The sequence below is a fragment of the Snodgrassella sp. genome (assembly GCF_024103505.1).
Lineage (GTDB): Bacteria > Pseudomonadota > Gammaproteobacteria > Burkholderiales > Neisseriaceae > Snodgrassella > Snodgrassella communis.
In genome coordinates, this window is the sequence record NZ_JAGGIJ010000004.1 from 57672 (window position 1) to 115342 (window position 57671).

Genomic DNA, 57671 nt, shown 5'->3' on the forward strand with positions numbered 1-57671 from the left:
TGCTGGTTGGGCGGTTTATTTGCTGTATTGTGCTAATGGTGCATTTTATTGCGGGATTACTAACCGGCCGGCACAACGCTGGCAGGCACACTGTTCGGGGAATGGTGCCCGGTATACGCGTATGTATCCGCCACTTCAGATGCGTCTGGTTTGTGTGGGTATAACTAAAGCCGCAGCAGCACGATGTGAATATCGGCTAAAGCGGCTCAAGGCAGCAGACAAGGCTGTTTTATGGCAATTGCTGGGAGATTTTTTACCCAATAGTTAATTTCTTGCAACCATTAAACAGCCTGATGGTATCCGCTTACATCAATGCATCAAATCCTGATTCAGATGAGGCAGGAATAGGCTGTTCAGGTATTGTTTGTTTATTGGCTGGTGTGGAAGCCGGATGCAGGGGGGTGATGTTCTGCTTTGGTGCTTCAGCTGCGTCTTCATCAACCTCAATATTATTGCTTTCAGGTACAATTTCCTGTTTTGATTTGTTATCTGGTGCGTTGGTATATTTCAATTCAACGATTTCACCTTTACCGCTAGTCCATTGTAGTGAACTCAGATTACCGCTGACTTTGGTTTTACCGGCACTACAGGTCAGGCAGATTAACGTATTGCTTGGTTTACTCAGAACATTATTTAAACGCTTGTGATTTACTTGTAGCTGGTGTTGCTCTGCCCATGAGTTGATACTTTGGCTCAATAGCTTTTTGTTCAGATTGCGCTTGCTATAGGGGTCTCGGTAAACGGCAATCCAGATGTCGTTTTGTGCATCGGTGTTTACGGAAGCCTGCTGGTAAATTACGGCGGCATCGGCACCGCTTTGTACGGCAGCGGCAAAGTCCAGTGCATTTGGACTGCGTAAACGTACACAGCCGTGACTGCGTACGCCGGGTACGCTACTGGGTACGTTGGTGCCATGGATACCCAAACCCAGACGAGGAGCGCCTAGGCGCACAAATACGGGGCCAAGTGGGTTATTGGGGCCGGGCGGTACCGATTTTTGTACGGTTTTACCGCTTGCGGCCATTTCTTTCTGAATGCTGAGTGGTACGCTCCAAGTTGGATTATTGACTTTGGCTCCAATTTTGTATTCACCCAGCGGAGTTTGTGTACTGGCTTTGCCAACTGTTATCGGATAGGTTTTGATTAATTTTCCGTCCTGAAACAAAAATAACCGCAATTGGGGGATATTCAGGATGACCTGCTGCCCTTGACTAGGTACGGCATAGTCAGGCATAGGAATGGCTGCATAGGCACTTGTAGATATGATGGTGGTGGTTAATGCGCAAAGTATTGGTTTCAACATTATTCTAAAAATCCGGCATGAGAATATGAATATAATCATAACGTAATTCGTCAACAATGTGAGAAAATAAATACAGTTAAGTTTATTTACGACCATTTCTCTGGTTTGAGGGTACAGTTTGGAACAACGGTTTATAGCACAGATTATTGACTGGAATCAGGAAGGGCGCGGTGTTGCCCGGGTAGATGGCAAGGCTGTTTTTATTGATGATGCTTTACCGGGTGAGGTGGTAGAGTGGCAGCCAGTACGGGTGAAAAAATCCTACACAGAGGGCAGAATCAGCCGGGTATTGATATCCGGTAATGCACGGCTACAACCACCTTGTGAATATTATGAGCGTTGTGGTGGCTGTAATAGCCAGCATATCGAATTTACTACGCAGGTGGCGTTGAAGCAGCGTGCGTGGCTGAATCAGATGCGCCGTTTGGGTAAGGTGCAGCCAGATGAGTTGATGCCACCAATTTATGGTTTGCCTTGGCGTTATCGTGAACGGGTGCGTTTAAGTGCTGTGTATGAGGATGGCCAGTTAAAGTTGGGATTTCAGACCGGACAGTCTCATGCGATTGTAGATGTTGATGGTTGTCTGGTGTTGCCGGTGGTGCTGTCTGAGGCTTTGAAGCCAATTAAAACATTATTGCAAAGCTGGCCTGTAGGCAGTGTGGAAGGTTTGATGCTGCATCAGGGAAATGAGGTTATTGCGCTTACTTTGCAGGTTTGTGGCGACATAAGTCAGAAAATGCGGACGCAGGTTGATTGTTTGCTGACACAGCTGCAACAACAAAGCGGTTGTTTGTGGCAATGGTGGTTGCAAACTGGTGGTACAACAGTTTTGCAGTCGGCATCGGAGGATTCGGTACTGGCTTATCGTTTATCTGAATATGAGCTTGAGATTCGTTATCAGCCTGAAGATTTTACGCAGGTTAATCAGGCTACTAATGAGTTGATGGTACGGCGAGCCATGCAGTGGTTGCAGCCACAGGCCGGCGAGCGGATTATTGACTGGTTTTGTGGGCTGGGTAATTTTAGTTTGCCGATTGCACGGATGCAGGCAGAAGTAGTAGGTGTGGAAGGCATGGCGGCGATGTGCCGGCGTGCCGGCAGTAATGCGCAACATAATGGTTTGGCGCAGTTGACCCATTTTCAGCAGGCTGATCTTTTTGCTATGAATGGACAACGTCTGCGCCGGTTCGGTTATGCGCATAAATGGCTGCTTGACCCGCCACGAGCTGGTGCTCAGGCTTTAATACTGGCTTTAAATGAGCTGGAGGATCGGCAGCTTCCACGCAGAATTGTTTATATTTCCTGTGATCCAGCAACACTGGCACGCGATGCTGGTTTGTTAGTGAAGCGTGGTTATCTTTATCGTGCCGGCGGTATTATGAATCTGTTTGCGCAAACTGCGCATGTCGAATCTATAGCGGTATTTGACTGGCGATAGATAATGACCATCTGTTTGCCACCTCAGGCGAGCTGAATCAGCTAATCATAATATATATAAATATCTGAAATTGTTTCTTTTAAAGAAATAATGCTTTTACTCTGTGGGATTTTACTACTTAGGTATTCACGTTAATATTATAAATGTGAGGCAAATACTATAAAGGAGTTTACTCATGAACAGATTAGCAGGTATTTTAATGGCAGCTTTGCTGGGCATTGCTGTGTCAGCTGAGGCTGCCAATTATAAAATAGATCCATTACATACTAATGTGCGTTTTACGCTTGATCATTTTGCAACTTCTAGTAACATGGGCGGTTTTTATAATCTAAATGGCGAGCTGCAATATGATGCAGGTGCGAAAACCGGTGCTGTAGATATTACTATTCCGCTCAGTACTCTGGATACGGGGCGTAGTGAGTTCAATAAACATCTGCAAGGTAAGGCTTTTTTTAATGCTACTCAATATCCGGTTTTGCGTTTTGTATCTCACAATTGGGATTTTGATAAGCAGGGTAAGGTTAAGATCTTGCATGGTCAGTTAACTATGGTTGGGCAAACACATCCGGTTACGTTACGGGCGACTAAATTTAATTGTTATCAAAGCCCGATGAGTCATACTCAGGTTTGTGGTGGTGATTTTGAGACTGTGATTGATCGTTCTCTATGGGGTATTAATGAATATCTGACAGTTATGCCAGCCAGTAGATATGTGAAGTTAAATATTCAGATTGAAGCGGCCAGACAGTAAAATTAGTTGTTTCTGTATACGGATTATCTGTTTTGTTGGCAGATAATCTGTTTTTCTTTTTAGTTTGTATCACTTCTAATGGAATTTCAGTATGATACCGGTAGCTGATATACAGATGAGGCAAGCTTTGCCAAGTACCATGTTGTCAATTTAGTGGTTTTGATGCTAATTTGAGTGTTTTGCATTGATATATTTCGCAGATTGAGATTAGCACGATGAATGTGAGTATTCAGTGTTGTGTTGTTAACAGGGAGTACGGGGGAGTTTATGTGGTGTATCAAGAATTTTAATGAACTTTCGTCTCATGATTTTTACTGCATTGCACGTTTGCGTATTGATACTTTTATGGTAGAGCAGCAGCGGATTTATCATGAGCTGGACGACTGGGACTTACAGGCCAAGCATGTTTATTACCAGCTTGATGGGCAGATATTGGCCTATGCACGTATGTTTCTGGCTGGGGCTCATTTTACGTTCAGCCGGTTTGTGACGCATCCGAGTGTTCGTGGCACTGGCTTGGGGGATCAGCTGATTAAGTTAATTATGCATTATGCGCACAATCATTATGCAGAGTATCCAGTTAAAATAGAGGCGCAGCGGCAGGTGCTTAAATTTTATCAGCAACATGGTTTTCAAATACAGGGAGCGCCCTATATTTCTGACGGGACGCCTTATGTGCAGATGGTGCATCAGTCACAAAATTAAGCTATGCAGGATAGGTTAATGCAGGCTGCTTGTTTCATTAGTAGTTTGTTGATGGATTGATTGATACATAAGTATAAATAAAAAAGCCGGTACATTTGTACCGGCTTTTTTGTACAGTAAATGTTATTCGTTCAGATTAATGCCGTTTTTTTGCAATATCTGATTGATTTGTTCCTGTACTTTTTGTTGCTTGGCCTGCTCACGCAATTGATCTTTAATCTGATCAAATGCGGGAGCATTCGATGCTAAACGCGTACCCGCCAGTTTCAGCAGAATGTGATGCCCGTCAATGGTGATAACATTGGGTGAAATCTGTCCGTTTTTCAATTGTGAAGCTAACTGGGCAAAATCAGGAGGTAACTGCTTCGGGCTCATCCAATTGCTGGCTGGTGCTTCAGGATTAACCTGTTTAAGCAATGTTTCATAAGCCAGACCTTTTTTCAGTTTGGTTAAACCTTCTTCAGCAGCTTCTTTGCTTGGAAAAACAATTGGCAGCAAATTGATTTCCTGACTAATTTGCTCATATTGTCGACGCAAATCACTGTCGTTAATTTCAATGCTATTAGCCAGATGTTCTACATACTGCGCAGCATAAAATTGTGCCTGTACGTTTTGCCATGCAGCCTGCGTATCAGGTTTTTTATCCAGTCCAGCCTTAATGGCTTCGGCTTTTAATATTTCAGCCGACTGCAAGCGCAAGGTAATTTCTTTCTGAATCTCGGCTTTATTTGGCTCAGGCGCACCCGGCTGGGCTTGCATTTGATGTTCAAGCTGCTTGAGCATGACGTTAATGCGCTGGGTGTCAATTTTGGGAGCATCGGCAAAAGCGAGCCCGGCGGCCATGATGCTTAGACCAGCTAGCCGGGTAATGCTTTTTTTCATATTAGTATTCCTTATTTCTGTCCTGATTAATCATTGTCAGAATAAAGTTGTTATTTAATGCTGGCACTCTTGTAAAGCTGCTCAATAGCATTGGCCATTAAGGCGCTTTGTAGTCGACGTGACAGAATCGGTTCCATTTCTTTCTGGGTTGGTAGCTTAACATTACGCTTGTCGTTTACGTAAAATACTGCGTAAATATTGCCGTTGCCTTGTACCGGTGTGGTGGTGTACTGACCTTTTTTCAGGTCTTTAATGGCATTGAAAACCGGAGTAGCACTCGCTTGTAAGTCTTTGATGGCAACATAGCCTTTTGGAATGCCACCGTTGTCACGGCCAGCCGGATCAATGGTGTATTCTTTGGCTACTGTAGTAAAGCTTTTTTTCGCCTGTAATTGGGCAATGGCTTTATTGGCTGTATCTGCGTCGCGGGTGAGAATTTCACCTAATTGTACTTCCTGAGTACCGCTGTAGTAATTTACCAGATCATTATAGGCATTGCGTACATCTTCAGGTTTTACCGGATTGTTTTTAACTACGCTGGCCAGATAAGCCTGTGTCAGCAGATTGTCTTTAAAGAAAGCCCATTCTTCCTTGAATCCGGGTTTTTTATCATCACCAAGACGTTTGGCTTCTGCTTCTGCCTGACTCAATGCGCTCAGGTATTCAGGGTCTTTGTCCAGATTCTGTTTTTTAGCTGCCTGAATTAACAGGGTGCGGGTTACTAGGCGGTCGGTAATGTTTTTGCGTAACTCGGGTGAGTCCTGAATCTGATTCTGGCTTTCCTGAACCAGTATGGCTACCCGATTATCAATTTCTTTACTGTCAATTTTGGTTCCATTAACAGTAACTACAGTTTGAGCGGCGGCAATGCCGGTTAATCCGAGCATAATGGCAGCAGCAATTAATTGTTTTTTCATGGTTAACTCTCTTTAAGTGGATAAAATGAATTATTGCCTATTAAATATTCGCTGTTAGTAAACGCCTTAATGCTTAAGGCGTGAATGTTATTTGCCCTGAATAAATCTTCGAGTAACTGATAAACTTTCTGATGTCGAGCCAGACGCGATAAACCAGTAAAGGCATCACTGACAACCAGCAGGCGATAATGCCCGCCACCACGATGACCTTTATGTCCAATATGCAAATTGCTGTCATCAGTGAGTTCCAGTTGCTGTGGTGTCAGCGGTTGTAAGCGTGTACGAATGGCAGTCTGAATATCAGTCATTGGGCAAGACTTTTTTAAAAGGACGAATCAGAATTTCTTCATAAACACCAGCATCAACATAGGGATCCTGTTCAGCCCATGCCTGTGCTTCGTCCAGTGAGTTGAAGTCAGCAACCACCAGACTGCCGGAGAAATGACTGTCATCATCCGGCAGCGGATTGGGGCCAGCCAGAACCAAACGGTTTTGTGCCTGTAATTCTTGTAAACGAGCCAAATGTTTTGGCCGAGCCTTGATACGTGCTTCATGACTGTTATTATCGGCATCGGTAGCCATTAACATAAACAGCATTACAACTCATCCTTTTTAATATTGGTTTTAATATACGGGCTAATGTAAATAGATTGTCCTATACTAAAAAGAACAATTATTGTAATACTGCCAAAGAGCTTGTAGTTCACCCAAATTTGTTCAGAAAAGTTTAAGAATACCCACAAATTAAGTGCACCCAGACACAGCAGACAGATAACCCAAGCATAGGTAAGTTTACGCCAAATAGTTTCCGGTAGCGTAATTTCTTTGCCGATAGTGCTTTTCAGTACATTTTTATTACATATTTGCGATCCTAGCAGACCAATAGCCATTAGCCAGAATAGGATCGTAGGTTTCCATTTAATAAAGCGCGGATCCTTAAAAATAATAGTTGCACCACCCATTACCACAACCAGTAACAGGCTTACCCACTGCATGGTTTGCAGGCGACGATATTTAAACAGGCACCATGCGGCCTGTATAATGCCGGCAATAATGGCTACTTCGGTCGCAAGGATAATATTTTTGGTTAAGGCGTAGGTAGCAAAGAAAAGAATAACTACCAAGAATTCGAATACTGCTTTCATTATTAGGATTTAAGATGTTTATTTCTGGTCTAGGTTAATAAGGAGGTAGGATATTCGCCATAATACCCTGAGTTTTTACACTTGGCATCTATTAAAGCAAGATATTAAACAAAATTTTACTGTTGTTGTATACTGGTTTCAGGTCTTTTTTTTAAAAATACGTCTGAAAATGTCCACAAATAAGCACTCTTTCAACGAAAATATGTAAAGGTAACTTGGCATTAAAGTGTCGCAAAAGCTATTATAGCGTGAGATAATATAAAAACAGGTTTGGTGAACGTTAAATACCAGATGCATTGCAGTATTTGTAGAAATTATCATATTTGAATGGGCACGCGCCTGATGGCAATGGTGCTTTACCGGTGAGGGTACGGGATTGAAGAAAGCAAATAATTTAAAAATCATCGCACTGTCTTTATGTATGTTAGCCAGTGCACCTGCATGGGCAGGGCTGGGTAGCTTGCAAGTTAATTCGGCATTGGGAGAACCATTTTCAGGAAGTGTGGTTGTAACTGGTGATGAAGCCAGAGCTGCATTACGGGGTCGACCAGCAGTTTCAGGGGCTCCATTACAGGTACGTGTAACGGCACAGGGAAAGAATGCTGTGATTCATTTGCGTTCTAGTAAACCTGTTCGTGATCCCATGCTGTCTTTCAGTCTTACTGCCGGCAGTCAGGGGCGGCAATATACAGCCCTACTTGATCCGCCGGCATACCGTTATGAGTCAGCAGATTCAGGTAAAGGAAAAGACTCAGGAAAGGCAACAGGTAAGCAACGCAAACTGGATAAGTCTGCGAAAAGCAAATCTGCTGCTCGGGCTACTACCGCACTGCAAAACGGCCTGGCATCTGAAAATGCAGTAGTGAAATATCATGTAGACAACAATGAGACATTAATGGATGTGGCACGCAAGGTACGGCCACAGGGATTGAGTGTGGAACAAACCATGCATGCTCTGATTGTTGCCAATCCGCATGCTTTCCGCAATGATAATCCGGATTTTATGTACCGTGATATCAGTTTGAATATTCCATCTACGTCACAGCTGCATAAATTATCTAAAATAAAAATTAAAACAGTTCAAAAAACTGCTGATACAGCACAGAATACTGCGGCACAAAAACCGGGTAAGGCAAATGCTGATGCGGGTAAGCCGGTAAATACTATGGCTTCTGTGGCTGGTGATGCAGCTCAAGCCAAGGTTGGAGAAGTTAAAGCAGATACTATCTCGGCGTCTGCGCCAGCTCAGGCATCTGCGCCAGTTCAGGCATCTGCGCCAGTTCAGGCATCTGCGCCAGTTCAGGCATCTGCGCCAGTTCAGGCATCTGCGCCTGCCGCATCAGCTGCATCAGTGGTTAAGGCCGCTCCAGTACAACCTAAAGTCAATCATGCGGAGCCATCAGTACAGCCTGTAGAAGAGTCTATGCTACCTGCATGGTGGCCATATGCATTGGCTGGTGTGGCAGGTATTCTGTTAATTGCTGCTTTACTTTGGCAGCGGCGTAAAAAACGTCATGACGCAGAAGAATATGAATATGAAGACGATTATTCTTCTGATGATGAAGATGATGATGTGGTATTTAATGCAGAGCCGCCTAAACCTAAAGTAGAGCAATCTGTATCTGTTCCGGCTACACCGGCTAAAACTGTTGCGCCAACTGTAGCAGCAGCTACAGCAGCTGCTACAGCAGCTGCTACTAGTACAGCAGCAGGCGATGACGACTGGTCATGGTTAAATGGAGTGGCATCAGACGCTCCAGCAGAAGCTGATGCACCGGCCGGCGGTAAGGTGAATCAAGCAGCCGCAGTATCACAGCTTTCTGATGCAGAAGCAGTTGCGGACAAGCAGAAAGAAGACGATACTGATTGGCTGAATTTTAATTTTGAGGATGATACTCCTGCTGCGCCGGCAGATACGGTAGTGCCTACAACTACAGAGCTGGATAATAATAATGACGATTTATCTTGGCTGAATCAGATTGATGAAACCGAGCAACCGGAAGTTTTAACCGCACACGAATCAACTGATATTGCACCTCAGGAAGAAGTAAATAATACAGATTTTGAGTGGGTGGTGGCTGATGAGCCTCAAATAAAAGCCCATCATGAGGGTGCTACAGCGGGACAGCAGTCTAATTCAGCTGCTTCAGAAATTGAGATGCTAAATGAGCTGGCTAATTTAGAGTGGGATGAAGACTTTAAGTTGGATGATGAAGCCAAACAGGATATTACACCTGCGGCTGAAGAAGTGCTTTCAACTTTAGAGCCGGCTCCGGTTTCGTCTGAGCAGCATGTACTTGCGACAGAAGATGATGCACTTTCAACAGATATTGACTGGGAAGCGTTGGATATAAGTGATGACGATTCAACGGTTCAATCTGCTTCTCCAGTTACTGATTCTACACCGGCAGCGAAAGTGGATACGCAGGATGTTTCGTCTATGGACTTTTCATTGGATGATGATAAGTCTGAATCTTCTGCTACAGATAATGTTGCTACAGCCACCACTACTACTCCGGTCTCTTCATTTGCCACCGGAAATGGTGCGCAAGATTGGTTGGAACAAACTGCTGAATCTGAACCTGTTGATCAACCTCTGACGCCCGAGCAGCAGGCTGTGCCACTACAGGCTAAACTGGAACTGGCAAAAATGTATCTGGAAATGGATGATGCAGTTACTGCGCGCCAGACTCTGCGTGAGCTGGTTGATGAAGCAAATGGTTCAATACTGGCTGAAGCTCAGAATCTATTGCAGCAGTTGGGTGGCTAATTTGTATTGATTGCGTTTTAGTTACTAGGAGTAGTATTTTCTGCGCCTGATTAAGACTGAATCCTGTGTCTGGATTCAGTCTTTTTATTTGCCCTAAGTGTGTATGTCTTATTGAAATTTAATTATCTGGTAAAACAGTTTGGTTTAATGTTTCTGTGACCATGACTAATTTTGATTTTGTGAACTCTATCAGGGTATGAATCAGTCTGATGAGCTTCGCTAATAGATTTTAATAGTTGGCTGCAACTGCATTAATCATTATAAATTGAATAAAGGAGTTGATAAAAACAGGATGACAGGAATTTGGTTGCAGCTATTTTGTGGTGACAGGCAAAACTATTTGGTAATTTTAGCTTATTAGGATATTGTATATAACATAAATATAATTCTGGACATTTAATTAATGTCAAGTTAACATATTGATTCTAATAAATCATTTTGCTATTTGATTTGGTATTTAATCAGACTTGGAACTTTCTTGTGTTATAATTATTCATATAGATTATAACTGTATGACATATTTACATTTAGCATTGAATATGGGGAATGTATATGCAAATGGGAATTGGTGAAAAAATGATGTGGCTGGCAATAGCTATGCTGCTGTCAGCCTGTAGTACCGTGAGTAATAAAGCGCCGGATGAACTGGTTAGGCAGGGAATACAGCGTAATTTGTTGCGCGATAATCAGTTTAATTTTAATGGTCAGATTCGATTGTTGGTTGATCGGGATAAGGTGGAAACTTCTTCGAATCAGGTAGCAAACGAAACTTTAGATGATAAGACAGAAGAAGTGGCTGCTTCTGCATTTTCATCTGAGCCTGTTCGAAAAAAACACGAAGTTGAAATGAGTACTAAAGCAAATGCACAATCACATTATGCGGATGGTACTCTTTCAGAAGATTGTGACGAATGCGAAGAATTATCGAATAAGACTTTAAGCCTTATTGTAGATCAAGTGTCTATTCCATTTAGCGGTGCGGTAGATGTACCGCATGGAAAATTTGAATTAATTCCTGAAGTACGTTATGAGGCATCAAATATATTATTTTCGATTAAGATGCCTATGCAGGTAGATTTTCAAAAAAAAGTGCTGATTATGGATATAAGAGCAATTAGACCTTTTGTTAATGTTATCGGCAGTATATTAATAGGCAAACCGGTCGGAATTTTTGAAGAATCATATGTTGAAAAAACATTACCTGAATGGACAAATAGGTTGCCATTGAAGGAATTAATACATGCTATTCCAAAGGCAATTGACGATGGTTATGCCAGTTATGATAAAAAAGCTTTTGTTTATTTATCATTAGATGAGGCTGGTAAGAAATTAGGAGCTCGTTATCGAATTCGACTTAACTCTACTAGAGAGCAAGATCAGATAGCGGCTGTTGCTGCTTTTGATAGCCTAAATAAGCAGTTAAAACAATCAGAAAAACGTGATGCAGGTTTGAATGGTCAAGCTGATAAATCAGAGAACGAAGATTATGCTGTTTTGCAAGAATTATTGGATGAAATTCGTGAGGAAGTGCAAAGTGGTAAACTGGATAAAGTTAAATATGATTCTGCTATAACGGATTTTTACTTCGATGATCATGGTCGTTTACTTGCAATGCATGGAATAAATGGATTCACCATGGATGATCTGAAAATCCGTCGACTACTTGGGAATAAGAAAATGAATAATTCATTCTGGATTTATTTTGATTATAGGTCTCACCCTAAATTTACTCTAGAATCCAGCAGAAAAAATGTTCTATTTCAAAAATAAATAATATCAATTTATTAAAATTTGGTTTTTGTTTATTTCTCAATTGAATAGATTCTTATTCTGGAAATGCCAGTGCTGCTGTGTGCTGGCATTTTTTGATTGATATGGCTTTTAGCTTTACGGATGATTTTGTGGTACCACTTGCTTGTAGGCATGGGTTAGCAATATGAATATAAATTGAGATTATGCATTACAGGTGCGATTTTTAAGTGGAACTGGGCTGGATTAGTTGCCGTAATACTGCAACGAACTTATGGATTCTTCATCAATGGGTATTATTTTGTTTGTTGTGCCCTTACCGATGATGCTCAGTGAACTGCTTGGTAGGTCAAGTTTATTTAAATAGTGCGGGTTTACCATATCGCTGATATGTAAGCCAGTTGCATGTATTACTTCAGATAGTGTTTTGTTACGTCATTTAGAATGATATTAATATCTGGAATCGCCATTAGGCTATTTATTTGAATTTCGGAGTTGATGTCAGGTGGCGGAATGAGCCTTTTTGAGGTATTTGGAGTTGTTGTTCGGTATATCTGTGCTGCGATGGTATTTTTGCAGTCCGTGGAATGGTTTTTTACAAGCGGGAAATGCGCAGGCTTGCGAGAAGTTTTTTTGTATTCAATACAGTGCTAGTTAGGGTGAAGGGGCGACATTAAATCGGTATGGTGTCAGTTTAAGTTACAGACTGGTTGGTTATGGGTGTGAAAGCTGTTGATGGCTATGCGATAATAATGCATTTTGTTGGTGTGAATTAGTGTGGGTTAGGAAGAATAATGGCTGCTAATGTTGTAGAACACTTGGCGAACAAAGCTGATGGAAATCGACCTGTGCAGCGTTGGGCATTAACACTGGCGTATGATGGTGGTGCATTTCATGGCTGGCAAAAGCAGCCGGACGGTTTGTATACTATTCAGTCGGTACTGGAAGCAGCCTTAAGCGCTATTGCGGCAGAGCCGATTAATGTTGTGGTAGCTGGCCGCACGGATGCCGGCGTTCATGCCACAGGGCAAATTGTGCATTTTGATACCCATGCACCGCGCAGTGCTGAAGCTTGGCTACGTGGGACAAATACGGCAATGGATAAGAATATCCGTATTGTGAAAGCGCAGCCGGTAGCTGCTGAATTTCATGCCCGCTTTGATGCGTATGGACGTCGCTACCGCTACATGCTGGAGTCCAGTCGGGTACGTATGCCGCAGTTACGTGGCCGGATAGGCTGGACTCATTATCCTTTGAACATGGCACTGATGCGTGAAGCTGCGGCGATGCTGATTGGCGAACACGATTTTTCCAGTTTCCGTTCCAGTGACTGTCAGGCTAAATCACCGGTGAAAACCTTATATGGGCTAAGCCTTGCTGGTAGCCCTGAGTTGATGGCGATTGATTTTCATGGCAGTGCCTTTGTGCACAATATGGTACGTAATATTGTGGGGGCACTGGTGTATGTGGGCGCCGGTAAGCTGAGTGTGGCTGGGTTTGCACAATTGGTGGCGGCGAAAAGCCGGCGTCTGGCACCACCAACATTTATGCCGGATGGGCTGTACCTTACTGGCGTTGATTATCCACCACAATGGGGGGTGGCTACGGCAACGTTACCGGTATGGTTGTGGCCGCATCTGAATTAATACGGTTTGTGGTTGGTTGATTTAGAAAAAGGCTGGATATGAAAATTCGGAGCAAGATTTGCGGGATGACGCGAGTGGAAGATGCGCTGCTGGCCGCACAGCTGGGTGTGGATGCCATCGGGTTGATTTTTTTTGCCGGCAGCAAACGATATGTCAATCTGGAGCAGGCTCAGGCAATTGCGCGTGCTGTACCGCCGTTTGTCACGGTAGTCGGTTTGTTTGTTAATGCCAGTGCAGCCGAGGTGAAGGAAGTATTAGCGCAGGTGCCATTGAATGTATTGCAATTTCATGGCGATGAGGATGCTGAATTCTGTCGTCAGTTTCAACGTCCGTATATTAAGGCAATAAGGGTGCGCAATACGGTTGATATTGAAGCAGCCGCTGCGACATATACGGATGCATGTGCGTTGTTGTTTGACGCTGCTGTTGCTGGTCAGTATGGTGGTACGGGGCAGACATTTGACTGGCGGTTGTTGCCGCGGCAGCTAAATCAGCCATGGATTCTTTCTGGCGGGCTGAACCCGGAAAATATTGCTTCTGCGATTAGACAAAGTCATGCACAGGCTGTGGATGTGGCCAGTGGTGTGGAAATCACAGCCGGAATTAAGGATGGGGAAAAGATGCAGGCATTGATGGCTGCAATTAATGGTTTTGGGCTGTCTGTGGACTAATATTTATACTGTTGCTCCAGAAAATATTTATTATCTTATTGGGATTATTTATGCTGTTTCTTAACGCTCTTGTTCAGAATAAATTTAATTAATCGATTTAAAATGCACACCGATTTTATATTTTCTTGTTGGTAAATATTTTAATTATGCTGCTTGTTTTATCCTCTGCTCAGCTTGTTGCTGTACTGATATGAGTGTTATGCTATAAGAGTTATGTATTAATAACAGTTGTGTACATTTTAATTGTTAGTTAGTTAAATTTCACGGTTTTGTTATGGGTAGAATGTCAAAAAATAAGGGGAAGAATGAAGCTTTCAGAGCATAAAGTTTTTTTACAGATGAAAGCAGATGTGCAGTCAGAAAAGCCGATAATTGAGTGGCAATCTTGTCCGGTAAGATTTTCTAAATTATTTAAATGGACAGGCCAGTATTTTAGTATTTGGAATGTAATTATATTTAGTTTGTATTTTATCGCTGAGCTACTTTTTATTTATAGTCTTTCGATTGTAGTATTGTTTATTTCAATCATTATTTATGCGATATGGATGCATAATAATAAGAAAACCTGTGCTATAAAGGAATCACATTTAATCCGCTTAGATCGTGAAAATAGAACGATTACCGTAAGCAATGAGCAATATGAGATCAGGCAACACCAGCTTACCGATAATTATTTTATCCGTGTTGAGTGTGCTTTACCTTATGGGCGTAAAGTTTCATCATATAAACCACCACTTTGGCGCAGAGGCAGGCTAGTAATCAAGGATGAAAATCTGAAAACTGCTGAGATCCTGTTTGAATATTTCTTCTGTGACGTTGACGCTTTGAAGCAATTGATTGAGGTGGCAGATATTCTTGCTAAAGAATTGAATATTATCCGTGCACGGGATTATGTGATCAATAAAATATATTGAGTATTAGTGGTATTTGGCTACGCAGGCTTCGGACAAGGGAGATGATAATAATACGCAGAATACAACAAGTACTCAGAACTATCAGGGAAGAGCCGGAGCATGGACAAATAATACTGCAATGGCAAGGATACGCTGATTTACAAGGAAAAGATAATCTGTTTGAGGAGAATTAGGGTACGGCTGTTTGTTGGCTGCAATGCTTGTTATAGATTACCGTATTTAAGCAACTATTCTAAATTCAGTTTTTGTATTGTTTACCATTTTATTGATAAATTTCAATGTTTATCTAGCTTATTCGATGCGTAAAACGTAGCTGTTCAAAGTAATATTTTAACCTGAGAATCAGTTAATTTGCTGCTATCTGCAACTAGAATGCGAAAAAAGGTAGTGCGGTAGGTGTATTTGGGGATTTAGCGTCATGTTCCGGTAGCGCAAATGCAAGCTTTGGCTGGCGATTTGGGCATCAGGTGTGGCAAAATTATCAGCTAGGCTACTTATGCTGTTGCAACAATAGTTTTATATAAATAGTATAAGTAATTTATGTCTTTATTTTATGGAAATATCCAAATTCTAGTGTTCTTTTGAATTGTGGTAAATGTTATCCCAGTTAAAATAAGAAGATTTCAATAATCTTAATAGTATATTCTATTGGGATATTGATTAAAGGCGAATAATAGTTAGATTGCTTTGATACAGAAATTCAATTGTTTAAATTAATTAGTTTCAATACCAGTTAAAGGGAGTTTATTGGTGGATTGGAGTAATGTAAAGATAGGGCAGAACCGACAAAGGTTAAATTCGCGACAGATTCTTAAACAAATTCGGGAGGAGCTGGAAAATGATAAATCAATTCTACAATGGCCAGTATATCCTAAACTGAAAGGAAAAAAGGATGATCGGCATCTCAGGTATCAGTCATATATATGTTATTTGTTTATGATATTATTTGCTGGTTTTGGGCTTTTTTTAAATATGTTTCTGAAAAAGATTTCAGAAAGTGGGTTGACTGCTACAGATTGGATTTCTTGTTGGCTTGTTATTATTAGCTTGGGGTTTTATATATATCTGATGTTGTTAAGCATAAGGAATGAGCCAATTAAGCCAGCACAATATGTTGTTCTGGATCGGCATCGGAAATTGCTGACGATAGTCACTATCAATGGACATAAAGAACAATATCTGCTGCGAAGCAACTGGAATCTATATGCTTCACGGAATAATATGGATCTTAGATGTCCTCGGGCAATCAATCTGTTTTTATCCATACCAGAACGAAATAAACATATTCTTTTATTGGAGTACTACGGCTCCAATTCAAAAGACTTACAACAGAAGATGAATGCTGTAGCGGCGTTATTGGCAAAAGATTTAGGTATTCGATATTTTGACTGTAATGCTAAAGAGATTTTTAATACAATCAATAATGGTTTGAAGCATAATAAGAATATTATTGAGTGGTCTGTCTATCCTTTTTTAAAATATAGAATTACTGACAAAGTATTAAAAAGTGATAAAGAAAATTATATTTACTGGGGATCAGGTTGCGTAGCAGTTTGTGCAGGCAGTTATTTCAGAAACCATAATTCTATTGGAGATTTGATTTTTTTTCTGATTATTCTGGTATTTTCGCTATTATTTCTTTTCCATTGGTATCAATGTAATCAAAGTCAAGGCAGAGTAGCAAAATATATTATTCTTAACAGAGCAGAGAAAAACATAACTATCAGCGATGCTATCAAAGGTGAAACTCGCTATTGTTTATCATCCGATAGTATGCTGACGACAATTAAGAAAGGTAATATTTTAACGGGCAGGTCGGTTAATCTGGTTTTAACTGCAACAAAAGAAAGACAAAAAATTTTGTTGTTTGAGTATTTTTCAATATATGGCAATACCAAAGCTAAGAAGATGGATGATCTGGCCAAAACGCTGGCCAGAGATTTGGGTATCAAATATCGCAAAACCAGTAACTAAATTTTTTTTATTAAGCATGTTTACTATAGTGCGTGTATTCAGACTGGATAAATATTGTTTCAACTGTTGCTAATCTGAATTATTCGTTCATCTGAAGCAGATATGGATAAATCCCCGTTGTCAGTCAACTGTTAGGTTGGCGGTAACTGGGATTTTGTTGTTATTTGGCTGGGGGAAATGGTTTTATTTATTCGGAATTAAGTATGGATAACAGGATAATGTATTTAAAAAATGTTAATATGACTGGATAGTTTACTATGCGGGTAAGTTATCGCTCAATGGAAGGAAATATGGAAAATTATCACTATCCAGATGAACAGGGGTTTTTTGGTGAGCACGGTGGGTTGTTTGTGTCGGAGACGCTGATTACCGCTTTAACTGAATTAAAACAGGCTTATTATGCGGCAAAGGCTGATCCATCGTTCTGGGCGCAGTACCATGAGGATTTGAAATATTATGTGGGTCGTCCCAGCCCGGTTTACCATGCCCGCCGCCTGTCTGCCTATCTAGGAGGGGCGCAGGTTTATCTGAAACGGGAAGATTTGAATCATACCGGTGCACATAAGATTAATAATACGATTGGTCAGGCCTTGCTGGCGCAGCGAATGGGTAAAAAGCGGGTAATTGCTGAAACCGGTGCCGGCCAGCATGGTGTGGCTTCGGCTACGGTAGCAGCGCGCTTTGGTATGGAATGCACGGTGTTTATGGGCACAGAGGATATTGAGCGTCAGGCACCGAATGTGTACCGGATGAAGCTGCTGGGTGCACAGGTGGTTGGGGTGGATTCCGGTTCGTGTACTCTGAAAGACGCTATGAATGAGGCTTTGCGTGAGTGGGTGGCGCGGGTAGATGATACCTATTATATTATTGGTACATCGGCAGGGCCGATGCCATACCCGGAAATGGTGCGCGATTTTCAGTGTGTTATTGGCAATGAAGCGAAAGAGCAGATGCAGGAAGCCATTGGCCGTCAGCCGGATGTGGCTGTGGCCTGTGTCGGTGGCGGTTCTAATGCCATAGGTCTGTTTTATCCTTATATTAATGTGTCCGAGACCCGTCTGGTTGGGGTTGAGGCTGGTGGTTTGGGCTTATCTGGACATCAGCATGCGGCTCCTATCAGTTCACACAGCCCTGTTGGGGTATTACATGGTTTTCGCAGTTATCTGATGCAGGATGAGTATGGACAGGTTGTTTCCACTCATTCTGTATCTGCTGGTCTGGACTATCCGGGCATCGGCCCAGAACATAGTTTGTTGCATGATATTGGCCGAGTTCAGTATGAGGCAATGGGTGATGAGGCAGCAATGGAAGCTTTTCATTTGCTATGTCATCAAGAGGGTATTATTCCGGCACTGGAATCCAGCCATGCGCTGGCCTGGGCGGTGGAAAATGCGCCGAAGATGAGCAAGGATGAGGTGATTCTGGTGAATCTGTCTGGACGCGGCGATAAGGATATCAATACGGTAGCCCGGCTAGATGGAATTAATGTGTGATTATTTGGATTACTGCGCTATGCTGGAAGCCGGATAATAATTATTTGTTGTGTGTATGAATAAGAGTATTAAGCTGTCTTCTGTGCAGATTTTTTTGATGGCTCTGGCCATTGGTCTGGCGGTGGCCAGTAATTATTTTGTGTTTCCGCTGATTGAGGTAATGGCACGCTATTTTGGTCTGTATGTGGCCAGTAGCGGGATGCTGATTACGCTGACGCAATTGGCCTATGCACTCGGGTTGATTTTTCTGGTGCCACTGGGTGATTTGCTGGATAACAAAAAGCTGATTGTGTCGCTGTATGCGGTGGTGAGTATCAGTGCTCTGCTGATTGCGCTGGCACCGAGCCTGTGGCTGTTTGTTGGTGGTTTGCTGCTGGTGGGCGCTTTTTGTACGGTGGCGCAGATACTGATGCCGCTGGCTGCCAGTCTGACGGCTCCGGAGCAGCGAGGTCGGGTGATTGGTACGCTAATGAGTGGGCTGCTGCTTGGCATTCTGCTGTCTCGTACTTTTTCTGGGCTGGTTGCTCATTGGTGGGGCTGGCGCATGGTATATGTGCTAGGTGCGGCGATGCTGTTGCTAATGACTTTGATTTTGCAATGGAAGTTGCCTCATGTGCAGCGCGAGCGCAGTGCGCTGGGCTACTGGCAGACGCTGGTATCGGTATGGTCGTTGCTGTGGCGTACGCCGTTATTGCGTCAGCGCGGTATGCTGGGCGCACTGGATTTCTGCCTGTTTTCGGTATTGTGGACGCCGCTTACGCTGTTGCTAAGCCATGCTCCTTATTATTTCAGTTTAAGTACGATTGGCTTGTTTGGTTTGTTTGGTGCGCTAGGAATATTTGGTTCGAATGTGGGTGGCTGGGCAGCCGATAAAGGTCATACTTATGCGATGACGGTGGTGTGTGCACTGTTGTTTCTGCTTAGCTGGGCACTGTTGTATGCAGGAGGAATGTATTTGTGGGCGCTGATTGGTGGTGTGATACTGCTGGATTTTGCTATTCAGGCTTTGCACATTTGTAATCAGTCGCTGATTTATCGTTCAGATCCGGCACTGAAAGGCCGGATTGCTTCTGGTTATATGAGTATGTATTTTATTGGCGGGGTACTCGGTTCGCTTGCGTCTGCTATGGCTTATGCGCATTATGGCTGGGGTGGTGTGGCATTGCTTGGTGGCGCGATTGCGCTGCTGATTTTGCTGTGTGCGCTGCTGTTTAAATGTGAACATATGGCTTAGATCTGTACGACCATTTTATCTGCTGGATAAGTGGTTGGTGTGGTCTATTCTGGTTTGTAATTGTGATTGTAATTGTGAATGGGATTGTTTATGTCTAATCGTGCTGTGATGACAGTGATTGGTAAGGATCGTATTGGTATTGTTGCTGAGGTGGCCACACTGCTGGCGGATCATCAGGTGAGTATTATGAATATCAGCCAGCAGCTAATGGATGATTATTTTACGATGATTATTTTACTGGATACGGAGCGGTGTACTTTGCCGCGTTTGCAGTTCAGTGAATTTCTGGATAGTGAAGGCGAAAAACGGGGGCTGCACATCCGTGTGCAGGATGAGGCTTTATTTAATGCCATGCACCGGATTTAGGAGTCGCTTATGTCATTTTCTATTCAGAATAATGAAATTCTGGAGACTGTACGTATGGTCTCTGACCAGCATTTTGATGTTCGTACGATAACTATCGGTATTGATTTACATGATTGTATTGATACGGATATTGATCGTCTGAATGAGAAGATTTTTGCCAAGATTACTCGGGTTGGTAAAAATCTGGTGCAGACAGCAACGGAGCTGTCTGCCAAATATGGTGTGCCGATTGTGAATCAGCGTATTGCGGTAACGCCGATTGCGCAGATTGGTGCAGCTACTGGTGCGGATTCCTATGTTTCGATTGCACAGACGCTGGATAAGGCCGCAAAAGCCATTGGTATTTCGTTTATCGGTGGTTTTTCTGCCTTGGTACATAAGGGGATGAGTGCCGCGGATGAGGTGCTGATTCGTTCCATTCCTGATGCCATGGCTTGTACTGATGTGGTTTGCAGTTCGGTGAATATCGGTTCTACCCGTGCTGGTATCAATATGGATGCAGTACGGCTGATGGGTGAAACCATCCGGCAGACGGCAGCAATAACGCCGGAAGGCTTTGGCTGTGCCAAGCTGGTGGTGTTTTGTAATGCTGTGGAAGATAATCCGTTTATGGCCGGTGCTTTTCATGGTGCAGGTGAGGCAGATTGTGTGATTAATGTCGGAGTATCTGGTCCGGGTGTGGTGTGTGCTGCGTTGCAGAATACGCAAGGCCTGTCTTTGACTGAAGTTGCCGAGCTGGTGAAGAAAACTGCTTTCAAGATTACTCGTGTGGGTGAACTGATTGGGCATGAGGCCAGTAAGATGCTGGGTATCCCGTTTGGTATTCTGGATTTGTCATTGGCGCCAACGCCGGCAGTGGGTGACAGCGTTGCCCGGATTCTGGAGGCGATGGGATTGAGTGTTTGCGGAACTCATGGAACAACTGCGGCACTGGCACTGCTGAACGATGCGGTAAAAAAAGGTGGCATGATGGCTTCCAGCGCAGTAGGAGGATTGAGTGGCGCATTTATTCCGGTATCGGAAGATGAAGGTATGATAGCAGCGGTAGAAGCCGGTGTGTTGACGCTGGACAAGCTGGAAGCGATGACTGCGGTGTGCTCGGTGGGACTGGATATGATTGCCGTGCCGGGGGATACTCCGGCCAGTACGTTGGCGGGCATTATTGCTGATGAAGCAGCTATTGGTCTGATTAATAGTAAAACCACGGCAGTACGGGTTATTCCGGTTACCGGTAAGGATGTAGGTGATCATGTTGAGTTTGGTGGTCTGCTTGGACGGGCTCCTGTTATGCCGGTGAAGTCTGGTTCCTGTGAGGTGTTTATTAATCGTGGCGGGCGTGTGCCTGCACCGGTGCAGGCAATGAAAAATTAAGGGTTGTAATGGTAGTGCATGTTATGATGCACGCTATGACAATCAGCACGGGTGGTGTTGCAGGCTATCAATATTCGGCCGCTCACAAAGGGAGACAGTATGGTAGTTGTCTAGCTACACCACTGATGTGTTCGGGAATAAGTAGAGAACGAAAATGAGTAGAATTCAACAGACGTTTGAGCAGTTGCATGGTCGCACTGCTCTGGTGTCATACATTACTTGTGGTGATCCGGATCTGGCGACAACACTGCAATTGATGCAGACGCTGGTTGCCAATGGTACAGATATTATTGAGCTGGGTGTGCCTTTTTCTGACCCGATGGCAGATGGGTCTGTTATTCAGGCTGCAATTGAACGTGCTTTGCGCCACCATGTGTCTTTAGCAGATGTATTGCAGGTGGTGGCTCAGTTCAGGCAGGAAAATCAGACTACGCCGGTGGTACTCATGGGTTATCTGAATCCAGTTTATCATATGGGCTATGAGCGTTTTGCACAGGCTGCTGTACAGGCTGGTGTGGATGGGGTGTTGACGGTAGATTGCCCGGCAGAGGCGATTGATGATTTGTATGTTCAGTTACAGAAAAATGGGCTGGACTGTATTTTTCTGATTGCACCAACCACCACAGATGAGCGGATTAAGCTGATTGGCAGCAGAGCCAGTGGTTTTGTTTATTATGTGTCCCTCAAGGGGGTAACTGGTTCATCACAGTTGGATACGACTGAAGTTTCGCGTAAAATTGATCATTTACGCCAGTTTATTCAGGTGCCTGTTGGTGTGGGTTTTGGTATTCGTGATGCCGACAGTGCCCGTCGTATCGGGGCGATAGCAGATGCGGTGATCGTTGGCAGTCGCTTTGTGCAGACGATAGCCGAGCATGCTGGTCGTGAGGCTGAGGCTCTGGCACCTGTCGTTGCCGAGCTCAAGCAGGCACTGGAATAATCTGTGCAGCGTCCTAATTCTGCATGGTAGCCTGTTACAGGCTGCTGGCAATAACCGGGAATGAAAACATGAGTTGGTTAGATAAAATCCTGCCACCGAAGATTAAAAAAGATCCTGTGGCTAAATCCGCAGGTATCCCTGAAGGATTATGGCAGAAATGCCCGTCGTGTGCGGCAACTTTATATGCCACTGATTTAAAGAAAAATATGGGAGTGTGTCCGAAATGTGGGCACCATAATCCGGTGTCTGCGCGTGAACGTATTCAGATGATGCTGGATGAAACTAAGCAGTATGAAATCGGTGCTGACATTAAGCCAATTGATATTCTGAAGTTCCGTGACAGTAAGAAATATACGGATCGCCTGAGTGCTGCGCGTAAGCTGACACAGGAAAATGATGCACTGGTGGTGGTGCGTGGTACTATGAATGGTGTGCCGGTAGTTGTGGCAGCGTTTGAATTCAACTTTATTGGTGGTTCTATGGGTTCAGTTGTGGGTGAACGTTTTGTGCGCGGGGTGCGCGAGGCGGTGAAGCATAACTGTACCTTTATCTGTGTGGCCGCTTCTGGTGGTGCACGAATGCAGGAAGGTGTGAATTCGTTGATGCAAATGGCAAAAACCTGTGCTGCTTTACATCTGCTTACTGAAAAATCGCTGCCATTTATTTCTGTATTAACTAATCCGACCATGGGTGGGGTATCAGCTAGCTTTGCTTTTATTGGTGATGTGGTGCTGGCTGAACCGAATGCGTTGATTGGTTTTGCTGGTCCGCGAGTGATTGAGCAGACGGTACGTGAGACTTTGCCTGAGGGTTTCCAGCGTGCGGAATTTTTGCAGGATAAAGGTGCAGTCGATCAAATTGTTGACCGGCGTGAATTAAAAGAACGTATTGTACGTCTGATTGGTTTGTTACGCTCGCAAGCTGGTGCCGATGCAGCCTGATATGAGTACTTTCGTTTGTTGAACTGAACGATTAACCCTAGTTGCCCTGAAATATTGTTTCAGGGCACTTTTATTTGTCTAGCCGAAATGAAGTCTGTGCACAGGTGGCGAAACTGTAAACTCAGATTTGTTCGTCTGGGTTAATGTTGTCAGACATTTTTGAGCGAACGGCGGTAACTGGCTTTTTGTGGATTGGTCAGTGTAGTATTACTTTCCGATTTAAGTTTGTAATTGTGCCAGTAATACAGGTACATGGCTGTGGGCAATGTCTTTAGCCGCGGTTAGCAGACATAACTGCTGGTGTCGCTGATGCAGTTGCTGTAGTGTTTGCAATGCCTGCTGTTGTTGCGGCTGATATAGCTCCTGCTGATAGAGCTGGCAGAATTCGTTGTAGCGGCTGGCCGGATTTTGATGCAGCCATTGTCGCAACTGGCTGGAGGGGGCAACAGTTTTGATCCAGTCTACACCGTTTAATCTGGCTTTACTAATTCCACGTGGCCACAGGCGGTCAATTAATACGGCTGGTTGCTGGTGCTGGTAGATATAAACACGTTGAACGCTATACATGGTTTTTGAGCTGAATTTTAGTAATGATTAATAATAATTTCTGAAATTTTTGGCGGCAACTGTATCGCGCCAATGGCAGTTGAAAATATGTTCGGATGCTGTGAACGCAGTGGTTGATGCCAGTTTCTATAAATGTTATCGCTGAAAGTATTGTGCTGGCCGTACTGGATTGTGGGCAGAATAAAAAAGCAGCCACAACTGGCTGCTTTTAACTATGGATGCTGGTTATTTCTGGTTTTTGCCCAGTTCCTGCTCTAAATCGTTTTTACGCATCAGGCCGGAAATAGTTTTACCATTCGGGAATATTATGGTGGGAGTACCATTAAAGCCGAATTTTTCACCCAGTTTCATGGTTTCAGCTACTGGATTGTCACAATTGGCTACGCTGGCGGGTGCTTTGTTGTGACGCATCCATGCGGTCCAGGCTGCGGTGCGTTCTTTCTGACACCATATCTGTACCGCTTTTTTCTGTGCTGTGGGGTGCAGTTCAGGTACAGGCATTAGGAAAGTATAGACGGTAATGTTATCAATCTGAGCGATTTCTTCTTCAAGTTTTTTACAGAACGGGCAATCGGGATCAGAGAATATGGCTATGATACGCTGTCCGTTACCGCGAACTTCTTTGATGGCTTTATCCAGTGGCAGTTGGTTAAAGTCTACTCTGGTCACTTCACTTAAACGCTGTTCGGTTAGGTTCTGATGGTGTTGCAGGTCAATGAGATTGCCCAACATGATGTAATCAGCATTTTCGTCAGTATAGATAATCTGATTACCGGTAATTACCACTTCATAAATGCCTTTAAACGGAGTGGTATAGATACTCTGTATGTTTAATTTCGACCCCTTGAATGCTTTCTGCATTTTTTTTATCAGATTTTCGCTAACTTTTTTACTGATACCGGCGTCGACATTCTGGCTGAGTTCAGCTGCGCTATTACTGGATGCAGCTGCGTTAACGCCGGAAGCGGCACTGGCTGCGGAACCGGTATTGTGTACTGGTGTACCGTCACAGGATGTGATTAAAGATATGGTGAGCAGGGGGGCAAGCCAATGCCATAAGCAGGATTTTTTCATATTGAAATGTTTTTACTCTAGTTAATGGTTAATGAATGATTTGAAATTATATGCTGCTATTATGCACAAGCTGTCGGGCGCATGAAAGGATTTGTGTGCAAATGTTGTTATTTTATTGCCGTCCAGTCTTGAAACCAGACGGGCTGCAATCTGTTTCGCTATAGCTGCACTGAATCCAAGTTATGTATGGCCTGCTTGTCAGTTGTTTAGTATAAAGCAATCGTGATGGATATGTAATGGTATTTTGCTTGTGAAACGGCTGGCGTGGCTATCAGCTTCATGCCACAATACTTGTTCGATAATTGATGTGAACATATGTTATGAATCCGATTTTGGCTTTTGATATTGAAACCATTCCGGACGTGGCTGGTATTCGTGTGCTGAACCATTTGCCGGCAGATGTGGGTGATGCAGAGGTGGTGGAATTTGCTTTGCAGCAGCGACGTGCCAAAACTGGTGGTCATGATTTTATGCAGCTGCATTTACAACAGGTGGTCGCCATATCGTGCTGTATGCGCTGGGGTGCAGATAAAATCCATGTTGGCAGTATCGGGACACCTGAAGACAGTGAAGAAACACTGATTGCGCGTTTTTTTGAGCTGATAGAAACTCATACACCACAACTGGTAAGCTGGAATGGCGGTGGGTTTGATCTGCCGGTATTGCATTATCGTGCCCTGATTTATGGTATCAGTGCTGCGCGTTATTGGGATATGGGGGAAGGAGATTTTGGCGATAGCCGTGATTTTAAGTGGAATAATTATATCAGTCGCTATCATGCGCGCCATTGTGATTTGATGGATTTATTATCCTTATATCAGGCACGTGCCTGTGTACCGCTGGATGATATGGCCAAATTATGTGGTTTCCCGGGAAAACTGGGTATGGATGGTAGTAAGGTATGGGCGGCCTATCATCAGGGTGAACTGACACAAATTCGGCATTATTGTGAAACAGATGCAGCCAATACTTATTTAATGTATCTGCGCTTTAGTCTGTTGCGTGGATCCCTCAATGCTGATGAGTATGAGCAGGAAATCCGTTGTCTGAAAGCTTATCTGAATGGGATACAGGCACCACATTGGCAGGAATTTCTGGCTGCGTGGGGACGCTCAAGTTGATTATGAAGACAAATAGACAGGGTGTCGGGATGATGGTTTGTGTGGGGTATTTCCTGTTATGAGAATGCACAGGCTGGTGCTGATTGGGGTAGGTCTGATTGGCGGTTCGCTGGCACTGGATTTGAAACGTGCCGGATTGGTAGACAAGGTAGCTGGCATTGATATTGATGCAGATAACCTAACTCGGGCACTGGAGCGGCGTGTCATTGATTATGCCTATACTCAGATTGATGCACTGAGTGTGGCTGATGCTGATATGGTACTGATTGCTACACCGGTTAATACATTGCCGTTAATCTGTCGCCAGCTGGCGCCATACCTGCCTGAACGGTGTATTGTTACTGATGTGGGCAGCACCAAGCAGCTGGCATTACAGGCTTTTGCGTCTGAGCTGCCAAATCACTATCTGCGCTGTGTTGCCTCTCATCCGATTGCTGGTTCAGATCGGCATGGTGCACTGGCGGCGCAGTTTGGCTTGTTTGCACAAAAAAAATGTATCATCTGTGCACATGAACATCAAGATGAAACTGCATTGCAGGCAGTGGTAACGATGTGGCAGGCAGTGCAGGCACAAATATATTATCTGGATGCAGTCAGGCACGATGCGATATTTGCGGCAGTGAGTCATTTGCCACATATGCTGGCTTATGCGTATGTTCACCAGTTAGCAGAAGCAGCGAATGCAGATGAGCTGTTGCAGTTTGCCGGTAGTGGTTTCCGAGATTTCACGCGGATTGCTGCCAGTCATCCGCAGATATGGACAGATATTTGTCTGGCTAACCGCAAGGTGTTGGCTGATTTGCTACAGCAGCAACAGCAGGAGCTGGTATATTTGCAGCAATGTTTGCAACAGGGTGATGCCCAAAAGTTGACAGCTTTTTTTGTCAAAGCACAGAAAATACGCGAAGGCTGGCAGAATTAGAAAAAAAGTACTGCAAGAGGTGATTCGGGCAGATAAAGGCATTACTCTGGCTAAGTTGTGGCCGAATAAAGTATTTTTTAGCGTTTTTGACTGCGCCAGATAAGTGCTGTTAATCAATTTTGCGGCATTTTTAATTAAAATAACTCTATTTTGTCGAATTAATACAAAATATGACTTGCCATGCGAGCGTATTTGATGCATAATTCGCTTCGTTAAATCAGCTCCTAGCTGGTTTAACAGTTTCTCCTCTATTTCTCCTTTGTAGACTTGGCGCACACTTAATCGTGTGCGCATTTTTTTATCTGTTTTTCTTTATGCTTATGGTATTTTTGTTTGGTCGTGCATGATTGTAGTATTTCCAGTTATTAGTGGAGGAGGCTGTACTAGTTCATACGGTTGTTTAGGGGGTAAGGTAAACTTAACGCTAAAAGGGATAAAAAGATGAATGAACAAGAGCGTACACGGCGGACGTTTCGTGCTGATTTCAAATCGCAAATGGTTGAACTTTATTATCAGGGGCACATTGCGTAGTGAATTGGTCAAGTAACTGCTTTAAAGTGCTGGATAGACTAATTAAGCGCAGGTAATTTGTTTAAGAGTTAAGGTAATCGAACTGTAGAAGAAAATGAACTGATTGTTTTACGATAGGGTGAGTTTAATTGAGTCAATTTTTTACTAGGGTTCAACTTTTAGCGTAGTGCAGCAGATTTTGATGTGGCTAGTTTCGGATTGGTAGAGTTATGTAGAAATGGTTCAGTATATTAATATTGTTGATTTTTTTCTGCATTTTATTTTTTGCTATTTGTAGTGATTTTGTCCCTAAGCAGGCTAAAACTATATTTGCTAAGGAAAGAATCATGCATGTGCTAATTATTCCATTCTAATTTGGTTTTTTGTATACAATTCCCAGTAAATATGTGCCGGTACTGCCTCCGGCTAAGCAGGCAAGTAAATATAAAGATGAGATTGTGCCTCGTGACATTACTGTAACAGTTTGATTGATTATTGACATTATGATTGGTTGAACACTAAAAACAAATTGAAATAAAGTGAAAATTTCTATTGTGATGCAGATTAGGTTTGAGCTTAATCTAATTATGATAATTGATGTACTAATACATAGTAAGCAGATAATTAATAGGTTGTTGCTTTTGATGGATTGGGATAGTTTACTGGTGATTGTTGCACCAATAACGGCACTGATACCAGTAAAATTTAACCAGCCTAATGTTGTTGAGGAGAGGTGGTATGGTGCTCCTTTTAAGTAAAAGGTTAAAAATGAAGATATGCCTAAATAAATGAAGAAGGGTATAAAACCTACCAGTAAAAAAACAATGATGGTTTTATGTAGTAATAATTGAGTTGCGTTCAGATAAGCTTGAATGATGCTTAATTTATGGTTGCTGGCTGCATTTTTTATACTATATGGAATAAAGAGGCAAGTACAAAAAATTAGTGTGGCATAAATCATGAAGGCAAATTGCCAAGAGCTGTTGTCTGTTAGTATTGCAATAAAGCTCCGGCTAAAAATCATACCAACAATGGAAGCAGAAATAATCAATCCTATTTTTGGGGTAATTTTAGCTGTATAGGCAAATAATGCTGCGGGAACTGATGCTGCAAAAAAAAATGTTAATGATATGATAAATAGATAAAGTTTAAATGATTGAATAAATCCTGAAATGCTAAGATAAAAAATGGTACCGATACAACCAAAAATTACTAATAGTGGTGTTGATATTTGGTCAGATAATGGTCCATAGATGAAGAAAGAAATTGCATAACAGAAACACGATAAGCTGAAAACTAATCTAGTTCTAGAGTGTTTATATTGAAGCTTTGGGTTATTTCTTGAAAGATGAGTTGGCTGATATAAACTGATCCGACTAGAAGTACGATAAGTACGACGGACACAATAATACTTATTTTGCTCTGTTTTGGTGTTATTTGCGGGCTATGAGTTATTTCCATAAATTAAGTTTCTTTAATTAATAATGATGTTATTTGTATTTATGACAATAACCACAAAGTTTAAAAGACAGAAATATTTATTTTGTGATATGAGATACATATCGGTATGGTGCCTGAGGGATAATAAGTTAGCGTGGGTGTTAAATTTTATGTTTATTGGCAATTAATATAATTAAGAGCAGGGGGATTTATTTGCTGGATTTAAGGCAAATAGTGATTTTGAATTGTGTATTTTTTTGATTGGCTTTTTGTAGACTATGCCGTTCCCTGTTGCTTGAATTATTAATTATAGTCAGGGTGATGCCAATTTACTTTGCGGTATCTCTGGTAATATTGAGAGGGGAGATGGTTGTGTTTGATGTGTAATAGGATGGGCAAGTTTTTTGAAGTCTCGCTCACTTGGGTTATCAAAAAATGGATTTAAATATTATTTGAACCCGAAACGGTAAGTCGATGAGGCTTATGATATGAATGGAACCGGTTTGCTATAAAGTTTATGCAGGTTTTAGTGTGAGGAGATATTTGCTGGGGTTTAAATGGTATTTTTGCAGATGTTGAATAAGCTGAAAGTTGGTGACTGTAAATTAACCAGAGTAGTCTTGGCACGCAGATTGGATTTTCCGCTACAATGCTGCCATTTTGAAGCGGATGTCAGTATGTGACGAAATGGTGAATATCCGTCATGGTCATATAATCAGGTTTGGCATGTTATTTGTCGGTAAGGAAAAAATCTATGTGGCAGCAAAAATGGGTAATTGGCAATTGGAAGATGAATGGCAGTAATGCGACTAATCGATTGCTGCTGCAAGCGTTGCTGAAACCTGTGGATGCAGTAGCGACGCATGTATATTGTGGTGTGGCTGTACCAAATGTTTATCTTGCTGCGGTCAGTGAGTTTGCTGCCGGTACGGCATTGGCGGTTGGGGCGGAAGATGTGAGCCGCTTTGCTGCCAATGGTGCTTTTACCGGGGAGGTAAATGCCCAGATGCTGGCTGATGTGGGGGCGCGGTTTGTGCTGATTGGCCATTCTGAACGACGGCAGTATTTTCAGGAAAGCAATGATGAGTTACTGGCCAAGCTACAGAATAGTGTTGCGGCTGGTGTACTGCCGATTCTGTGTGTGGGTGAAACGCTGGTTGAACGAGAAGCCGGGCAGGAGCAGCAGGTGGTTAGTGCGCAACTGTCACTGCTGGCGCAGCTGGGCTTGAAAGAGGTTGTGGTGGCATATGAACCAGTATGGGCAATTGGTACGGGCAAAGTTCCTGCTGTGGCACAGATTGAGGCTATGCATAAGTTAATTTATCAGCAAATCTTGTCTTTATGTGGGGAAGATGTTAAAATCCGCGTCCTTTATGGCGGTAGTGTCAACGCGAGCAATGCGGCTGAAATTCTGGCTGTGTCACATGTTGACGGTGCTTTGGTTGGCGGTGCCTCTTTGCAGGCTGACAGTTTTACCGCTATTATTCAGGCTGCATATGCGCCTGCTTGATAAAAGTTGATATCATGGAAGCATTTAAAACCCTTATTTTAATCGTGAATATTTTCGCGGCGCTGAGTGTTATTGTGCTGGTGCTGATGCAGCAGGGCAAAGGTGCGGATGCGGGCGCGGCATTTGGTTCCGGTAGTGCTCAGGGTGTTTTTGGTGCAGCGGGCAATGCAAATTTCCTCAGTCGCAGTACCGCAATTGCGGCAACTATATTTTTTATTAGTTGTCTGGCTTTAGGTTATATTTCGACGCATCGGCATAGTGGTCTGGATTTCAGTAATGTGAAGCAACAACAGGTAGTTGTGCCAGCGAGTTCGGCAGCTGCCAGTGCTCCGGCCGTACCGGTGAAACCAGCGCAGAAACCACTGATACCGGAATAGAGATTTTTTACAGTTAATTGCCGACATGGTGAAATTGGTAGACACGCCATCTTGAGGGGGTGGTGACCTCAGGTCGTACGAGTTCGATTCTCGTTGTCGGCACCATATCTAAAATCAACAGTTATATTTTTATATATGATGTGTGTATGCTAGTGGTGGTGTATTGCAGATTGTAATTTATTTTGTTGATTTTTTGGATAAAAGGGCAGCCTATAGAGGCTGCCCTTTTTGTTTGTATTGATGATGGTATTGGTTTCGGATATTCAGCAGGCTGGCGTTGGCAAAGAGTTGATGGTGTCTTGTGCTAGTATGGTGGTTTATTGGCTGGCTGATTGCTGGTGGTGTGTGTTTCTGGAAATGAATGTAGATGACAAATACTGATTCTTTTGCGTATTTAGAAGACCTTGATAGTGAGGTAACGCAGGCTTTTATTCAGCAGGCAAATGCTGTTGCTCAGGCTGAGTTTGCTACGGGTGCTGAGTATGCGGCAGTGCGTGATGATATTGTGACTGTGTTGCGGGATGAGCAGCAAATCCCTTTTTGTCAGGAACATCGTGCACGTATGTATCATTTTTATCAGTCGGCTGAATTTCCGAAAGGGGTGTACCGGGTATGTTCTGCGGCTAGTTATCGTGCTGGTTTGCCGGAGTGGAAAATTCTGTTTTCGGTTGCTGATTTTGACGCTCTGCTTGATGATGATGTGTATTTGCAGGGTGTGGCGCATTATGTGCAGGCTCCTGAACATGTGTTAATCAGTTTGAGTGCTGGTGGGGCGGATGCTGCATATACGATTGAGTTTAATCTGGCAGAAGGTAAGGTAGTAGAGGGTGGCTTTCATTTTCCATTAAGTAAAAGCATTATCAGCTGGCGTGATACGGAAAGTGTGTGGGTGTCTCCGGCATGGGATGAGCGGCAGTTAACTCAGGCTGGCTATTCGCGGCAGGTGTGGCTGATGCAGCGCGGCCAGTCTTTTGCGGAGGCAGTGCCGGTATTGGAAATGCCTGCCGACGGTATGATGGTTAATGCTTGGCGTTATCTGGATAGTCAGGGGGCGCCGATTGATTTGGTTGAAGCTGCGAGTGGTTTTTATCACAAGCAGTATTATCAGGTGATGGCGGATTTAAGCGTTAAGTTACTGGCGTTACCGGATGATTGTGAGCTGATGGGCTATCTGTGTGGGCAGTTGCTGGTGCAGTTACGCAGTGACTGGCAGCGTGCCAACCGGTTTTATCCGGCTGGTAGTCTGGTAGCTGTGAAATTGCATAAAGGTGAGTTGGGCGCAGCTGAGGTAATTTTTCAGCCAGCTGCTACTCAGGCTATTGAGTGTATTGAAACGACACGACGGTTTGTGCTGGTGTCGATACTGGATAATGTGCATAGCCGTTTGCTGGCTTGGCGTTTTGCTGAAAATCGCTGGCAGGAGGTTACTGTGCCAAATCTTCCGGCAGGAGCTCTGGAGATTACCGACCAGCCTTGGGGTGGTGATGTGGTGTATCTGGCCATCAGTAGCTTTCTGGAACCACTGACGCTGTATACGTTAGATGTGCATCTGGGCGAGTTGTGTGTTATGCGCCGGCAGCCGCGGCTGTTTGACTCTGAGGGAATGCAGGTGCAGCAGTTTAGTGCAGTTGCGCAGGATGGTACGTTTATTCCTTATTTTCATGTTGGTAAAAATATGAATAGGGATACGCCAACAATTGTTTATGTATATGGTGGTTTTGGTATGCCACAGCTGCCTTATTATCTGGGCAGTATTGGCCGGCACTGGCTGGCGAAAGGTTATGCTTTTGTGCTGGCTAATATCCGCGGCGGTGGTGAATTTGGTCCGGCATGGCATGAGGCTGCGCGCGGGATTCACAAGCAGGTCAGTGTTGATGATTTACTGGCTGTGCTGCATGATTTGTATAAACATCAACGCGCTACTGCGGCACATACGGCGATTCAGGGTGGTAGTAATGGCGGTCTGGTGGTGGCCGCTGCATTTTGCCAGCAGCCACAGAATATGGGGGCGATGGTGTGTGAGGTGCCGTTAACGGATATGTTGCGCTATCCGTATCTGTCGGCAGGGTCTTCATGGATGGATGAATATGGAAACCCTGATGATTCTATTCAAAATCAAGTATTAAGTAGCCTTTCTCCCTATCACAATTTGAGTGATTTGCAACACTATCCGCCGGCATTGATTACGACTAATTTGCATGATGACCGTGTGCATCCAGCTCATGCGCTGAAATTTTATGCGCGCTTGCTTGGGCTAAAACAGCGGGTATGGTTGGCGGTGCCGGAAACGGGCGGGCATGCTGGCGGGAGTACGCAGGAAAATACGGCAGCAGAACTGGCCTTGATTATGAATTTTTTGTATAAAACTATTGTTGATTATGATTCAATATAAATCATATAGCTTGTAGCAAAAAATCAGGCTGTGCTAATATGGCTGCCGCTTACTGTTTAATTTGCCTCAGGTGATAAGTAAAAGTGCGCTGAAAATCGCTGAAAACCACGGAAAATACGGCAAAAAACAATTTGAATGGAAAACTCTATTTTTATTAGGTACAATGATATCAACAACTAAAAGTTGATTAATTCAATTAACCCCTGTCCGCACTAGTGCTGGGCAAAGCAAAGAAAGATCAGTCAATGGATAACAATATTGAACAACGAGTAAAGAAGATTGTTGCAGAAAATTTAGGTGTGAGTGAAGCTGAAGTAAAAAATGAATCTTCTTTTCAGGAAGATCTGGGTGCTGATTCACTGGACATCGTTGAATTGGTAATGGCACTGGAAGAAGCTTTTGGTTGCGAAATTCCAGACGAAGAAGCCGAAAAAATTACTACTGTACAACAAGCTATCGATTTTGTTGGCGCTCACTTGAATTAATTCTGTGTAGTGTTGGTTAAATTCAAATTCCTCTGTCGAAATAAGGTGTATTTTTTCGCCTGATTCGGTAGAGGTTTTTTTCTTACGAGCAAATTATGAGTAAAAAAAGAGTAGTCATTACCGGCCTGGGTCAGGTATCTCCTGTGGGTAATGATATAACCACAGCATGGCAAAATTTACTTGCAGGTAAAAGCGGCATTGGCACTATTACCCATTTTGATGCTTCGTCTTTAGCTTGCCAGATTGCCGGTGAGGTTAAAAATTTTGATGTTACTCAGTACATCAGTGCTAAAGAAGCACGGCGGATGGATTCTTTTATTCATTTTGGTGTCGCTGCAGCCTTGCAGGCCATTGCAGATGCTGGACTGGATGATATCCCGGGTTTGGATAAAACCCGTGTAGGGGTAAATATTGGTGCCGGTATTGGTGGTTTGCCAGCAATTGAGGCTACTGCGCGGGCTGTTGTAGAACATGGTGTGCGTAAAATTAATCCGTTTTTTATCCCCAGTTCTCTGATTAATCTGATTTCTGGTCATGTGACGATTATGAAAGGCTATCAAGGGCCAAGCTATGGTATGGTTTCGGCTTGTACTACCGGTGCACACAGTATTGGTGATTCTGCCCGCCTGATTAAGTATGGTGACGCAGATATTATGATTGCCGGTGGTGCGGAAGGTGCTATCTGTGAGCTGGGTGTAGGTGGGTTTGCTGCTATGAAGGCGCTGTCAACCCGCAATGATGATCCGGCTACGGCGTCCAGACCTTGGGATAAGGAGCGAGATGGCTTTGTTATGGGTGAAGGTGCTGGTGTGATGGTGCTGGAGGAGTATGAACATGCTCGTAAGCGTGGTGCCAGAATTTATGCTGAGCTGGTAGGCTTTGGTATGAGCTCGGATGCCTATCATATTACTGCACCAAATACGGAAGGCCCTGCACTTGGTGTGATGCGTGCGCTGAAAGATGGTGGTCTGAATCCGGAAGATGTTGATTATGTGAATGCACATGGTACGTCGACACCACTGGGTGATTTGAATGAAACCAATGCGTTGAAGCTGGCTTTAGGCGAACATGCTCAGAAGCTGGTGGTTAATTCAACTAAATCTATGACTGGTCATTTGTTAGGCGGTGCTGGTGGTGTGGAGGCGGTATATACGGTAATGGCTATCCATACTCAAAAATCTCCGCCTACTATCAATATCTTCGAACAGGATATTGAGGCTGGATGTGATTTGGACTATTGTGCCAATGAAGCACGTGATTTGACGATTCGTGCGGCTATTTCCAATTCATTTGGCTTTGGCGGTACAAATGGTTCGCTGGCGTTTAAACGCTTTGAGGATTAATTATTGTTGGAATCAGCTATGAGCACAGGTTGTCTGGATGCAGGCAGCCTGTGTTTTTGTATTGTTTGATTATGCTTAGGTTGCATAGTTTGCTGTGGTAATTGTTGTGTGCTGGTTTGGTGCGCGCTGTAGCTGGATTGATTGCTGTGGTGTGATACGTGCAGCCTGAGATTGAAATTTTGTATACAATGCGCTGTTAGTTGTTTTGTTAAGCCAATTCATGCTGCTATCTGATGCTTTCAAGATAGTATGATGTTTTACATGTGGTTTAAAATTAGCTAGTGGCCTAAGTATAGGACAGTTATCTGCCGGCGGTTTGTTGAAAGGAATATTTGTCATGAATATTGGTATACTAGGTGCTGGTGCGTGGGGAACGGCACTTGCTATCCATTTTGCCTTGCATTCGCATCAGGTATGGCTATGGACACATAATGTTCGACATGCGCAACAATTACGGCAGGAGCGGGTAAACAGGCGGTATCTGCCTGATTTTGTGTTACCGGATAATCTTGCTGTGGTTGATGAGTTTGCTGCGGCAGATTTGTGTATTATTGCTACGCCGGTAGCTGCGTTGCGTGAAAGTGCGCGAAAACTGCTGGCTGCTGGCTTGAGTGAGGTGCCGGTGCTTGCTGCCTGTAAGGGGTTTGAACAGCAAACTGGCTTGCTGCCGCAGCAGGTGCTGGCGGAAGTGATGCCGGCGAATAAATGTATTGGGGTATTGTCTGGTCCGAGTTTTGCGCAGGAGTTGGCACAGCAGTTACCTTGTGCTGTTACGCTGGCGTCAGAAAATTTTGCTTGGATTCAGGAATTGGCAACTGTGCTGAATAATACGGTTTTGCGTTTGTATGCTAATGCTGATGTGATTGGTGCAGCAGTGGGTGGCGCGGTGAAAAATGTCATGGCTATTGCTACAGGTATTGCTGATGGCCTGCATTGTGGTATCAATGCCCGGGTGGCGTTAATGACGCGTGGAATGGCAGAAATTTCGCGCCTGAATCAGGCTCTGGGTGGACAGTCTGCTACTTTGATGGGCTTGTCTGGTATGGGGGATTTGATTCTTACTTGTACGGGTTCGCTGTCGCGCAATCGCAGAGTAGGCTTGCTGCTGGCTGAAGGAAAATCGCTGCCTGAAGCGTTAACTGAACTTGGACATGTGGCCGAAGGTGTATATACTGTCGAAGAAGTATGCCGGCAGGCTACTTCACTGGGAGTGGATATGCCGATTACCACTATTCTGCAGCAGCTGTTTGAAGGTCGTACTGAGGTGCGGGCGCTGGCAGAAATATTGATGGAACGGGCGCCAAGAGTGGAATAATCATTTAAGTGTTTTAACAAATAACAATTTGACTGGCGGATGGGTAAATCAGGCAACCATACTGCGTATTTGACGGATGGAAGCGGGTAGGGAATGGAAAATCAACTAGAACAATTGGAAGACAGCGTTAAACGGCTGGTTATTCATTTTAATTCTCTTTTAGCTGAGAAACATCAGTTGACTCAGCAGTTATCAACTGTAAAAAAACAGTTGCAACAACAGGGTGAGAATTTTCAGGCAGAACGTGAACGGATGCGTAAACAGCATGAACAGGATAAATTTAATTTACAGGAAAGCATGCAAACTACGATTGATGAGCTGATTGCTGAAAAAAAACGCTATACTATGGTATTAAAGGCATCTAGTGATGAATTACAGCGATTGCTGCAACGCTTACCACAGGTGCAGGAGGATTCTTAATGGATGAAATTCAACAGGTTCGTGTGGAGATTCTCGGCCGTCCTTTTAATATAGGTACGCCGAGAAGTGAACATGAAACGTTGATGCAGGCTGTAAAGATGCTGAATGAGAAAATTGTTGCCATTCAGAGTTCTGGACGGATTGTTGAAACAGATAAAATTGTGATTATGGCTGCTTTGAATCTGGCGCACGATTTACTTAAACTTACGATGCATGGCGATTTGGCAGTAGGTGATTTCGAGCATAAGATGCAGGATATGATCCAGTTGTGTGAAAGTACACTCACACTTGTGGTAAAATAATCTTTTCTTCCCCTGCTGTGTTCGTAAGGACATATATTCCTTTGAACCAATAATTCGCTTTTTTTGGCGGTTGGGTAGTGGTGGGCGTGAGCATTCTTTATGAATGAACCCGAAGCCATTCGATACTGCCAGCCTTGTCCTCAAGGTTCAAGCGGATGGCGTCCAATGCGGCACGTGCGGGGGAAACCTATTTGAACAGGCTGTCTGATGATTCAGGCAGCCTGTTTTTCGTTGGTTGGTGTGTTGATGTTTTTCATTGTGTTGATGTTCTGATTATGAAATTTGACAGATATATTTTGGCAGTTTTATGCTGTCAAATACCGCTAAAAGATGCTTTTTTTCTATAAAAAAACAGATTAACCGGAATTTTCCTGTTTTTGGAAAATGAAGTTTGTGCTTATATTAAGTGCAAATGCGTAAATCTATGCTGTTTGGTCTGTAAACCAGTAATGCTTGTACAGTTATACCCGCTTTTCTGTTGTTGAATAATAAATCAATCAGTTTTATATCCCATATTTATTGCTGTGCCATTGAGCAAATCGGGTAAAATTAACGCTGTAACGATGCGCTTGTGCATTGGCTGTATGTGCAGAATAGTGCCATTTGTATTTTTCACTATGCTGCTGATGAAGTTGCCAGTTTAGTCCATCAGTTTTATCTCTTTTTTATTTCCGATAAACCAGACAATCATTGTTCTGGTATGAAAAGTGCTATGTCCAACAATTTTCCCTATGTTCCGTTACGTCTGCATACTGAGTTTTCGATTGAAGACGGTATTGTGCGGATTAAAGAAGCAGTCAAGCGTGCCAGTACTTTAGGAATACCGGCGCTCGGCATCAGTGATTTGATGAATGTATTTGGCATGGTGAAGTTTTATAAGGCCTGCCGTAATGCTGGTATCAAGCCTATTATGGCTGTAGATGTACGTGTGGAAAATCCGGAGCAGCCAGATAAGCCTTTTCGTATGATGCTGGTGGTAAGGAATCATGCGGGTTATCTGCGTCTGAATGAATTGTTGACAGATGCTTATGTAGGCGAAGACCGCCACCCGCATCAACCTCTTATTCGGCAGCACTGGCTGGCAGAAGGAGACAACAGTGGGTTGATTTGTTTGTCAGGCGCACAGTATGGTGAGGTTGGACAGGCTTTGCTGGCGCATAAACCTGAGCTAGCTGCGCAGGTCTGTGCCAAATATCAGCAATGGTTTGGAGACCGCTTTTATCTGGAAATTCAGCGCTTGCCGGAACGGCCGGAGTGGGAGGCTGTGGTAGCGGGCAGTGTGACACTTGCTGCTGAGCAACGGTTACCGGTGGTGGCTACCCATCCGGTACAGTTTATGGATGCAGAAGATTTTCAGGCACATGAGGCAAGGGTTTGTATTGCCAGTGGTTATGTGCTGGCAGACAAGCGTCGTCCGCATGATTTTGTGCCTAGTCAGTATTTTGTGACACCAGAGGAAATGGTGGCGCGCTTTGCTGATATTCCAGAAGCACTGGCCAATACGGTAGGTATTGCACAGCGTTGTAATCTGACGCTGACTCTGGGTAAACATTATCTGCCTTTGTTTCCGACACCTGCGGGTATGACGCTTGATGATCTGCTGATACATCTGAGTAATGAGGGGTTGCGGGAGCGCATGGCTTTTCTGTATCCGGATGAAGCTGAGCGGGCACAAAAAATGCCTGAATATCAGCAGCGACTGGATTATGAGCTGGACATTATTATTCAGATGCAGTTTCCCGGCTATTTTCTGATTGTGCAGGACTTTATTAACTGGGCTAAGCAAAATGGCTGTCCGGTTGGTCCCGGGCGTGGGTCCGGCGCCGGTTCTCTGGTGGCGTACTCGTTGAAAATTACTGATTTGGATCCGTTGCGCTATAACTTGCTGTTTGAACGTTTTTTGAATCCAGAGCGGGTTTCGATGCCGGACTTTGATATTGATTTTTGTCAGGAAAATCGTGGCCGTGTGATTCAGTATGTCCGCCATAAATATGGTGTACCTGCGGTAAGCCAGATTGTGACTTTTGGTACGATGTCATCTAAATCTGTGGTGCGTGATGTTGGGCGGGTGCTTGATTTGCCGTTCGGTTTGTGTGACCGTTTGTCCAAGCTGATACCGGTAGAAGCAAATAAGCCTTTGAGTCTGACCAAGGCTATGGAAGCTGAGCCACAGATTCAGCAGTTATTGCGTGAAGAAGAAGCAGAAGAGCTGATGACGCTGGCGCTGAAATTGGAAGATTTAACTCGCGGTTTGGGTATGCATGCCGGCGGGGTGTTGATGGCTCCCGGAAAAATTGCCGATTTCTGTCCGATTTATCAGGCAGGAGGTGATGATGCGTCTCCTGTTTCTATGTTTGATAAGGATGATGTTGAGCAGATTGGTCTGGTGAAATTCGACTTTCTTGGGCTACGCAATTTAACCATTATTGAAATGACGCAAAAGTTTATTCTGGAGACTACTGGAAAGAAGGTTGATGTAAATCATATTCCGCTAGATGATGCGGCCACTTACGCCAATATTTTTGCCAAAGGCAATACGACTGCGGTATTCCAGTTTGAGTCGGCGGGGATGAAGAAGATGTTGGTGACAGCACGACCGACAAAGTTTGAGGAAATTATCGCGTTTGTAGCCTTGTATCGCCCGGGGCCGATGGATCTGATTCCCGACTTTATCCGGCGTATGCACGGTGAAGAGAAAGTGGAATATCTGCATCCCAATCTGGAACCGGTACTGGATTCCACTTATGGGGTGATGGTGTATCAGGAACAGGTGATGCAAGCTGCTCAGGTTTGCGGTGGCTATACGCTGGGGGGCGCCGATTTACTGCGGCGCGCCATGGGTAAGAAAAAGGTGGAGGAAATGGTGAAGCACCGTGCCATTTTCGAAGCTGGTGCGGCAGAAAAAGGTATAGATAAGCAAACGGCCAACGAGATTTTCAATTATATGGAAAAATTCGCTGGTTATGGTTTCAATAAGTCTCATGCTGCGGCTTATGCGCTGGTATCGTATCAGACTGCTTGGCTTAAATGTCATTATCTGGCTGAATATCTGGCTGGTACGATGTCCAGTGAGTTAACCAATACCGATCAGTTGAAAATCTTTGTTGATGATGGTATTGAAAATGGTATTACTTTCCTGCCACCCAGTATTAATGAATCGTTTTATCGGTTTACACCAAATAATAATAAGCAGATTCGTTATGCGCTGGGTGCGATTAAAGGTACGGGCGAGGGGGCGGTAGAAGCGATTGTGCGTGCTCGTGAAACAGGTGGTGCGTTTACTGATCTGTTTGATTTCTGCCAGCGCGTTGACCGCCAGCATCTGAATCGCCGTACTATAGAAGCTTTAGTGCGAGCCGGTGCATTTGATGAATTGAATCCGAATCGTGCTCAGTTATTGGCCAATATTGGGCTGGCCATGGACAACGCTGAACAGGTGGCTGCCAATGCTAATCAGGGCGGGCTGTTTGATATGGTAGAAGATGCCATAGAACCTTTGCAAATGGAAGAAGTAGCTCCGTGGTCACTGGCAGTGAAGCTGGCGGAGGAAAAACAGGCGATGGGTTTCTATTTTTCCGGTCACCCTTTTGAGCCTTACGCTGATAAGGTACGCGCACTGGTAAGCAGTAAACTGGCAGCACTTAAGCCATCCAATAATAAGCAGAAAGTAGCCGGTTTTGTAACTGCGGTGCGTTATATTATGGGTAAACGCGGTAAATTTGCTGTAGTGCAACTGGAAGATGGCAGTGCCAAGCAGGAAGTGGTGGTAGCAGGGCAAGCGCTGGAAGAATATGGAGCCAGTCTGAAGGCCGATCAGGTACTGATTATGGAATGTAAGGTTGCGGTTGATGAATACAATGGTGGCGATGGTTTGCGCATTACTGCGGATGATGCGTTTACGCTTGCAGAGGCCAGTGCCCGTTATGCACGCAGTCTGCAATTACAAATCACTGCGGATACACCTGTCAGTCAGCTGGCGGCACTGTTACAACCTTACCGCGAGCAGCAGGCACATGTACCGCTGAAATTCTGCTGCCAGCATCAGCAGGCGTATGGCGAATTGCGCGCGGATAAGAGCTGGCTAATCAGACCTGAAGCGGCTTTATTCGATAGTCTGTACACATTACTGGGTGATGAAGCGGTACAGGTAAGTTTCTGAGTATGATAACAGGCGGGTAGCCGGTGGCAGATAATGCGCGGCTACCGCGGTTATATTGATGTTTGTAACAGGCAATATTGGGTTGTCGTACAATTATTATTTACCCAAGGCACTATCCAGTTCCTGTTGCCGGGTTTTGACAGTATCTTCGAGACCTTTGATGCGTTCCTGATAGCGCACGTAATTACGTTCATTGCCCAGACGTATTTTTTTGCCTTCTTCCAGTGCTTTCTGGGCATCAGCAAGATTTTTGCGGGCAGTGGCTATAGCAGCTGGATTGGAGTGATTGTCGCCGGCTGTTGAAGCTGTTTCTTTCGCTTCGATGGTGCTGTTGCTTGGGGTAGGTTTGTAGGCGCTGGTAGTAGAGAAGTTTACGCCCAGATTGCTGGCTGGGTGGCAGTTTTTGCCAGTGGGAATTTCGGCATAGCTGTGGTTGCCGCGGCTGTCGGTGCATTCATATACCTGTGCCAGCGCGGACGCACTTATCAGGGTGCTCAGTACGGTAAATATTAAGCGTTTTTTCATGATTTATCCTTTGTCTGGGTATTACATACGGCCAAGTTCTCGCTGGATGGCCTGAATATTCTGTTGCCGGTCGAGTACGGCACTTTGCAGTTCGGTGATGTTACCGCCTTTGCCTGTGCGGCTGCGGTTGAGTGCCTGTTGAGCCTGTGCTAAAGCGTTGCGTTCATTGGTCAGTTCCTGTTGCAATATGGCGCGACGAGTATTATCGCTGCCTCTGGGAACGATGTTAACGGTTGGTTGCGGACCGCTGTAAGCAGTAGCTACTCGATTCGCTGGGCGTGGGCGGCTGCGCACAGTTGCTGATGTGCTGTTGCGATAACTTGGACGACTATTGCTGTAGCTGCCGATAGGAGGCAGGCTGGCTACGGCACAGTTACCTTTGGGTTTGGAGGTATAGATAATTTCGCCATTTTCAAGGCAGGTATAAACTTTAGCACAGGCAATCTGTCCCATAAATAGGCTACCAGTTAGTATCAGTATCGGGAGGAGTTTGTTGTATGTCATTATTGAACCTTATACAGCGTTAATTCAGGTATTCAGGTTGATGTCTTCTACTTGTTGTTGCCATTTGAGCCAATTTTCCTCTGTTTGGGTTAATTTTACTTTGAGCTCGGCTAATTGGGTAATGATTTGTTGTAATTTTTCCCGGTTTTCGTCAAGATAGGCCTGTTCGCTGGCTAGAAATGCTTCACATTGTTGTTGTTGCTGTTGCCAGTTTTCCATGTCACGTTCGGCTTTTTCGATGTTTTTCAGTAAGGGTTTGGTCAGGCGGGCACGTTCTTGTCGCTGTTGAGCCTCAATACGTTTCTGTTCTTTGCGGTTGAGGCTATCAGTGGTGTTTTGTGGCTGTTCGTTGCTGTGCTGTTGCTGGGTTAAACGCCACTGGCGGTAGTTGCTCAGGTCTCCATCAAAATGTTTGAGTTCGCCCTGGTTGAGATAAATCAGCGCATCGGTGGTGGATTCGAGTAAGCTGCGGTCGTGGGATACGACTATCAGTGCGCCCTGAAAGCTTTGCAGTGCCAGTGTCAGGGCATGGCGCATGTCTAGATCAAGATGGTTGGTCGGTTCATCCAGTAGTAACAGATTGGGTTTCTGCCACACAATCATGGCCAGTGCCAGACGTGCTTTCTCACCGCCGGAAAAGGGCGCGATTGGTTGTAAAGCCATGTCGCCGATAAAGGCAAAGCTGCCAAGAAAGTTGCGGATTTCCTGTTCGCGCACTTCGGGAGACAGTTGCTGAATGTGCCAGATCGGGCTCTGGTCGGGACGCAGGGTTTCGAGCTGGTGCTGGGCAAAGTAGCCGATTTTAAGTTTTTCGGCGCGGACAATCTGGCCACTTAGCGGTTGCAGGCTGCCGGATATGGCTTTGATAAGAGTGGATTTACCACTGCCATTTACGCCTAGCAGGCCATAGCGGGCACCAGATTCTACCGACAGGTCGATATTGTGTAATACGGTTTTGTCGCCATAGCCAAGGTTGATGTGTTCCAGTTTCAGCAGAGGATTGGGCAGATGGTCGGGCTGCGCAAATTCAAAGGAAAATTCGCTGTCCAAATGTGCTGGAGCAATGCGTTCTAGCCGTGCCAGTGCCTTGATGCGGCTTTGTGCTTGTACCGCTTTGGTGGCTTTGGCCTTGAAGCGGTCGATAAAGGATTGCAGATGCTGGATATGTGCCTGTTGTTTGAGATAGGCTGCTTGTTGCTGTGCCAGTCGCTGTGCACGTTCCTGCTGGTAGAAATCGTAGTTACCACCATAGAGGGTAAGTTGCTGCTGTGCCAGTTCAACTGTTTGGGTGGTGGTGGCATTGAGAAAGTCGCGGTCGTGCGAGATGATGATCTGGGTGGTATTGAGATTGGCCAGATGCTGCTCCAGCCACAGGACTGTTTCCAGATCCAGATGGTTAGTCGGTTCATCCAGCAGGAGTAAATCAGTGCGACACATTAATGCTTGTGCCAGATTCAGGCGCATACGCCAGCCACCACTGAATGATTTTACCGGCTGCTGCTGTTCATGCTGGGAAAAGCCAAGTCCGTTGAGCAGTTTGGCTGCACGTGCTGGGGCACTGTAGGCACCGATTTCATCTAGACGTGCATGGTATTCTGCCTGTTTGAGGCCATCGTTGCAGGCTTCTGCCTGTTGCAGCAGCTGTTGCAGCAGCTGTAATTCGTCATCACCCTGCAAGACGTAATCCAGTGCAGGGATGTCCAGTGCCGGTGTTTCCTGCTTAACCGTAGCCAGACGCCAGTGTTTGGGCAAGCGGATATCTCCGCTGTCGTGGCTGATTTTACCCGCTAGCAGGGCAAACAGGCTGGATTTACCGGTACCGTTTTTGCCAATCAGACCGATGCGCTGGCCGGGATAGATGGTCAGACTGGCGTTGTGCAGCAGCTGTTTGCTGCCACGCTGTAAGCTGAGGTTTTTGATTTCGATCATATAAATCAGTGTGGTGGAATGGTGCTATCAGGGTATGGTATTACTGGACAATCTGGCTTAATGGCCAGCGTGGTTTGACATTAAAACCGGCAGCAGGCTGAGCACTGGCCAGATGCATGGCACCGGCAAAGGCAATCATGGCGCCATTATCGGTGCAGTAGGCCATTGGCGGAAAGAATGTACGCACTCTGGGCAGGTTGTTGAGGCTCTGGCGCAACTGCCAGTTGGCGCCCACGCCGCCGGCAACGACTAGCTGCTGATAGCCGGTTTGTTTTAGTGCTTGTTTGGCTTTGCTGGTGAGTACGTCTACTACAGCATCTTGAAATTCGCGGCAGATATTATTGCGGATCTGTTCTGGTAATTCTGCGTCACAACCTGTTTCTGTGCGGATTTTGTTTACAGCGGTTAGTACGGCGGTTTTCAGGCCGGAAAAGCTCATATTCAGGTCATGTGAATGTAGCATCGGGCGCGGAAAATGCAGACTGCCCGGCTTCCCTAGTCTGGCCAGTTCTGACAGTTTTGCACCACCCGGGTAAGGCAGGCCGAGCAGTTTGGCGGTTTTATCAAAAGCTTCTCCGGCAGCATCATCGATGCTTTCGCCCAGCAGAGTATAGTCACCGATGCCTTTTACTGCCATAAATTGGGTATGACCGCCAGAAACCAGCAGGGCGACAAAGGGAAAAGCCGGTTTTTCTTCGCTGAGCAGCGGCGATAACATGTGCCCCTCAAGATGGTGTACTGGAATGATGGGTTTGTTGAGGGCAAACGCCAGTGCGTTGGCAAAGCTGGCGCCAGCCAGCAGGGCTCCACCTAAGCCGGGCCCCTGCGTATAGGCAATGGCATCGATATCGCGGTAGGTTTTGCCGGCCTGTTGCAGGCAGGCATGAGTAAGCGGAGTGAGACGGCGGATATGGTCGCGGCTGGCCAGCTCAGGGACAACGCCACCATATTCGGCATGCATGGCAATTTGTGTATGCAGCTGATGCGCCAGTAATCCGTGTGTGCTGTCGTAGAGAGCAACACCGGTTTCGTCACAGGATGATTCGATTCCCAATACCAACATGTTTGAATATTTGAATTTTAAGCAGTAAAGCTGGTTATTTTACCTGTTTTACACGCTTTCGTGGTTAGACTGTCAGAATGGGGGAGCAAATGTTTTATAATAAGTGACTGCGTGGTTCGCAAACTTCCCACGTCAGACGGTTAGAAAATGGGTTTCTGCCGGTTCTGGAATCAAAACTAAGGAATCTGAATAATGAAACAATATGCTGAAGCACTGGTAATTTTTTCTGGTGGTCAGGATTCAACTACTTGTCTGTTGCAGGCTATCGCAACTTATGGACGCGAGAATGTACAGACGATTACTTTTCAGTATGGCCAGCGTCATGCGATTGAGCTGGAAAAGGCACGCTGGATAGCGCAAGACTTGGGTGTGGCACAGACAGTGATCGATTTATCGCTGCTGCAAAGCATTACTCATAATGCATTGATGGATGAGCAGCAGGTGGTTGAAGCGCCGACGGCGGGGCTGCCAAATACCTTTGTCGATGGGCGCAATGCGCTGTTTTTGTTGTATGCAGCGATTTTCGCTAAGGGTAAGGGGATTCATGATGTGATTGCCGGGGTGTGTGAAACTGATTTTTCCGGTTACCCGGATTGCCGCAATGTGTTTGTGCAGTCGATGAATGTAACACTGAATCTGGCAATGGATTATGAATTCCGGCTGATTACGCCGCTGATGTATCTGGATAAGGCGCAGACATGGTCGCTGGCTGATGAGCTGGGTTATCTGGATTATGTGCGTAATCATACGCATACCTGTTATAACGGGGTGGAGGGCGGCTGCGGCGAGTGCCCGAGCTGTGTGCTGCGTGAACGCGGGTTACAGACTTATCTGGCGCAAAAAACTGTTGTTTAGTATAAGTTTGTTGCCGCTGTTAGCTTTGGATTAAAAATTTTTACGTGAATAAGCCTGTTTTGCATGGGATTTAAATGGTACAAACGTGTGCAGACAGGAAAGGTACAGAGATGAGTGATAATCTGAAAACCAGTATTATTGAATTTCCACTGGATTTCCCGATTAAAGTAATGGGTGCGCAGCATCCTGAGTTTGCGGCTACGGTATTGGAGGTAGTGCAGCAGCATGCACCGGCAACGGCAGCAGCAGATATCAATACCCGCCCGAGCAGTAAGGGTAATTATATTAGTGCAACAGTGGTTATCCGTGCGCAAAGTCAGGAGCAGCTGGACAATATTTATCGTGCTTTAAGCAGCCATCCGATGGTGAAGGTTGTGCTATGAAGGTGGTGCAGCTGGGCTTGCGCGCTTATCGGCCGGTTTTTGAGGCGATGCAGGATTTTACGGCGAATCGTACCACTGAAACGGAAGATGAATTATGGGTTGTAGAACATCCGCCGGTGTTTACACAGGGGATGGCCGGCAAGCCCGAACATATTCTGGTGCATGATGAAATTGAAGTGGTGCAGATTGACCGTGGCGGGCAGGTAACTTATCACGGCCCGGGACAACTGGTGGTGTATACGCTGATTGATTTTAAGCGGCGCCATATTACCGTACGGGAGCTGGTGAGCCGGCTGGAAAACAGTATTATTGCTACGCTGGCTGATTATGGTATTGCAGCAGAAAATGACCCGAAACGTCCCGGCGTTTATGTAAACGGTCGGAAAATCGCTTCACTGGGGCTGCGTATCAAGCAGGGTTCGGTGTATCACGGGCTGGCACTGAATGTGAATATGGATCTGACACCATTTACACATATCAACCCGTGTGGCTATGCCGGCTTGCACATGACCCAGATGGCCGATCTGACAGAGCCTTGTCCTGCGCTTGCGGATGTTGCCAAACGTTTAACCGGCTACCTGACTTTGCAATTGAATGCACCGCCGCCTGAGCGGCCATCTATACAGAAAGTTGTACTATGAATCAAGATAATAGCCAAGGGGTAAAACACAAGGGTGCAGAAAAAACTGCGCGTATTCCAATTAAAGTTGTACCGCTGGAAGAAAAACTGAAAAAACCAGAATGGATTCGGGCGCGGCTACCCAGTAGCCAGAAATTTTTTGAAATTAAAAGCATTGTCCGTGAGCAGAAGTTGCATACGGTATGCGAAGAGGCCAGTTGCCCGAATATTGGCGAATGTTTCAGCAAGGGAACGGCAACATTTATGATCATGGGTGATATCTGTACCCGCCGCTGCCCGTTTTGCGACGTAGGGCATGGTCGCCCCAATCCGCTTGATCCGCAAGAACCGAAACATCTGGCCGCTTCGGTGAAAGCGATGAATCTGCGTTATGTGGTGATTACTTCAGTAGACCGGGACGATTTGCGTGATGGCGGAGCACAGCATTTTGCAGATTGCATTAGTGCTATTCGTGAGTCCAGCCCGCATACCCAGATTGAGGTGCTGGTACCGGATTTCCGTGGCCGTTTGGATACGGCGCTGGATATTCTGGCACAAACACCACCGGATGTACTCAATCATAATCTGGAAACCGCTCCGCGGTTATATAAACAGGCGCGACCCGGAGCGGATTATCAGCATTCGCTGAAGCTGTTGAAACAGTATAAAGCGTTACGGCCGGAAGTGGCGACGAAATCCGGTTTGATGGTAGGGCTGGGTGAGCGTGATGAAGAAATTCTGGAAGTGATGCAGGATTTACGCGCGCATGATGTGGAGATGATTACCATCGGCCAGTATTTGCAGCCCAGTAACAGCCATTTGCCGGTATTACGCTATGTTACGCCGGAACAGTTTAAGATATTTGAAAAACGTGCCTATGAAATGGGCTTTAAGCATGGCGCAATCGGCGCAATGGTGCGTTCCAGTTATCATGCCGACGTTCAGGCTGAACATGCTGGAGTGGTCAGCGAATGAACTTGTAACAGGGAGATGCTTGCATCTCCTTTTTTATTAATAGATAAGTCACTCTTATTGGCTTGAAACAGAGATATTGACGGTAACATTAAGATGGCGCTGTCTTGCGTATGTGCTTTTCTGCTATAGAGGCTGAGAACGGAAAATTATTTCCGGCGTATTGTCAGTATTGTTGTTACAGAGTAGCGACTGGCGAGATTTTAGGGATAAAAACTTTTCAGGTGGCGGCCGGAAATTCTTCAGGGCGAACGAAGTACAGGACAGGCTTATTTTTGTAAGGATGTCTGAGAATAGGTTTTATTTTAAAGGTAGTGTTATATTGTTGAATTAAAATATGAATTGATTATTATTCTCATTAATTTAACTTGCTAATGGCATCATTTACTCTTTTTGCCCATTTTTTTTAGATTTTAAAGCCTGATTGCCATCAATATGTAATTTGGTGAAATATAGCATATTTTTTGTTCAATACCGTTTTAATGCGTTTTAGATTGAATATATGTAGTGATTTCAACTGAAATTTAATGAAATCATAGATTTTTTTTTGTCATGCTAACCAAAAAAAATTTTGACGCATATAGGTAAATTTTTGTATGTTTGATATCTTGACTAATCAATTTGTGCTTTGCAGTTAATGCAGTAAGCGAGGTTTCCTGATGTCCAGTTTATACGACCACACTTTAGTAAAAGAAAACTGCGGTTTTGGATTAATTGCCAATATTGAAGGCGAACCCAGCCACAAGGTGGTGCGTACCGCAATATTGGGGTTGTCTCGCATGCAGCATCGCGGGGCGATTCTCTCTGATGGCAAAACAGGTGATGGCTGTGGCCTGTTGCTACAAATGCCGAAAAAATTCTTTCAGGCGGTAGCCGAAGAAGTTGGCATCACGCTGGCAAAGAATTTTGCGGTGGGCATGATATTCTTTCCACGTGATGAGGCATTGGCACAGGAGTACAAGGCCATTATTGAGGAGGAGCTGACTCGTGAAACGCTGAATATTTCACTATGGCGGCCTGTACCCACTAATCCGAAAATGCTTGGTGCCATTGCACTGGCAGATATGCCACATATTGAGCAGGTTTTTATCAATGCGCCGGCCGGCTGGCTGCCGCGTGATTTGGAACGGCGGCTGTTTATGACCCGCCGGCGCATTGAAAAGCGTATTAATCACCGCGATTTTTATATTTGCAGTTTGTCTAATCAGGTAACGATTTATAAAGGGCTGTGTATGCCCAAGGATTTACCGCGGTTTTATCCTGATCTGGCTGATTTACGCATGCAAAGTGCAATTTGTCTGTTTCACCAGCGATTTTCAACCAATACGCTGCCACGCTGGCAGCTAGCGCAACCATTTCGTTATCTGGCGCACAATGGTGAAATCAATACTATTTCCGGCAATCGGGCTTGGGCACGGGCGCGCTCATATAAATACCACACTCCGCTGATTCCGGATTTGCAGACAGCGGCTCCATTTGTCAATGAAACCGGCTCTGATTCCAGCTCACTGGATAATATGCTGGAGCTGTTTGTAAATGGTGGGATGGATTTATTTCGAGCCATGCGCTTACTGGTACCGCCGGCCTGGCAGCATAATCCGGATATGGATGAGGATTTGCGCGCATTTTATGATTTTAATTCCATGCATATGGAACCGTGGGATGGGCCGGCAGGGATTGTGCTCAGCGACGGCCGCTATGCAGCCTGCACGCTCGACCGTAATGGCCTGCGGCCGGCGCGCTATGTGATTACTCAGGACAAGCTGATTACCATTGCATCAGAAGTAGGTATCTGGGATTACGCGCCGGATGAAGTGGTGGAAAAAGGCCGTGTCGGCCCGGGCGAACTGCTGGTAATTGATACACGTGAGGGGCGGCTGATGCAATCGGCCGACATCAATACCGAATTAAAAACGCGCCATCCGTATAAAGAATGGCTGGACAAAAATGTTCTATCACTGGTTCCGTTTGAGAAGCTGCCAGACGAAGAAGTAGGCGAATCCAGTTTTTCAGCAGACAGACTGCTGGTTTACCAGAAATTGTTCGGTTATGACATAGAAGAACTGGAAAGTGTCGTGCGCGTACTGGGCGAAAATGGTCAGGAAGCAGTGGGCTCAATGGGAGACGATACGCCGTTTGCCGTGTTGTCGCAGCGACCGCGGGTATTGTTTGATTATTTCCGTCAGTATTTTGCCCAAGTCACCAATCCGCCGATAGATCCTTTGCGTGAAAAACATGTAATGAGCCTGAACACCTCCATCGGGCGCGAAATGAGCGTGTTTTTTGAAGCCGAGGGCATGTCGCACCGCGTGAATTTTCAATCGCCGGTACTGCTGTTCTCCGATATGCAGCAGTTGCTGCAATTATCAGCCGAATACTATCAGCATCATCATCTGGATGCAGTCTATAACCCGAATGAAATCAGTCTGAAAGAGGCACTGGTGCGCTTGTGTGATGAAGCCGTGGCCGCAGTCAGAAATGGGGCAGTGCTGCTGGTGATTTCAGACCGTAATGTCAGTCGAGATGCCATGCCGATTCCGGCTGTTCTCAGCGTCGGCGCGATTCAGCAGCGACTGGTGGAAACCAATCTGCGCTGTGATGCAAATATTATTGTTGAAACTGCTTCGGCACGCAATCCGCACCATTTTGCTGTACTGATAGGCTTGGGCGCCACAGCAGTATATCCCTATCTGGCCTATGAGAGTCTGGCCAGAATGGTGAGCATTGGCGCGATTACCAAGCCATTACGGCAAGTAATGATCAATTTCCGCGATGGCATCAATAAAGGTTTGTATAAAATTATCTCTAAAATGGGCATATCGACCATTTCTTCCTATCGCTGTGCCTGTCTGTTTGAAGCAATCGGCTTTCATCAGGAAGTGATGGAGTTGTGCTTTAAAAATATGCTTAACCGGATTGAAGGAGCTACTTTTGCACAACTGGATGCGGAGTTACGCTGGTTTCACAAGCGCGCCTGGCAGAAAAGCCGAGGGCTGGAAATCGGTGGCTATCTGAAATACAAGCCACAAGGAGAATTCCACACCTATAATCCCGAAGTGGTCAATACTTTGCAGGCAGCCGTCAATAGTGGTGATTATGCCAACTATCGCCGTTATGCAGATACTGTAAATAAGCGGCCTCCTTCTATGCTACGCGATTTGCTGCGGCTGAAAACCGAAACTGCTACACCAATAGCACTGGAACAGGTGGAAGCGGCTGAAAACTTGTATAAGCGTTTTGACAGCGCAGCCATGTCGATAGGAGCATTAAGTCCAGAAGCGCATGAGGCACTGGCTACAGCGATGAACCGGCTGGGCGGTTTTTCTAATTCTGGTGAAGGAGGCGAAGACCCGCGCCGTTATGGTACCGAACGAGTATCACGGATTAAGCAGGTGGCCTCAGGTCGTTTCGGAGTGACACCGGCTTATCTGATGAGCGCCGATGTTATTCAGATTAAAGTGGCTCAGGGTGCCAAACCGGGAGAGGGCGGTCAGTTACCGGGAGACAAGGTTACCCCGTATATTGCACAACTGCGCTTTGCCGTGCCTGGTTCTACCCTGATTTCACCACCACCACATCATGATATTTATTCGATTGAAGATTTAGCGCAGCTGATTTTTGATTTAAAACAAATTAATCCGCGCGCACTGATTTCTGTGAAACTGGTGTCTTTACCGGGTGTTGGCACCATTGCTACCGGAGTAGCCAAAGCTTATGCTGATCTGATTACCATCTCTGGTTACGATGGTGGTACCGGAGCCAGCCCGATTACCAGCGTGAAATATGCTGGCAGCCCGTGGGAGCTGGGATTGGCCGAAGCTCAGCAGGCACTGGTGGAAAATAATCTGCGCCATAAAGTGCGCCTGCAAGTAGATGGCGGCCTGAAAACCGGTTTGGATATTGTTAAAGCAGCGATTCTTGGTGCAGAAAGCTTTGGTTTTGGTACCGGGCCGATGATTGCCTTAGGCTGTCGCTATCTGCGCATCTGTCACCTGAATAACTGTGCTACCGGCGTAGCTACTCAGGACGATACCCTGCGTCAGGAACATTTCCATGGTTTACCAGAAAAAGCAATGAATTATTTCAGATTCATTGCACAGGATGTGCGCGAAATCATGGCACAGCTAGGAGTAAGCCAGTTAACCGATTTAATCGGCCGTACCGAGCTGCTGGAAATCGTGTCTGGCATCACGCCGAAACAAAGTACGCTGGATTTGAGCAAGCTACTGTACTCACCTAAAGTACCGGATGGCAGTTCGCGTTACTGTACTCAGACCAATCCGCCGTTTGATAGCGGCCGCCTTAACCGCACCATCATGCAGGATATCGGGGATGCAGTGCAAAGCGGTGCAGATGTGGATTTAAGCTATGACATCAACAATACAGACCGCTCAGTAGGTGCTACTTTGTCCGGTCAGATTGCTGCGGCTTACGGCAATCGCGGCCATGCACCACAACGCTTTGATATATACCTGAATGGTACCGCCGGACAAAGTTTCGGTGTATGGCTGGCCGGAACCGTAAACCTATATCTGACCGGAGATGCCAACGATTATGTAGGCAAAGGAATGGCCGGCGGCAAGATAGTGATTCATCCGCATGGCGGTACAGCATTCCGGCCGGAAGACACCACAATTATTGGCAATACCTGCCTGTATGGCGCTACTGGTGGCAAGCTGTTTGCTTCCGGCAAGGCCGGTGAGCGTTTTGCCGTGCGCAATTCCGGAGCAACAGTTGTCGTGGAAGGTATTGGCGACAATGGTTGCGAATACATGACTGGCGGTGTGGTATGTGTACTGGGCAAAACCGGAATCAACTTCGGTGCTGGTATGACTGGCGGTTTTGCCTATGTACTGGATGTGGATGGAGGCTTCAGGCAGCGCATCAACCCTGAGCTGGTGGAAGGGCTGGATATCAGTGCGCTGAGCATGCATCAGGAAAACCTGCGTGGCTTAATTGCTGAGCATGTGGAGAATACTCATAGCCCGTTAGGGGAACGCATTCTGGCTAAATGGGACAATTATGTTAACCGCTTTGTACTGGTTAAACCGAAAGCCAATGATGTTCATGCGCTGCTGGGACACAAACCACGTACCGTTACCGAGCTGAGAGCCGTTACACAGTAAAGCCGCTCCAAAATCAGAAATAAACAGAAATAGTGCAAGGAACACCAGATGAGTCAACGCGAAAATGTTTACCAGTTTATCGATGTCCCGCGTGTCGATCCTCCGAAAGAACCGCTTACCGTGCGTCAGCATGAGTTTGCGGAAATCTATCAGCCGTTTACTACCGCTCAGGCGATTGCTCAGGCTGATCGCTGTCTGGCCTGCGGCAATCCGTACTGCCAGAATAAATGTCCGTTACACAACAACATTCCCAACTGGCTGCGGCTGGCGAATGAAGGACGGATTATTGAAGCAGTGGAACTGGCGCATACCACCAACAGCCTGCCGGAAGTATGCGGACGCGTGTGTCCGCAAGATCGCCTGTGCGAAGGCGACTGTACTCTAAACGCTGAATTTGGTGCGGTTACCATTGGTGCAATCGAAAAATATATTACCGAACAGGCTTTTGCGCAGGGCTGGCGTCCTGATATCAGTGCGGTGGAAAAAGTGGGCAAAAAAGTAGCCGTAGTGGGCGCCGGGCCGGCTGGGCTGGGCTGTGCCGATGTACTGATTCGCAATGGTGTTGACGTTACAGTATACGAACGGGCGACAGAAATTGGTGGCTTGCTCACATTTGGCATTCCGGCTTTCAAACTGGAAAAAGAAGTGATGATGCACCGGCGCCATGTACTCACCGATATGGGGATTGAATTCAAACTGGGTGTCAATGTCGGTACAGACATCACCCTGCAACAATTGGAACAACAGTACGATGCTGTATTTCTGGGCGTAGGGACTTATCAGGGGCTGCGTGCCGGCATTGAGAATGAAGATGCCAGCGGCGTCTATCTGGCCTTGCCATATCTGATTGGCAATACCGAAAATCTGCTGAATATTGCCAGTAAAAATTATGTTTCCATGGCCGACAAACGCGTAGTAGTACTAGGTGGTGGCGATACTGCCATGGATTGCGTACGCACAGCTTTGCGTCAACAGGCAAAAGAAGTTATCTGCGCCTATCGCCGCGATGCAGCCAATATGCCCGGTTCCAAAAAAGAATTCAATAATGCGCGTGAAGAAGGCGTACAGTTTAAATTCAATGTCCAGCCACAGGCCATAGTGACCGATGCAGAAGGTGCTGTTACTGGCATACAGGTAGTAAAAACCCGTATGGGCGCAGCAGACGAACATGGGCGCCGCCGCGCTGAAATCGTTGCCGGCAGTGAAGAAGTGATTGCCTGTGATGCCGTGATTGTGGCGTTTGGTTTTGCGCCACACAACATGCCGTGGTTAAGCACTGTCGGCGTAACCGTGGATGAACGTGGCCGCATTCAGACTAATGGTGAATACAAACAGCAAACCGCCAATCCGAAGATCTTCGCCGGTGGTGATATTACCCGCGGTTCAGATCTGGTCGTTACCGCCATCGCCGAGGGACGAGATGCAGCACAAAGTATCATGGATTATCTGCAAGTCTAATAAACTAATTACCAGATAAACTGCCTGATGCCATCTGTAAGTATGGCATCAGGCAGCTTTGTTTTCCTAGGTAGCGATTGATTATTGCTGTGCCAGTATCTGCATGGCTGCACGCTTGCCCCAGTAGCAGGCTTCTTCGAAAATCGAATAACCGGATAAATCACTATGGGCAAACTGTAAACGTCCGGTATAAGAACGCAGTGCCTGTAAACCCTGATTGGTCAGATAGCCCGGCTGCGGTACCGCCATGGCGTGGCCGCGCAGACTTAACCGTGCCTGTAGTATGCGCCGGCGCAGGACTACTCCGTAAATCTGTTCCAGCTCCGTTGCGGCACATCGGTAAATCTCTTCCGGCGAGGCAGACAGCATCCAGTGGCGTACATTTGCTGGTGTATCCTGATTCAGTGCCGTATAAGCGGTAAAAGAGGTGTAAGCCGGTGGCCCTTGCCGGATTTGCTGATGGGTGGCCACTACATAACCCAGCCCCGCACTCTGATACAGAATATTGTCCCACGCCAGCCTACTGCTCTTGCTTTCTGGTGGCATTCCGCGTAACAAGAAATTAGCCACAATCCACGGTGCATACTGTGGCATATGGCTTTCAGGCTTAAAACCATACTGTTGAATATTTTTAACTACATGTGCAGCAATGTACAGTGGCATGGCACAGATGGCATGGCGCGCTTCAAGCCAGAAATATTTATGCTGGCCGGTACAGACCAGCACACGCACACTTTGTGTATGTTCTTCAATCGAAACTGCAAAGGCATTCAAACTGTATGGTCGCTTAGGTGGCTGGCTGCTTTCAGGCCAGCGATCAAGTGGTTGCAGACGGCAGAATGTGCGTATGCGCTGCGATAGTTCATGCAGACCATGCGGCCATGTCAGCACTGAACCATGCTCATTTTGTTCATTACCGCGTGCACAGAAGTAGTGTAAACCTGCCCAGGCACAGATTTGGCTGATACCTTGTCCGTAATCATCACGGCAGCAATAATCCAGATACCATAATAATGTTGATGAATGATAACCCTGCTGTTGCAGCCAGTGGGCAAACGTTATCTGTTCCAGCCGACGCCAGTGGCTGTCGGTACTGGATAAATCTAGCGGGATGGTAAACAGGCGTTTGCCATCGGCACCACGCTGATTGCTGAGCTGATGGATCAAGCGAAAAAAACGCTCACTGTCAGCATCACGCTGTGGCAGTAATTCATTCTGCCAGTGCTGCTGATAAAACAGGCGTTCATTGGGTACTTGCAGCAGGGCACGTTCATCATACACACCATGCTGGTAAAGTTGTAAATCGCCAAGTAATTCACGAATGTGTTCAGACTCGGGCGAGGGCAGAGGCAGGTAATGAGCGCCAGTTGGGTAATCCACGCCAAACTGGCTTTCGCCACGATTGTTACCATTACGTTCCGCACCATCAAGCAGGATATAATCCTGCATTTTCTGTCTGGACAATTGCCACGCGGCAGATAAGGCAGCAGCTCCACTGCCGATAATCACCGTGTTGACGTAGTGTGTGGGTATGTTTGCAGGCGGCTGCATTTGTGCATCACGAATAGCATGGCCAATCGCTTTACCCGGAAAATCCACGCTGATTGGCGGTCTTCCGGGCACAAAATAACGCCATGCCTCGTAGCCGGTTAATCCTACCATGCTGACACCGAGTGCATGGCCGAGAAAGCGGCGGCGACTGATTTTCATCTTTCATCCCCCCCTAGCGCATGACCGCACGCCAGTCTGCTTCAAAGTATTCCACTAGCTTTTGTGTATTCAGATGATTGGCTTCAACCGCACGTCGCTGCATGTCCTTCGGAAAATTAAACATTTCCCGCGTACTATTGGCATCGAGATATCGGGTTGGGACACGGTAGTGGTCGGGAATCAGAAATTCACCATTCTGATTAGCCATCACGTAGCCCCATTCGCCAAAGGAAGGAACATAAACGTGATAGGGCAGGGTTTTCAGTCCGGCTGCCTCCAGTGTGGTGACAATGCACCAGAAAGCATTAGGTGCAAAATAGGGCGAAGTGGATTGCACCACAATATTGCCATGTGGGTTTAAGTGTCGTGCTACCATGCGATACATTGGTACAGAATACAGTTTGCCCAGAGAAAAATTGGAAGGGTCTGGAAAATCGATAATAATTACGTCGAATTTTTGCTGATTATGTTCTAGCCATTGTGCCGCATCGGCATTGATAATGCGCATTTTCGGATGGTTGAGTGAATCTTGATTAAGTTCGCGCAGTTGTGCTGAAGTGCGGAATACTTTGGTCATGCTGGCGTCCAGATCAACCAATGTAACCTGTTTAACTTGTGAATATTTCAGCACTTCCCGCGCAGCCAGTCCATCACCGCCACCCAGTATCAGTATATTGGCTGCCTTTGGGTTCTGCTCCATTGCCGGCAACACCAGTGCCTCGTGATAGCGTGCTTCATCTACTGAAGAAAACTGCAAATTGCCATTGATAAACAGCCGAGTATCATTGTGCCACTTGGTAATTACTAACCGCTGGTAAGGAGAAGCGGTGCTATAAACCACCGGATCACCGAAATAATGCTCTTCAGCCTTATTGGTAATCTGATTGGCGTAGCAGAAAAACAGCAGCAGCACAAACAGAACAATATTGCCACGCAGACACAAGTGCCGATAACGGCGCAAATCTTTTTTAAATAGGCGCGCAGTTAATAGGGCAACAACTGTATTCAGAATCCCGAAAAGCAAAGCACTTCTGGCCATGCCCAGCTTCGGTGCCAGAATCAGCGGAAACAGCAGTGAAACGGCCAGCGCGCCGAGATAATCAAAGGTGAGTACTCGGCTAACCACTTCCTTAAACTCAACCTCACGCAAATTGAGCACCCGCATCACCAGTGGCAGCTCCATACCGGTAATAATGCCTATAATCAGTACCAGCCCATACAATACCGAGCGAAATGGTGCAGCGGAAAAACCAAACAGCACAAATAAAAGCAGTGCAGAAATACCGCCGACTATACCCACCAGAATTTCAATGTCAATAAAGCGGCTTAATGCATCTTTGTCATGAATATAACGAGTCAGATGAGCACCAATACCCATGG

The 57671-nt window shown here is 45.4% G+C and carries 49 protein-coding genes, 1 tRNA gene and 1 other RNA gene (2 of these 51 cut by a window edge); 36 read left to right on the forward strand and 15 right to left on the reverse strand.

The genetic code is table 11. The features are described from left to right. On the forward strand, positions 1-268 hold the 3' portion of the coding sequence (locus J6578_RS05415; protein ID WP_093092978.1) for a GIY-YIG nuclease family protein. The gene continues 59 nt to the left of window position 1, outside the view; 268 of the gene's 327 nt are visible here — the last part of the coding sequence; the start codon falls outside the window, past its left edge; its stop codon occupies positions 266-268. Positions 269-304: 36 nt separating this feature from the next. Here J6578_RS05415 and J6578_RS05420 read toward each other — a convergent pair whose 3' ends face one another. Next, entirely contained in the window at positions 305-1303 is a 999-nt protein-coding gene (locus J6578_RS05420; protein WP_287954066.1) for a L,D-transpeptidase, read from the reverse strand. A gap of 118 nt (positions 1304-1421) precedes the next feature. Between J6578_RS05420 and rlmD the strand changes: the two genes are divergently transcribed. The 3 genes from rlmD to J6578_RS05435 all read left to right on the forward strand — a co-directional run bounded on the left by rlmD (position 1422) and on the right by J6578_RS05435 (position 4197). Further along, complete coding sequence (rlmD, locus tag J6578_RS05425) at positions 1422-2741, forward strand: 23S rRNA (uracil(1939)-C(5))-methyltransferase RlmD (protein WP_287954067.1); 1320 nt, start codon at positions 1422-1424, stop codon at positions 2739-2741. Positions 2742-2916: 175 nt separating this feature from the next. Beyond that, entirely contained in the window at positions 2917-3492 is a 576-nt protein-coding gene (locus tag J6578_RS05430) for a YceI family protein (RefSeq protein WP_287954068.1), read from the forward strand. A gap of 267 nt (positions 3493-3759) precedes the next feature. Continuing rightward, positions 3760-4197 carry a GNAT family N-acetyltransferase gene (locus J6578_RS05435; protein ID WP_287951117.1) on the forward strand — a complete coding sequence of 146 codons (438 nt, stop codon included), beginning with the start codon at positions 3760-3762 and terminating at the stop codon, positions 4195-4197. A gap of 123 nt (positions 4198-4320) precedes the next feature. On the opposite strand, the gene J6578_RS05440 is transcribed toward J6578_RS05435, so the two are convergent. From J6578_RS05440 to J6578_RS05460, 5 genes are read right to left on the reverse strand one after another with little or no spacing between them, the layout of a single operon-like run. Continuing rightward, positions 4321-5079, reverse strand: coding sequence for a foldase protein PrsA (locus J6578_RS05440; protein WP_239365812.1), 759 nt, complete (start codon positions 5077-5079; stop codon positions 4321-4323). A 50-nt stretch (positions 5080-5129) separates the two neighbouring features. Further along, the gene (locus J6578_RS05445; protein WP_093092988.1) at positions 5130-5996 is read right to left on the reverse strand and encodes a peptidylprolyl isomerase; all 867 of its coding nucleotides are present in this window, start codon (positions 5994-5996) and stop codon (positions 5130-5132) included. A 2-nt stretch (positions 5997-5998) separates the two neighbouring features. Next, on the reverse strand, positions 5999-6304 hold the full coding sequence (locus tag J6578_RS05450; protein WP_287954069.1) for a BolA family protein: 306 nt from the start codon (positions 6302-6304) through the stop codon (positions 5999-6001). Next, on the reverse strand, positions 6297-6593 hold the full coding sequence (locus J6578_RS05455) for a YciI family protein (RefSeq protein ID WP_287954070.1): 297 nt from the start codon (positions 6591-6593) through the stop codon (positions 6297-6299). The genes J6578_RS05450 and J6578_RS05455 overlap by 8 nt, the downstream gene beginning before the upstream one ends. Then, positions 6593-7141, reverse strand: a complete 549-nt coding sequence (locus J6578_RS05460) for a septation protein A (protein ID WP_239365805.1) — start codon at positions 7139-7141, stop codon at positions 6593-6595. The genes J6578_RS05455 and J6578_RS05460 overlap by 1 nt, the downstream gene beginning before the upstream one ends. A gap of 376 nt (positions 7142-7517) precedes the next feature. Between J6578_RS05460 and J6578_RS05465 the strand changes: the two genes are divergently transcribed. The 12 genes from J6578_RS05465 (at position 7518) to accD (ending at position 23210) form a co-directional block, all read left to right on the forward strand. Continuing rightward, on the forward strand, positions 7518-9911 hold the full coding sequence (locus J6578_RS05465; RefSeq protein WP_287954071.1) for a motility hub landmark protein FimV: 2394 nt from the start codon (positions 7518-7520) through the stop codon (positions 9909-9911). Between the two features lie 552 nt (positions 9912-10463). Beyond that, positions 10464-11681, forward strand: coding sequence for a hypothetical protein (locus tag J6578_RS05470; RefSeq protein WP_239365799.1), 1218 nt, complete (start codon positions 10464-10466; stop codon positions 11679-11681). Positions 11682-12454: 773 nt separating this feature from the next. Continuing rightward, positions 12455-13306, forward strand: a complete 852-nt coding sequence (gene truA, locus J6578_RS05475; RefSeq protein WP_239365797.1) for a tRNA pseudouridine(38-40) synthase TruA — start codon at positions 12455-12457, stop codon at positions 13304-13306. A gap of 38 nt (positions 13307-13344) precedes the next feature. Next, positions 13345-13977 (forward strand): phosphoribosylanthranilate isomerase, encoded by a 633-nt coding sequence (locus tag J6578_RS05480; RefSeq protein ID WP_093093002.1) that lies wholly within the window; start codon positions 13345-13347, stop codon positions 13975-13977. A 305-nt stretch (positions 13978-14282) separates the two neighbouring features. Continuing rightward, complete coding sequence (locus J6578_RS05485) at positions 14283-14891, forward strand: hypothetical protein (protein ID WP_093093004.1); 609 nt, start codon at positions 14283-14285, stop codon at positions 14889-14891. A gap of 750 nt (positions 14892-15641) precedes the next feature. Continuing rightward, a complete protein-coding gene (locus J6578_RS05490; protein ID WP_093093006.1) occupies positions 15642-16865 on the forward strand; it encodes a hypothetical protein in 1224 nt (407 codons plus the stop codon). Positions 16866-17155: 290 nt separating this feature from the next. Further along, positions 17156-18358, forward strand: a complete 1203-nt coding sequence (gene trpB, locus J6578_RS05495) for a tryptophan synthase subunit beta (RefSeq protein WP_100149999.1) — start codon at positions 17156-17158, stop codon at positions 18356-18358. A 55-nt stretch (positions 18359-18413) separates the two neighbouring features. Further along, entirely contained in the window at positions 18414-19592 is a 1179-nt protein-coding gene (locus tag J6578_RS05500; protein ID WP_287954072.1) for an MFS transporter, read from the forward strand. 90 nt (positions 19593-19682) lie between these two features. Further along, entirely contained in the window at positions 19683-19958 is a 276-nt protein-coding gene (locus tag J6578_RS05505; protein WP_037491390.1) for an ACT domain-containing protein, read from the forward strand. Positions 19959-19967: 9 nt separating this feature from the next. Next, positions 19968-21329 (forward strand): PFL family protein, encoded by a 1362-nt coding sequence (locus J6578_RS05510; RefSeq protein WP_037491392.1) that lies wholly within the window; start codon positions 19968-19970, stop codon positions 21327-21329. 154 nt (positions 21330-21483) lie between these two features. Beyond that, positions 21484-22269 (forward strand): tryptophan synthase subunit alpha, encoded by a 786-nt coding sequence (trpA, locus tag J6578_RS05515; RefSeq protein WP_100149995.1) that lies wholly within the window; start codon positions 21484-21486, stop codon positions 22267-22269. A 68-nt stretch (positions 22270-22337) separates the two neighbouring features. Next, entirely contained in the window at positions 22338-23210 is an 873-nt protein-coding gene (accD, locus tag J6578_RS05520) for an acetyl-CoA carboxylase, carboxyltransferase subunit beta (RefSeq protein WP_093093117.1), read from the forward strand. A 219-nt stretch (positions 23211-23429) separates the two neighbouring features. On the opposite strand, the gene J6578_RS05525 is transcribed toward accD, so the two are convergent. Beyond that, entirely contained in the window at positions 23430-23777 is a 348-nt protein-coding gene (locus J6578_RS05525; RefSeq protein WP_239428023.1) for a DUF488 domain-containing protein, read from the reverse strand. A gap of 225 nt (positions 23778-24002) precedes the next feature. Continuing rightward, a complete protein-coding gene (locus J6578_RS05530; protein WP_093093020.1) occupies positions 24003-24851 on the reverse strand; it encodes a DsbC family protein in 849 nt (282 codons plus the stop codon). A 320-nt stretch (positions 24852-25171) separates the two neighbouring features. On the opposite strand from J6578_RS05530, the gene J6578_RS05535 reads away from it, so the two are divergent. Further along, complete coding sequence (locus tag J6578_RS05535) at positions 25172-25972, forward strand: 3'-5' exonuclease (protein WP_093093022.1); 801 nt, start codon at positions 25172-25174, stop codon at positions 25970-25972. 58 nt (positions 25973-26030) lie between these two features. Beyond that, the gene (locus tag J6578_RS05540; protein ID WP_093093024.1) at positions 26031-26894 is read left to right on the forward strand and encodes a prephenate dehydrogenase; all 864 of its coding nucleotides are present in this window, start codon (positions 26031-26033) and stop codon (positions 26892-26894) included. Positions 26895-27774: 880 nt separating this feature from the next. Here the strand turns inward: J6578_RS05540 and J6578_RS10320 are convergent. Further along, positions 27775-28776, reverse strand: a complete 1002-nt coding sequence (locus J6578_RS10320; RefSeq protein WP_353846663.1) for an MFS transporter — start codon at positions 28774-28776, stop codon at positions 27775-27777. Positions 28777-29598: 822 nt separating this feature from the next. On the opposite strand from J6578_RS10320, the gene tpiA reads away from it, so the two are divergent. The 12 genes from tpiA to dnaE all read left to right on the forward strand — a co-directional run bounded on the left by tpiA (position 29599) and on the right by dnaE (position 41147). Next, a complete protein-coding gene (gene tpiA / locus J6578_RS05545; protein ID WP_287954073.1) occupies positions 29599-30354 on the forward strand; it encodes a triose-phosphate isomerase in 756 nt (251 codons plus the stop codon). Positions 30355-30368: 14 nt separating this feature from the next. Beyond that, positions 30369-30731 carry a preprotein translocase subunit SecG gene (gene secG, locus J6578_RS05550; RefSeq protein ID WP_093092751.1) on the forward strand — a complete coding sequence of 121 codons (363 nt, stop codon included), beginning with the start codon at positions 30369-30371 and terminating at the stop codon, positions 30729-30731. 19 nt (positions 30732-30750) lie between these two features. Then, positions 30751-30836, forward strand: a tRNA-Leu gene (locus J6578_RS05555). Between the two features lie 135 nt (positions 30837-30971). Beyond that, positions 30972-31112, forward strand: coding sequence for a hypothetical protein (locus J6578_RS05560; protein ID WP_287954074.1), 141 nt, complete (start codon positions 30972-30974; stop codon positions 31110-31112). Then, positions 31099-33123, forward strand: a complete 2025-nt coding sequence (locus J6578_RS05565; protein WP_287954075.1) for a prolyl oligopeptidase family serine peptidase — start codon at positions 31099-31101, stop codon at positions 33121-33123. The genes J6578_RS05560 and J6578_RS05565 overlap by 14 nt, the downstream gene beginning before the upstream one ends. Before the next feature lie 245 nt (positions 33124-33368). Next, a complete protein-coding gene (gene acpP / locus J6578_RS05570; protein ID WP_037404851.1) occupies positions 33369-33608 on the forward strand; it encodes an acyl carrier protein in 240 nt (79 codons plus the stop codon). 95 nt (positions 33609-33703) lie between these two features. Beyond that, positions 33704-34951, forward strand: coding sequence for a beta-ketoacyl-ACP synthase II (gene fabF, locus J6578_RS05575; RefSeq protein WP_037404853.1), 1248 nt, complete (start codon positions 33704-33706; stop codon positions 34949-34951). A gap of 337 nt (positions 34952-35288) precedes the next feature. Beyond that, positions 35289-36266 (forward strand): NAD(P)H-dependent glycerol-3-phosphate dehydrogenase, encoded by a 978-nt coding sequence (locus J6578_RS05580; RefSeq protein WP_287954076.1) that lies wholly within the window; start codon positions 35289-35291, stop codon positions 36264-36266. Positions 36267-36359: 93 nt separating this feature from the next. After that, entirely contained in the window at positions 36360-36686 is a 327-nt protein-coding gene (locus J6578_RS05585; RefSeq protein WP_093092759.1) for a hypothetical protein, read from the forward strand. Continuing rightward, positions 36686-36988: a cell division protein ZapA gene (locus tag J6578_RS05590; protein WP_093092761.1), complete on the forward strand. Its 303-nt coding sequence runs from the start codon at positions 36686-36688 to the stop codon at positions 36986-36988. The genes J6578_RS05585 and J6578_RS05590 overlap by 1 nt, the downstream gene beginning before the upstream one ends. Positions 36989-36994: 6 nt before the next feature. Continuing rightward, a non-coding RNA gene (gene ssrS, locus J6578_RS05595) (6S RNA) lies at positions 36995-37175 on the forward strand. A gap of 525 nt (positions 37176-37700) precedes the next feature. Beyond that, positions 37701-41147 (forward strand): DNA polymerase III subunit alpha, encoded by a 3447-nt coding sequence (gene dnaE / locus J6578_RS05600; protein ID WP_239366699.1) that lies wholly within the window; start codon positions 37701-37703, stop codon positions 41145-41147. Positions 41148-41243: 96 nt separating this feature from the next. Here the strand turns inward: dnaE and J6578_RS05605 are convergent, their stop codons facing one another. Genes J6578_RS05605 through tsaD form a run of 4 tightly spaced genes read right to left on the reverse strand, consistent with a single transcriptional unit; the run spans position 41244 to position 45168 of the window. Next, entirely contained in the window at positions 41244-41672 is a 429-nt protein-coding gene (locus J6578_RS05605) for a DUF4124 domain-containing protein (RefSeq protein WP_287954077.1), read from the reverse strand. A gap of 21 nt (positions 41673-41693) precedes the next feature. After that, positions 41694-42176 (reverse strand): hypothetical protein, encoded by a 483-nt coding sequence (locus J6578_RS05610; RefSeq protein ID WP_037404865.1) that lies wholly within the window; start codon positions 42174-42176, stop codon positions 41694-41696. 24 nt (positions 42177-42200) lie between these two features. Beyond that, the gene (locus J6578_RS05615) at positions 42201-44105 is read right to left on the reverse strand and encodes an ABC-F family ATP-binding cassette domain-containing protein (RefSeq protein ID WP_287954078.1); all 1905 of its coding nucleotides are present in this window, start codon (positions 44103-44105) and stop codon (positions 42201-42203) included. 40 nt (positions 44106-44145) lie between these two features. Further along, positions 44146-45168 carry a tRNA (adenosine(37)-N6)-threonylcarbamoyltransferase complex transferase subunit TsaD gene (gene tsaD, locus J6578_RS05620; protein WP_287954079.1) on the reverse strand — a complete coding sequence of 341 codons (1023 nt, stop codon included), beginning with the start codon at positions 45166-45168 and terminating at the stop codon, positions 44146-44148. Between the two features lie 192 nt (positions 45169-45360). On the opposite strand from tsaD, the gene queC reads away from it, so the two are divergent. From queC to J6578_RS05650, 6 genes are all read left to right on the forward strand, one after another. Continuing rightward, entirely contained in the window at positions 45361-46023 is a 663-nt protein-coding gene (queC, locus tag J6578_RS05625; protein WP_037490100.1) for a 7-cyano-7-deazaguanine synthase QueC, read from the forward strand. A 110-nt stretch (positions 46024-46133) separates the two neighbouring features. After that, on the forward strand, positions 46134-46406 hold the full coding sequence (locus J6578_RS05630) for an HP0495 family protein (protein WP_037490101.1): 273 nt from the start codon (positions 46134-46136) through the stop codon (positions 46404-46406). Beyond that, complete coding sequence (gene lipB / locus J6578_RS05635; RefSeq protein WP_093092769.1) at positions 46403-47047, forward strand: lipoyl(octanoyl) transferase LipB; 645 nt, start codon at positions 46403-46405, stop codon at positions 47045-47047. The genes J6578_RS05630 and lipB overlap by 4 nt, the downstream gene beginning before the upstream one ends. Then, positions 47044-48000, forward strand: a complete 957-nt coding sequence (gene lipA, locus J6578_RS05640; RefSeq protein WP_100149444.1) for a lipoyl synthase — start codon at positions 47044-47046, stop codon at positions 47998-48000. Before lipB ends, lipA begins: the two co-directional genes overlap by 4 nt. A 656-nt stretch (positions 48001-48656) precedes the next feature. After that, positions 48657-53123, forward strand: a complete 4467-nt coding sequence (gltB, locus tag J6578_RS05645; protein WP_093092773.1) for a glutamate synthase large subunit — start codon at positions 48657-48659, stop codon at positions 53121-53123. Between the two features lie 48 nt (positions 53124-53171). Beyond that, positions 53172-54581 (forward strand): glutamate synthase small subunit GltD family protein, encoded by a 1410-nt coding sequence (locus tag J6578_RS05650; protein WP_287954080.1) that lies wholly within the window; start codon positions 53172-53174, stop codon positions 54579-54581. A gap of 81 nt (positions 54582-54662) precedes the next feature. Here J6578_RS05650 and J6578_RS05655 read toward each other — a convergent pair whose 3' ends face one another. Both J6578_RS05655 and J6578_RS05660 read right to left on the reverse strand, forming a co-directional pair. Beyond that, positions 54663-56291: an FAD-dependent oxidoreductase gene (locus J6578_RS05655; protein ID WP_287954081.1), complete on the reverse strand. Its 1629-nt coding sequence runs from the start codon at positions 56289-56291 to the stop codon at positions 54663-54665. A gap of 13 nt (positions 56292-56304) precedes the next feature. After that, positions 56305-57671 carry the 3' portion of a polyamine aminopropyltransferase gene (locus J6578_RS05660; protein ID WP_257380732.1) on the reverse strand. Its footprint extends 142 nt past the window's final position, so the window shows 1367 of its 1509 coding nt (coding positions 143-1509); its start codon lies beyond the right edge, outside the window — the gene reads right to left on this strand; the stop codon is at positions 56305-56307.

Coding starts and splice junctions, on each gene's coding strand:
- dnaE (WP_239366699.1), top strand. CDS start 37,701: ATGTCCAACAATTTTCCCTATGTTCCGTTACGTCTGCATACTGAGTTT.
- gltB (WP_093092773.1), top strand. CDS start 48,657: ATGTCCAGTTTATACGACCACACTTTAGTAAAAGAAAACTGCGGTTTT.
- J6578_RS05615 (WP_287954078.1), bottom strand. CDS start 44,105: ATGATCGAAATCAAAAACCTCAGCTTACAGCGTGGCAGCAAACAGCTG.
- truA (WP_239365797.1), top strand. CDS start 12,455: ATGGCTGCTAATGTTGTAGAACACTTGGCGAACAAAGCTGATGGAAAT.
- J6578_RS05455 (WP_287954070.1), bottom strand. CDS start 6,593: ATGCTGTTTATGTTAATGGCTACCGATGCCGATAATAACAGTCATGAA.
- J6578_RS05605 (WP_287954077.1), bottom strand. CDS start 41,672: ATGAAAAAACGCTTAATATTTACCGTACTGAGCACCCTGATAAGTGCG.
- J6578_RS05420 (WP_287954066.1), bottom strand. CDS start 1,303: ATGTTGAAACCAATACTTTGCGCATTAACCACCACCATCATATCTACA.
- J6578_RS05565 (WP_287954075.1), top strand. CDS start 31,099: ATGACAAATACTGATTCTTTTGCGTATTTAGAAGACCTTGATAGTGAG.
- J6578_RS05450 (WP_287954069.1), bottom strand. CDS start 6,304: ATGACTGATATTCAGACTGCCATTCGTACACGCTTACAACCGCTGACA.
- J6578_RS05630 (WP_037490101.1), top strand. CDS start 46,134: ATGAGTGATAATCTGAAAACCAGTATTATTGAATTTCCACTGGATTTC.
- J6578_RS05610 (WP_037404865.1), bottom strand. CDS start 42,176: ATGACATACAACAAACTCCTCCCGATACTGATACTAACTGGTAGCCTA.
- J6578_RS05585 (WP_093092759.1), top strand. CDS start 36,360: ATGGAAAATCAACTAGAACAATTGGAAGACAGCGTTAAACGGCTGGTT.
- J6578_RS05535 (WP_093093022.1), top strand. CDS start 25,172: ATGAATCCGATTTTGGCTTTTGATATTGAAACCATTCCGGACGTGGCT.
- J6578_RS05445 (WP_093092988.1), bottom strand. CDS start 5,996: ATGAAAAAACAATTAATTGCTGCTGCCATTATGCTCGGATTAACCGGC.
- tsaD (WP_287954079.1), bottom strand. CDS start 45,168: ATGTTGGTATTGGGAATCGAATCATCCTGTGACGAAACCGGTGTTGCT.
- J6578_RS05505 (WP_037491390.1), top strand. CDS start 19,683: ATGTCTAATCGTGCTGTGATGACAGTGATTGGTAAGGATCGTATTGGT.
- J6578_RS05590 (WP_093092761.1), top strand. CDS start 36,686: ATGGATGAAATTCAACAGGTTCGTGTGGAGATTCTCGGCCGTCCTTTT.
- J6578_RS05530 (WP_093093020.1), bottom strand. CDS start 24,851: ATGAAAAAATCCTGCTTATGGCATTGGCTTGCCCCCCTGCTCACCATA.
- J6578_RS05650 (WP_287954080.1), top strand. CDS start 53,172: ATGAGTCAACGCGAAAATGTTTACCAGTTTATCGATGTCCCGCGTGTC.
- J6578_RS05510 (WP_037491392.1), top strand. CDS start 19,968: ATGTCATTTTCTATTCAGAATAATGAAATTCTGGAGACTGTACGTATG.
- trpB (WP_100149999.1), top strand. CDS start 17,156: ATGGAAAATTATCACTATCCAGATGAACAGGGGTTTTTTGGTGAGCAC.
- tpiA (WP_287954073.1), top strand. CDS start 29,599: ATGTGGCAGCAAAAATGGGTAATTGGCAATTGGAAGATGAATGGCAGT.
- trpA (WP_100149995.1), top strand. CDS start 21,484: ATGAGTAGAATTCAACAGACGTTTGAGCAGTTGCATGGTCGCACTGCT.
- J6578_RS05430 (WP_287954068.1), top strand. CDS start 2,917: ATGAACAGATTAGCAGGTATTTTAATGGCAGCTTTGCTGGGCATTGCT.
- secG (WP_093092751.1), top strand. CDS start 30,369: ATGGAAGCATTTAAAACCCTTATTTTAATCGTGAATATTTTCGCGGCG.
- acpP (WP_037404851.1), top strand. CDS start 33,369: ATGGATAACAATATTGAACAACGAGTAAAGAAGATTGTTGCAGAAAAT.
- queC (WP_037490100.1), top strand. CDS start 45,361: ATGAAACAATATGCTGAAGCACTGGTAATTTTTTCTGGTGGTCAGGAT.
- J6578_RS05500 (WP_287954072.1), top strand. CDS start 18,414: ATGAATAAGAGTATTAAGCTGTCTTCTGTGCAGATTTTTTTGATGGCT.
- accD (WP_093093117.1), top strand. CDS start 22,338: ATGAGTTGGTTAGATAAAATCCTGCCACCGAAGATTAAAAAAGATCCT.
- J6578_RS05655 (WP_287954081.1), bottom strand. CDS start 56,291: ATGAAAATCAGTCGCCGCCGCTTTCTCGGCCATGCACTCGGTGTCAGC.
- J6578_RS05540 (WP_093093024.1), top strand. CDS start 26,031: ATGAGAATGCACAGGCTGGTGCTGATTGGGGTAGGTCTGATTGGCGGT.
- lipA (WP_100149444.1), top strand. CDS start 47,044: ATGAATCAAGATAATAGCCAAGGGGTAAAACACAAGGGTGCAGAAAAA.
- fabF (WP_037404853.1), top strand. CDS start 33,704: ATGAGTAAAAAAAGAGTAGTCATTACCGGCCTGGGTCAGGTATCTCCT.
- J6578_RS05485 (WP_093093004.1), top strand. CDS start 14,283: ATGAAGCTTTCAGAGCATAAAGTTTTTTTACAGATGAAAGCAGATGTG.
- J6578_RS05480 (WP_093093002.1), top strand. CDS start 13,345: ATGAAAATTCGGAGCAAGATTTGCGGGATGACGCGAGTGGAAGATGCG.
- lipB (WP_093092769.1), top strand. CDS start 46,403: ATGAAGGTGGTGCAGCTGGGCTTGCGCGCTTATCGGCCGGTTTTTGAG.
- J6578_RS05435 (WP_287951117.1), top strand. CDS start 3,760: ATGTGGTGTATCAAGAATTTTAATGAACTTTCGTCTCATGATTTTTAC.
- J6578_RS05560 (WP_287954074.1), top strand. CDS start 30,972: ATGATGGTATTGGTTTCGGATATTCAGCAGGCTGGCGTTGGCAAAGAG.
- J6578_RS05460 (WP_239365805.1), bottom strand. CDS start 7,141: ATGAAAGCAGTATTCGAATTCTTGGTAGTTATTCTTTTCTTTGCTACC.
- J6578_RS05440 (WP_239365812.1), bottom strand. CDS start 5,079: ATGAAAAAAAGCATTACCCGGCTAGCTGGTCTAAGCATCATGGCCGCC.
- J6578_RS05580 (WP_287954076.1), top strand. CDS start 35,289: ATGAATATTGGTATACTAGGTGCTGGTGCGTGGGGAACGGCACTTGCT.
- J6578_RS05525 (WP_239428023.1), bottom strand. CDS start 23,777: ATGTATAGCGTTCAACGTGTTTATATCTACCAGCACCAGCAACCAGCC.
- J6578_RS05470 (WP_239365799.1), top strand. CDS start 10,464: ATGCAAATGGGAATTGGTGAAAAAATGATGTGGCTGGCAATAGCTATG.